The organism is Anabaena sp. CS-542/02 (genome assembly GCF_028331085.1).
Taxonomy (GTDB): domain Bacteria; phylum Cyanobacteriota; class Cyanobacteriia; order Cyanobacteriales; family Nostocaceae; genus Anabaenopsis; species Anabaenopsis arnoldii.
On record NZ_JAQMTM010000176.1, the window covers coordinates 1 to 43683 of the forward strand.

Annotated in this window: 46 protein-coding genes and 1 pseudogene; 23 read left to right on the top strand and 24 right to left on the bottom strand. The window is 41.0% G+C overall.

Annotated elements, in window-relative coordinates; all coding sequences use genetic code 11:
* Window positions 1–395: 395 nt before the first annotated feature.
* Window positions 396–965: a hypothetical protein gene (locus PN447_RS18225; RefSeq protein WP_271764424.1), complete on the top strand. Its 570-nt coding sequence runs from the start codon at window positions 396–398 to the stop codon at window positions 963–965.
* 5 nt (window positions 966–970) lie between these two features.
* A complete protein-coding gene (locus tag PN447_RS18230) occupies window positions 971–1378 on the top strand; it encodes a hypothetical protein (protein WP_271764425.1) in 408 nt (135 codons plus the stop codon).
* On the opposite strand, the gene PN447_RS18235 is transcribed toward PN447_RS18230, so the two are convergent.
* From PN447_RS18235 to PN447_RS18255, 5 genes are all read right to left on the bottom strand, one after another.
* A complete protein-coding gene (locus PN447_RS18235) occupies window positions 1379–1918 on the bottom strand; it encodes a DOMON-like domain-containing protein (RefSeq protein ID WP_271764426.1) in 540 nt (179 codons plus the stop codon). It lies immediately after the preceding gene.
* Window positions 1915–3015 carry a phosphotransferase enzyme family protein gene (locus PN447_RS18240; protein WP_271764427.1) on the bottom strand — a complete coding sequence of 367 codons (1101 nt, stop codon included), beginning with the start codon at window positions 3013–3015 and terminating at the stop codon, window positions 1915–1917. The genes PN447_RS18235 and PN447_RS18240 overlap by 4 nt, the downstream gene beginning before the upstream one ends.
* Window positions 3016–3078: 63 nt before the next feature.
* Window positions 3079–4248, bottom strand: a complete 1170-nt coding sequence (locus tag PN447_RS18245) for an AGE family epimerase/isomerase (RefSeq protein WP_271764428.1) — start codon at window positions 4246–4248, stop codon at window positions 3079–3081.
* A gap of 229 nt (window positions 4249–4477) precedes the next feature.
* On the bottom strand, window positions 4478–4795 hold the full coding sequence (locus PN447_RS18250; RefSeq protein ID WP_271764429.1) for a hypothetical protein: 318 nt from the start codon (window positions 4793–4795) through the stop codon (window positions 4478–4480).
* Between the two features lie 134 nt (window positions 4796–4929).
* Entirely contained in the window at window positions 4930–5664 is a 735-nt protein-coding gene (locus PN447_RS18255; protein ID WP_271764430.1) for a class I SAM-dependent methyltransferase, read from the bottom strand.
* Window positions 5665–5828: 164 nt separating this feature from the next.
* Here PN447_RS18255 and PN447_RS18260 point away from each other — a divergent pair, with 164 nt between their 5' ends.
* Complete coding sequence (locus PN447_RS18260) at window positions 5829–6263, top strand: thiol-disulfide oxidoreductase DCC family protein (protein ID WP_271764431.1); 435 nt, start codon at window positions 5829–5831, stop codon at window positions 6261–6263.
* Here PN447_RS18260 and PN447_RS18265 read toward each other — a convergent pair.
* Together PN447_RS18265 and PN447_RS18270 are read right to left on the bottom strand one after the other, a co-directional pair.
* Window positions 6260–6688 carry a hypothetical protein gene (locus PN447_RS18265; RefSeq protein ID WP_271764432.1) on the bottom strand — a complete coding sequence of 143 codons (429 nt, stop codon included), beginning with the start codon at window positions 6686–6688 and terminating at the stop codon, window positions 6260–6262. The genes PN447_RS18260 and PN447_RS18265 overlap by 4 nt on opposite strands.
* Window positions 6689–6849: 161 nt before the next feature.
* Window positions 6850–6999, bottom strand: coding sequence for a hypothetical protein (locus PN447_RS18270; protein WP_271764433.1), 150 nt, complete (start codon window positions 6997–6999; stop codon window positions 6850–6852).
* 59 nt (window positions 7000–7058) lie between these two features.
* On the opposite strand from PN447_RS18270, the gene psbQ reads away from it, so the two are divergent.
* The 6 genes from psbQ (at window position 7059) to hemJ (ending at window position 12235) form a co-directional block, all read left to right on the top strand.
* Window positions 7059–7517 (top strand): photosystem II protein PsbQ, encoded by a 459-nt coding sequence (gene psbQ / locus PN447_RS18275; RefSeq protein ID WP_271764434.1) that lies wholly within the window; start codon window positions 7059–7061, stop codon window positions 7515–7517.
* 189 nt (window positions 7518–7706) lie between these two features.
* Window positions 7707–8456, top strand: a complete 750-nt coding sequence (locus PN447_RS18280; RefSeq protein WP_271764435.1) for a TPM domain-containing protein — start codon at window positions 7707–7709, stop codon at window positions 8454–8456.
* A gap of 5 nt (window positions 8457–8461) precedes the next feature.
* A complete protein-coding gene (locus tag PN447_RS18285; RefSeq protein ID WP_271764436.1) occupies window positions 8462–9202 on the top strand; it encodes a LemA family protein in 741 nt (246 codons plus the stop codon).
* 141 nt (window positions 9203–9343) lie between these two features.
* Entirely contained in the window at window positions 9344–10441 is a 1098-nt protein-coding gene (locus PN447_RS18290) for an NAD(P)/FAD-dependent oxidoreductase (protein ID WP_271733342.1), read from the top strand.
* A gap of 26 nt (window positions 10442–10467) precedes the next feature.
* The gene (locus tag PN447_RS18295; RefSeq protein ID WP_271764437.1) at window positions 10468–11316 is read left to right on the top strand and encodes an alpha/beta fold hydrolase; all 849 of its coding nucleotides are present in this window, start codon (window positions 10468–10470) and stop codon (window positions 11314–11316) included.
* A gap of 358 nt (window positions 11317–11674) precedes the next feature.
* Window positions 11675–12235 carry a protoporphyrinogen oxidase HemJ gene (hemJ, locus tag PN447_RS18300; protein WP_271764438.1) on the top strand — a complete coding sequence of 187 codons (561 nt, stop codon included), beginning with the start codon at window positions 11675–11677 and terminating at the stop codon, window positions 12233–12235.
* Window positions 12236–12302: 67 nt separating this feature from the next.
* Here hemJ and panD read toward each other — a convergent pair whose 3' ends face one another.
* From panD to PN447_RS18365, 13 genes are all read right to left on the bottom strand, one after another.
* Complete coding sequence (gene panD / locus PN447_RS18305) at window positions 12303–12668, bottom strand: aspartate 1-decarboxylase (protein WP_271764439.1); 366 nt, start codon at window positions 12666–12668, stop codon at window positions 12303–12305.
* Between the two features lie 142 nt (window positions 12669–12810).
* Window positions 12811–13323 (bottom strand): inorganic diphosphatase, encoded by a 513-nt coding sequence (locus tag PN447_RS18310; protein WP_271733338.1) that lies wholly within the window; start codon window positions 13321–13323, stop codon window positions 12811–12813.
* A 616-nt stretch (window positions 13324–13939) separates the two neighbouring features.
* Complete coding sequence (locus PN447_RS18315) at window positions 13940–14125, bottom strand: hypothetical protein (protein WP_271764440.1); 186 nt, start codon at window positions 14123–14125, stop codon at window positions 13940–13942.
* Window positions 14126–14466: 341 nt separating this feature from the next.
* Window positions 14467–16053 carry an Hsp70 family protein gene (locus PN447_RS18320; RefSeq protein WP_271764441.1) on the bottom strand — a complete coding sequence of 529 codons (1587 nt, stop codon included), beginning with the start codon at window positions 16051–16053 and terminating at the stop codon, window positions 14467–14469.
* Window positions 16054–16299: 246 nt separating this feature from the next.
* Entirely contained in the window at window positions 16300–16857 is a 558-nt protein-coding gene (locus PN447_RS18325; protein WP_271764442.1) for a nucleotide exchange factor GrpE, read from the bottom strand.
* 153 nt (window positions 16858–17010) lie between these two features.
* Window positions 17011–17223 carry a DUF2997 domain-containing protein gene (locus tag PN447_RS18330; RefSeq protein ID WP_271764443.1) on the bottom strand — a complete coding sequence of 71 codons (213 nt, stop codon included), beginning with the start codon at window positions 17221–17223 and terminating at the stop codon, window positions 17011–17013.
* Between the two features lie 191 nt (window positions 17224–17414).
* Window positions 17415–17789 carry a DUF1257 domain-containing protein gene (locus tag PN447_RS18335; protein ID WP_271764444.1) on the bottom strand — a complete coding sequence of 125 codons (375 nt, stop codon included), beginning with the start codon at window positions 17787–17789 and terminating at the stop codon, window positions 17415–17417.
* 94 nt (window positions 17790–17883) lie between these two features.
* Window positions 17884–19431: an AAA family ATPase gene (locus PN447_RS18340; RefSeq protein ID WP_442867115.1), complete on the bottom strand. Its 1548-nt coding sequence runs from the start codon at window positions 19429–19431 to the stop codon at window positions 17884–17886.
* Between the two features lie 237 nt (window positions 19432–19668).
* Window positions 19669–19842, bottom strand: a complete 174-nt coding sequence (locus PN447_RS18345; RefSeq protein ID WP_271764446.1) for a hypothetical protein — start codon at window positions 19840–19842, stop codon at window positions 19669–19671.
* 333 nt (window positions 19843–20175) lie between these two features.
* The gene (locus PN447_RS18350) at window positions 20176–20967 is read right to left on the bottom strand and encodes a GUN4 domain-containing protein (protein ID WP_271764447.1); all 792 of its coding nucleotides are present in this window, start codon (window positions 20965–20967) and stop codon (window positions 20176–20178) included.
* A gap of 148 nt (window positions 20968–21115) precedes the next feature.
* Window positions 21116–21274: a hypothetical protein gene (locus tag PN447_RS18355; RefSeq protein WP_271764448.1), complete on the bottom strand. Its 159-nt coding sequence runs from the start codon at window positions 21272–21274 to the stop codon at window positions 21116–21118.
* 606 nt (window positions 21275–21880) lie between these two features.
* Window positions 21881–22852 (bottom strand): DUF362 domain-containing protein, encoded by a 972-nt coding sequence (locus PN447_RS18360; protein ID WP_271764449.1) that lies wholly within the window; start codon window positions 22850–22852, stop codon window positions 21881–21883.
* Window positions 22853–22963: 111 nt separating this feature from the next.
* A complete protein-coding gene (locus PN447_RS18365; protein ID WP_271764450.1) occupies window positions 22964–24373 on the bottom strand; it encodes an aspartate ammonia-lyase in 1410 nt (469 codons plus the stop codon).
* Between the two features lie 71 nt (window positions 24374–24444).
* Here PN447_RS18365 and pgsA point away from each other — a divergent pair, with 71 nt between their 5' ends.
* From pgsA to PN447_RS18380, 3 genes are all read left to right on the top strand, one after another.
* Window positions 24445–24963, top strand: a complete 519-nt coding sequence (gene pgsA / locus PN447_RS18370) for a CDP-diacylglycerol--glycerol-3-phosphate 3-phosphatidyltransferase (protein ID WP_271764452.1) — start codon at window positions 24445–24447, stop codon at window positions 24961–24963.
* A 539-nt stretch (window positions 24964–25502) separates the two neighbouring features.
* On the top strand, window positions 25503–25643 hold the full coding sequence (locus PN447_RS18375) for a DUF433 domain-containing protein (RefSeq protein WP_271764453.1): 141 nt from the start codon (window positions 25503–25505) through the stop codon (window positions 25641–25643).
* Window positions 25640–26071: a hypothetical protein gene (locus PN447_RS18380; RefSeq protein WP_271764454.1), complete on the top strand. Its 432-nt coding sequence runs from the start codon at window positions 25640–25642 to the stop codon at window positions 26069–26071. The genes PN447_RS18375 and PN447_RS18380 overlap by 4 nt, the downstream gene beginning before the upstream one ends.
* A gap of 3 nt (window positions 26072–26074) precedes the next feature.
* Here PN447_RS18380 and rfbB read toward each other — a convergent pair whose 3' ends face one another.
* Entirely contained in the window at window positions 26075–27145 is a 1071-nt protein-coding gene (rfbB, locus tag PN447_RS18385) for a dTDP-glucose 4,6-dehydratase (protein ID WP_271764455.1), read from the bottom strand.
* A gap of 202 nt (window positions 27146–27347) precedes the next feature.
* A complete protein-coding gene (locus PN447_RS18390; RefSeq protein ID WP_271764456.1) occupies window positions 27348–28286 on the bottom strand; it encodes an NAD-dependent epimerase/dehydratase family protein in 939 nt (312 codons plus the stop codon).
* Window positions 28287–28455: 169 nt separating this feature from the next.
* Here PN447_RS18390 and PN447_RS18395 point away from each other — a divergent pair, with 169 nt between their 5' ends.
* The 6 genes from PN447_RS18395 to PN447_RS18420 all read left to right on the top strand — a co-directional run bounded on the left by PN447_RS18395 (window position 28456) and on the right by PN447_RS18420 (window position 34528).
* Window positions 28456–29595, top strand: a complete 1140-nt coding sequence (locus PN447_RS18395) for a glycosyltransferase (protein WP_271764457.1) — start codon at window positions 28456–28458, stop codon at window positions 29593–29595.
* A 139-nt stretch (window positions 29596–29734) separates the two neighbouring features.
* A complete protein-coding gene (locus PN447_RS18400; RefSeq protein ID WP_271764467.1) occupies window positions 29735–30517 on the top strand; it encodes a sugar transferase in 783 nt (260 codons plus the stop codon).
* A 496-nt stretch (window positions 30518–31013) separates the two neighbouring features.
* Window positions 31014–32093 (top strand): GDP-mannose 4,6-dehydratase, encoded by a 1080-nt coding sequence (gene gmd / locus PN447_RS18405; protein ID WP_271764458.1) that lies wholly within the window; start codon window positions 31014–31016, stop codon window positions 32091–32093.
* Window positions 32094–32116: 23 nt separating this feature from the next.
* Window positions 32117–33061: a GDP-L-fucose synthase family protein gene (locus tag PN447_RS18410; RefSeq protein ID WP_271764459.1), complete on the top strand. Its 945-nt coding sequence runs from the start codon at window positions 32117–32119 to the stop codon at window positions 33059–33061.
* A 29-nt stretch (window positions 33062–33090) separates the two neighbouring features.
* On the top strand, window positions 33091–33639 hold the full coding sequence (locus PN447_RS18415; RefSeq protein ID WP_271764460.1) for a 5-formyltetrahydrofolate cyclo-ligase: 549 nt from the start codon (window positions 33091–33093) through the stop codon (window positions 33637–33639).
* A 55-nt stretch (window positions 33640–33694) separates the two neighbouring features.
* Window positions 33695–34528 carry a carbohydrate ABC transporter permease gene (locus PN447_RS18420; protein ID WP_442867116.1) on the top strand — a complete coding sequence of 278 codons (834 nt, stop codon included), beginning with the start codon at window positions 33695–33697 and terminating at the stop codon, window positions 34526–34528.
* A gap of 57 nt (window positions 34529–34585) precedes the next feature.
* Here the strand turns inward: PN447_RS18420 and PN447_RS18425 are convergent, their stop codons facing one another.
* Window positions 34586–38392, bottom strand: a complete 3807-nt coding sequence (locus PN447_RS18425; protein ID WP_271764461.1) for a hypothetical protein — start codon at window positions 38390–38392, stop codon at window positions 34586–34588.
* 411 nt (window positions 38393–38803) lie between these two features.
* Between PN447_RS18425 and PN447_RS18430 the strand changes: the two genes are divergently transcribed.
* A complete protein-coding gene (locus PN447_RS18430; RefSeq protein ID WP_271764462.1) occupies window positions 38804–39529 on the top strand; it encodes a DUF2232 domain-containing protein in 726 nt (241 codons plus the stop codon).
* A gap of 4 nt (window positions 39530–39533) precedes the next feature.
* Window positions 39534–40664, top strand: coding sequence for a nicotinate mononucleotide-dependent phosphoribosyltransferase CobT (cobT, locus tag PN447_RS18435; RefSeq protein ID WP_271764463.1), 1131 nt, complete (start codon window positions 39534–39536; stop codon window positions 40662–40664).
* A 119-nt stretch (window positions 40665–40783) separates the two neighbouring features.
* On the opposite strand, the gene PN447_RS18440 is transcribed toward cobT, so the two are convergent.
* Entirely contained in the window at window positions 40784–41158 is a 375-nt protein-coding gene (locus tag PN447_RS18440) for a hypothetical protein (RefSeq protein WP_271764464.1), read from the bottom strand.
* Window positions 41159–41453: 295 nt separating this feature from the next.
* Between PN447_RS18440 and PN447_RS18445 the strand changes: the two genes are divergently transcribed.
* From PN447_RS18445 to PN447_RS18455, 3 genes and pseudogenes are all read left to right on the top strand, one after another.
* Window positions 41454–42671: an extracellular solute-binding protein gene (locus PN447_RS18445; RefSeq protein ID WP_271764465.1), complete on the top strand. Its 1218-nt coding sequence runs from the start codon at window positions 41454–41456 to the stop codon at window positions 42669–42671.
* A gap of 194 nt (window positions 42672–42865) precedes the next feature.
* Window positions 42866–43069, top strand: a complete 204-nt coding sequence (locus tag PN447_RS18450) for a hypothetical protein (protein WP_271764466.1) — start codon at window positions 42866–42868, stop codon at window positions 43067–43069.
* A 392-nt stretch (window positions 43070–43461) separates the two neighbouring features.
* A pseudogene (locus PN447_RS18455) lies at window positions 43462–43683 on the top strand (photosystem II q(b) protein); the annotation flags it as partial.

A 43683-nucleotide genomic window follows, 5' to 3' on the forward strand; every position in this document is an offset into this window, starting at 1 on the left:
TCAATGGACAGGGATTTAAACGCAGCAATTAACTTATCGAGGTTGGCTAAACCTTGAAAGCTTACTGAGGGATAACCGCTCCCATGCTCCCATTGAAGTAAGAAATAAATGTCTAGACTTGTCTAGGATTTATATAGCAGCATTCCATCCATGGCTAAAGGCGCAAAATAGTAATACTGGTATGTGATCTATGTCATCTATCTCAAGATAGATATTAGGGTAAGCATTGATAAATCAAAATATTGGGGTTCAGAATACAGTCATATTGTGATATATAATTTAACAGTTATATTGATATAATTATGTAAATTTACTTTCAACGAATCAACTTCAAGTTCCCATACCTGTTGATGCTTTTAACCCTAAGTAGGTAAAAGCAAACATTAAATAATCCTATGGTGCAAAAAAATAATCAATCATCTGCTCGGTTTCGTTCCGCCACAGAGTTTCCCAAAACCATTGAGGGGCTTAACAACAATGAAGTTGATATCTTGTATCGAGAAATGCGAGATTGTCTAGTTTTCACAAATCGTAGTCGTTCCCAATTGCTCCGTAGAAATAAAGAACATAAACAACGGATGCAAGTTCTCATTAACCAACTGAAACAGGAAAAAACAGAATTTGCCGAAGTTTACCGCCAGACTGTGGTAGAAATGGAAAATGAAATTGGCTCAATGAGTCGATATTTAGACCAACTTTCTACAGCCTTTGATTCAGTCTCAGATATTGAGAATCCAGAACAAGCACACTGGAATTATTTATCTTTTCCCAGCAGGTTCTTCAAATTGGTGCAAGCAATTAAATCAATTGTACTATGGTGGCGGGAAGAAAAGACCCAGGAAACAGTAAAATTACCATCTGCTGTATCCTCCTCTCCTTTTACCCCTGAGCAACTACAGCAAAAACCACAAATGTCTCAAGACCCCCGTTCAATCGGAAAATCTCTTTTAGATAATGAGTCATAAAAATCATGGGTAAAAAACGCCTCAATCAACTGTTAGAGGTTCTCAAGGACAATTACCAACGAGACTTGCACAATTCCGCCGCCATTTACACAGTTGCGCAAGTGGCTGTAAATGAACTAGACCAGGAAGTTTACCAGAGCAATGAAACCCCCATAGCTGCTTTACCTTTTGCACCCAATTTAATAGATAAAGATCAACTTCTACAACAGTATGGCTCTTATAATGGGTGTCGCCAAGCAGCTAAAGAACGGGGAATTAAATTTTCTCGAACTCCTAGCTGGGAACAGCTAGCAGCAGCTTTGAGTTATGCAGAAATTTTACAAAAAATCATCACAAATTATGTCACTACATACCCTTACCCACAGCTACAAGGAACTAAATTTGAGTTAGTTTTTCCCGTTGGTGATGAATAGTTACAAATCAATCATAAAGGTATCTCGCCGATGAAAGTCAGCCTCTACCCCACTATGAGTTAATGCCCAGTAAGTAATAATACTATTTTTATCTTCTATCACAGTAGTAATTGCTGCTTCTATTTCCTGTTCTCTGGCGATGATGGGACCCAAATCAAGATCCACAAGCAGGGTTAAACTATCGCCTTGATTTTGGATACTAAAAGGAAGAACAGCAAAAGCTGTTTCCTCTCCCATCCCTTGACGGTATCCATCAAAGTGATAAACGTTCCAATCTCCAGCAGGGGAAAGGTTGAACTCCCAATACTGTGGATGACCTTTAATACCCAAGAAAAACTCAAAACAAGTATTTTTCCATAGTTCATGCTGGCGGGTTGGTGTATCTGATAACGGAGGAATCACAAGCTGTTGTAAGTCACCGATAAGTTGGTAATTCAGAGTAAGTTTATTTGCATATCGGTGGATATTACCTATAATCTGTATCCTGGGTAAGAATTGCTGTGAGGGAAAGGGTAGTAAGGAAAATGTCTGATTTATCATCTGAAATCTTGGATAATTTGGCGAATTGTGCTTTCTTGAGATTCTATGCTTTCAGTCAGCTTAAATTGAACTAAAGCTCTAGCCAAATTGTGTTCTGGATATTTGACTTTAAAATAGATATTCCCAGCTAAATAGTCAGTAAAAAATCTCAATCCCAACTCAAAGGTAATTAACCGAATGGCATCATAAATGTAGGTGTAGTCATTCTCTGTGAGAAAACCTTGAGCCACAGCCAGATAACCCTGTAGAATTAACTGACATATTTGTGTATTAAAATACACTTCTTCCCAATACTGGGTTTCTTCTCCCAGGGGATTGCAACCCGATCGCACGCAGTCACCAATATCATAATGTATTAGTCCCGGTTTGACGGTATCCAGGTCTATCAGGCTGACTGCTTTGTGAGTCGCTCGATCAAACAACACATTATTGATTTTAGGGTCGCCGTGGATCAGGCGTAATGGTAGTTTACCCTTGCCGATGGCAGTTTCTAAAATGTCTACAAAACTGGTGCTATCGCTGACGAATTGTAAACAATAATTGACTTCTGGTGATAGGTGTAGGTGAGTTTTTGCCAGGATATCCTCATACTGTTGTAGATAAAGTGGTGTAATATGAAACCCTGGTAAAGTATCCGCTAGTGTTGTCGGGGGTAGGTCACTGATGAGGTGATGGAACATCCCCAAAGCATAGCCGACTTCTGCGGCGCGGTAACTATCTTCCAGGGTGTCGAAGCATTGGGTATTTTCCACAAAGCTAATAGCTCGCCAGCAGCGGCCATTCTCATCTAACCACAGGTCTTGACTATCTTGAGTTGATAAAACCCGGGGAAACTCCCAGGGGCGATTAACTGGGCTACCTTTAAGGCGATCGCTCACATGATCTGTAACAATACGCATATTCTGCATTACCAATTCCGGCTGCCGAAACACTTGGGTATTGATGCGTTGCAACACAAAATGCTGTAGCTTGGCAGAATTGAGAGTTACCAGAAAAGTTTCATTAATATTACCATTCCCCAAAGACTGAATGGCTACAACCTGACCTTGATGTGTGAATTTCTCCGCGACAGCAATTAAATTAATCTCTTTTGTCATCTTCTTTTACCTGTACCACTCCCCACAGACCCTGCACAGAGGCTATACTGGGAAAAATCCCAGTTAACTGAGCGCTGCAAACTGTTGCCAACAAAGATACAATGCACGGGGTACATGGAAACACCCCTTCCACTTACCGCCCTTGAGATTTAACAACACTTCCCCACGACGATTGAGATAACCGAACCACTCCCCACCTTCAGGATCAGCAAAGTGTGACCAAGTATAATCATGCATTTTCTGGTACCATTGCCAACAAGAGTCACGCCCCGTCAAGCGATAGCCCATGGCTAATGCAACTAAAGATTCTAAATGCACCCACCATAATTTTTGATCCCATTCCAATTGCTGGGGGGGATGACACTGTGCATCCATAAAGTAATATAATCCGCCGTGTTCATTATCCCAGGCAAAATTGAGGATATTTAGCACCACATCAACAGCTTGATTAATAGTATCAGTATCATTTTTCCGGCTAGCGATATCCATAATAAACCACATAGCCTCAATGCCATGACCAGGATTAATTAACCGCCCCTCAAAGCAATCAATGTGAGAACCGTTAGGGGTGACATTCTCATACATCAGTCCCCGTTCCTGGTCAAGAAAATCCGTCATCACTTCTTTAACAGTGGTAGCTAGGACATTCTCAAGGGTTTCACTGGGTAGCAGCCATGCCATTTCTAAAGTGAGATTAGCTAAAATCATGGGTACAGCTAAGGACTTCATGCGGCGTGTACCCGGATGGGTCTTGTTATATTTGCCTTTAGGATTATCCTGACGGCGCAAAACATTGTTATAGGCTTGCAGCGCCACATCTTTAGCCCAGTCTGCGCCAGAAGCTAAGGCGTATTGACTAAATGCCATGGCGGCAAAGCAATCAGAAAATATATTATAGGGTTCTATCAGTGGCTGACCTGCACGGGTAAGGGCAAAGTACCAATTACCATCAGCATCTCTGCCATGTTGAGCCAGAAAATCCGCCCCATTTTTGGCAATTTCCAACCAGGTTTCGCGTTTTTCTAGCTGGTTGCATAGCATGGAGAAAGTCCACACCTGGCGATTTTGTAACCAGATAAATTTATCTGTGTCATAAACCTGACCGCTGCGGTCTAGACAGGTGAAATAGCCGCCATGCTCCCAGTCCAGGGAATATGTTTCCCAAAATGGCAGTATGTCATTGAGGAGTGTATTTTGATAAAGTTCCGCCAGGATTTTGCAGTTGTAGCCCATATATTTACTGTTGTATGAACCTGAAAAAGAACCCCACCCCAGGGGAGACTTTGACGGGAAATCAAAGACGGGGTGAGGTTCCTTAACAATTATCAGTTAAGACTTGCCAGTTCACAATGTACTCAGGGACACAACTTATTTGGCTGTTTGCTTCTATACTGTGGGTAGAGACACAGTTGCTCATACCCATTATGTCTGCTATCCTAGATGGAGTGGAAAAGATTTACAACTAGCCCAAAGAATTACCAGCTTGAGAAAGCATTTCTCCGAGTCGCTGCACTTTATCGGCTATGTTACCGGTAGCGTTAGCTGCTGCGGTTTGAGTATCTTCGCCTAAATCAACCAGAATATCCGCAATGGATGCCGCATCGCCACTGAGAAGCGCCTCTTTCAGTTCCCCCAAGTCTTCAGCTAGGTCAGTTCCTGAGAGTTGTTGCTGCCAAGTATTGATGATAGCCATGGCTTGGTCGGTGGGGATAGATGTCAGGTCTGTTTGCAAGGCGGAGATGGTGCTATCTAGGTCAACGTTTTGGATTGCATCAGCCATAAAAAAAACTCCTGTATTGAGTTCATCTGCATAATCCACAGTGGATTACTACCTGACCTAATTCTTCTCGATATCAATACTTAAGTCCTCAGCCTAAGGTTATACAGTATGGAGTTCTAAAAGTTAGAAAAGTATCAAAACTTGACTTTATATAAATCAAATAATTCTCCGGATTGCTGCTTCACTATTTTTGCACCAGTAGCTTTGATCATTTTTTCCCACTCGGCTATTGGTTCTAGAAATACTTCAGCCCCCAAATATGTTTCCAAAACTGCCCAATCTTCTGCTAAAGGGTGTTCTGGGTTGAGGATGTCAAATACAAAATGTCCCTCTGGTTTTAAGACCCCCTTGACTGCTAGTAACACAGCATCCCAATATTTTAGGGGAAAATAGCAGCTAAAACCTGTAGCGATCGCCAAATCAAATTGGTTGGGCGAGTAGTTTAATTGATGGGCTGGCCCCAACTCTACACCTTTGAACAGCTTAGAATTCAATTGGGGACCACGGGAATTGAGGGTATCCCGCGCCACGGTGCTGATTTCTTGACCATAAAAATATGCTGACCAATCCCGCCAAGGATAGATTAAGAAGCTGACACCACAGCCAATATCTAAACATTGCTGGTTTTTTTTCGGTTGAGCAATTTCCCAAAAAGGAGAAACAATTCTCCCTGACAAAATACCCGCTACCCATTCTTGATATATGGGCATTTCCTGTATTTCTGCTGGTAATTCCCAGTCTTGCTTTTGATACTGTCGGTTAAAGCGATACCCTACCTGGGCGACTCTCTCCTCCCAGTTCTCTGACTGATAGGGAGTTTGGGAGGGAAAGAGATCACTGGGTAATGGTGAATTACGCTTTTTAGACATTCTCTTTGGTATTCCTAGATGATTTAGAATTAAATTCTAGTGTACCCAATTGAGGAATGGGGAGATGTTGGTTTTATTTCCACTCAAAAAGTAACACTTTTGCCTCAGTCTTTGTACTTATTTTCCTCACTACCTATCTACCTCCATCCAAAGAAGTCAATTTTATGAATTACTACGTTATCTACGATGGAAACTGTAATCTCTGTGTTACCCTAGTGCAATTACTAGAAACGCTAGACCAAGGAAGGCTGTTTCGCTACGTTCCCATGCAACATGAACAAACACTAGCACAGTGGGGAATTACCCCCCAAGATTGTCAACTGGGAATGATTTTAATTTTAATTGATGGCGATACACCGCAAAGACGTTGGCAAGGTAGTGACGCAGCTGAAGAGATTGGTCGGTTATTACCTATGGGAAGAGTATTTGTAGATGCTTACCGGGGTTTACCTGGGATGAAGTGGGTGGGCGATCGCTTTTATGAACAAATCCGCGACCACCGTTATACTCTTTTTGGCAAGCGTGAGAGTACCTATCAATCGGCCTATTGTGTCGATGGTCACTGTAGAACACCAAGACCTTTGATCAATGAGTCTTAATCACTAGGTTTATTAAACACCTCTAAAATGTGCCGACAAATCTGCTTGAGTTTGTCACCGACTTCTGGAGCAGGTTCACAAATACCGACAAAACTCCAGTTTTCTACTGTAGACAGTCGCCACGCCTCACCACTGTGGTCAAAACCAGCAACTTCTAAACCGATAGCACGCCGTGAGTCACTTATGGGATCTTGGTAAAAGCGGATTTGAATTAAGATACTGCGACTGCGCCAAGATTTGCTGATTCCCGGAAAGTGAAAACCGATGTCGATAGAATCTGGATCTACCAACTCCCTGGTATCTGGGTCATTCTTCCAAGGTTTGAGATCTGATTTAGCATCAGGAAACTCCAATTTAAACAAATTCACTACGGTAGCAATCTTGCTGGCGAGTTCAAGGTTTGTTGCTTGTTCAGATGCGTTCACGAAAAAACACTCCTATATTTTACGGAACTATGGGGAATGTTAGGACAGAAAAACCGCCAGAAGGCTCATTATATTATTGTTTCGAGCTGATCAGTACCTTTGATACTTAGCAAATTTAAAATTTCCCTTTCTTGAGAATTCTGGAGATTAACAACTGCTGATTAAGTCTTGGGAGACTGGTTAGGGTTATCTTGAGTGATTATACTTAATTTTCCAGAGAATACGCAGTAATTATCCACTAAAGCCAAAATACCAACGCCCATAACTAGATTTTTCAGGAAAATACCTTGTGAAGTAGAACGATAAATCACCCCAACGATCTAAAATTACACTGTTAGTCGGCACACACAAAACAAATTCAATTCAGTTTATGGCGCGTCAACGCTCGATTTTTTCGCTTATTTTAGTATTATTAGCCACATTACTTATTAGCTGTGGTGGTCCTAGTGGCACAGTTGCACCTCCAACCTACTCAGCAACTCAACTAGAGAGAATTCAGGAATATGTTCCCAAAATTCAGGCTGTGCGCGATCGCGCTGCAGAACTAAAAACCCTGATTGAAAAAAAGGATTGGATTAATGTAGGTAATTTTATACATGGTCCGATGACAGAAGCTAGGTTGAGCATGACTTATATTATTCCCAATCTCCTGCCTTCGTCCCAACCCACAGCACGGGAAAAAAACCGAGATTTGCTCAACCACTTAGTTAAAATTGATGAAGCTGCTGGACAGGGTAATACACAGCCGGCTTTGAATAACTACCAAGCGGCTTTGGGAGATATTGACCAATTCCTGCAACTGCTTCCTGATACCAGTGGGAAATCATAAGTACATTAGGCACTAGCTAGAATACAATGGGTAGAGGGTAATCCGTTTGTTGTTTTTCTCTCTACCTGCTGTCCGGTCTTGGGATATTCACTGATGTGAACTAGATAATCTCTAGACCTTTGCCATATCTAGGCCAAACCAATGCAATTTAATTTTAACGAGAATAAACCCCATTATATTTGGGTGATAATGTTTAATTTATCTGTGGGTTTATCTGTAATTTTTGCGCCCCTATCTAGCCTAGCTGTGACAGTTCAAGAAATCCCCAATCCCCGTGATAAATCTGGTGATTGGGTAACTGATATGGCGAGTATCCTCAGTGAGGATACACAAGCCAGAATTAATCAGATGATTTCTGATTTAGAGGCGAACAGGGGTACAGAAATGGCTGTAGTCACAGTACCAAGCACTTCATCAGCAGCTTCTCCTAAAGACTTTGCCACCGAATTATTTAACTACTGGGGAATTGGCAAAGCAGGAGAAGATAATGGTGTATTATTCTTAATCTCAGTAGGCGATCGCAGGGTAGAAATTGAAACTGGCTACGGTGTAGAGGAGATTTTACCCGATGCTAGAGTGGGAAATATTATTGATACCGAGATTATCCCCAAATTTAAACAAGGGGATTTTGAAGGTGGTATCCTAGCGGGAACAAAGGCGCTGGTAGTCGTTTTAGCCTCTGAACCCGATACAGTGGGCATTGTACCTAGAGCAGGGGTGACTGATAATGAACCTCCTTTCATATGGGTGATGTTACGTAGCTTCGGACTGGTGGGAATATTTGTATTGTTCGGATATGTGATTTATATTACCTCCGGCAGTAGCGGCGGCGGTGGTAATAGTTTTGGCGACGGTAGTAGCGGGGACGGTAGTAGTGGGGGTGGTGATGGTTTTGGCGGCGGTAGTAGCGGTGGCGGTGGCGCTGGTGGTAGTTGGTAGATACTATGATGAACAATCCAGAAAAGAGAATTCCCGAAGAAATGGCCCCAGATGTGCTGGAGTTAGCCTCGCGCTACTACGCCCAACACACTCAAAGTTACTCTGCTGCTGACTTAGTGGCTGCGGGTCAGGAAGTTGATATTCCTGTGGAGTTCATTGAACAAGCAATTCAAGATATCCAAGAAAGACAACAGCAAGAACAAGCAGCACAACAGCAGTTGGCACGTTTTCGCCAAAGGCTAGTGACTATTGTCGCTGGTATATTAGCAATATCAATTATCTGGACTGGCTGGACTTACAATTTAATTCAAAGTAGTGGTAACACAGTAGAAGCGGCTTGGGCACAAATGGAAAATCAACTCCAACGCCGTGCTGATTTAATTCCCAATCTGATCAATATCGCCCAAGCTGATGCTCAACAGGGAAAGGAGTTAGTTGCTTTATTGGAGCGATCGCGTCAAGCTTATTTACAAGCGGCAACTCCCCAAGAAAAAGCTGATGCAGCAGTCCAAATGAATCAAGCAATTGCAGGTTTTACTAATTATGTAGTTGCTAGTTACCAATTGCAATCTAACCAATTATTGACTAACCTTCAGTATGAGTTAACAGGTACTGAAAATCGTCTGGCTGTGGAACGCAGGCGTTATAATCAAGCTGTACAAGCTTATAATCAAAAAGTCCAAAGTTTTCCTAACTCCTTGGTAGCGAATATGTTTGGCTTTGAAAAGCGCGAATTTTTCCGCTAAATAGCCAGACTTCCCCAGTCTTGTATAATTAATCAAAACATCATCACCACAGATTATTGCTCAGGCGATTGCGCCCAGGGCAGCACCAGAGGCGATCGCACAATAGAAACAAGAAATACCAAGATAAATTCCTCTAAAAACATGGATATAGTGATTATCGGTTGTGGTATTGTGGGAGCGGCGATCGCCTATGAACTCAGCCTAATTAAGAGTCTTAACATTACAGTCATTGACCGTCAACCACCCGCCCAAGCTTCCACAGGTGCGGCACTAGGGGTTTTAATGGGTGTGATTAGCCATAAAATCAAAGGTCAAGCTTGGCAAAGGCGACAAACAAGCATCCAACGCTACGAAACCTTAATTCCCGAATTGGAAGCTCTAACAGGTCGTAAAATTCCTTTTAACCGCCAAGGGATGATCAAGCTTTTAGGGGCAGAAGAAAATTTACCAGAGTGGGAAAAACTGGCGGAAATTCGCCACTCTCAAGGCTGGAAGTTAGAAATTTGGGACACAGCCAAACTCAAAACTTTTTGTCCCCAAGTGAATCACCCTCAAGTTACCGCAGCGGTGTATTCTCCCCAAGACCGTCAACTAAATCCCAGGGCTTTGACCTTAGCTTTGGTTGAGGCTTCCCAATACAATGGGGTAAGGTTTAAATTTGGTGTGGATGTTTTGGGTATTGAACAAGAAGGTAATAACTTTCCTGCACTTGCCACTACAGAGGGTAAAATTAATGCTGATTGCATAGTCGTAGCAGCGGGACTAGGTTCTACATCACTCACAGCACAACTAAACCAGAGGGTGAATATTCGTCCGGTACTAGGACAAGCGTTACAAGTACGTCTAGAACGACCATTAGGCAATAATCCTGAGTTTCAGCCGGTTGTGACTGGGAATGATGTACATATTGTCCCTGTGGGGAACGGTAATTATTGGGTGGGTGCGACGGTAGAGTTTCCTAGTCATGATGATCAAATCCCACCTAATCAAGAATTGTTAGATCAAGTTTGGCAGCAAGCGATCGCCTTTTGCCCAGATTTAGCCACAGCCGAAATTATTCGCACGTGGTCGGGTTTACGTCCCCGTCCTGAAAATCGTCCCGCGCCAGTGATTGACAAACTACTAGGCTTTAGTAACGTCCTCTTAGCTACTGGACACTACCGCAATGGGGTTTTACTAGCACCGGCCACAGCTGACGCAATTCGTGAGATGATTATTTCTATTGAAAATAAAAAATAGTTTTTAGATTTTATTAGGAACATAACGTGTCTTTAAAAGAACATAAAATTACCGTAGATTCTCTACAATGGTTTTATCGGGAATCTGAACCCATTGGCAAAACAGATTTACTGCCTGTGGTGTTACTACACGGTTTAGTATCCCAGAGTTACAGTTGGCGGAACATTATGCCGGCTTTAGCCAGTCAAGGAACCAGAGCGATCGCCCCTGATTGGATTGGTTATGGCTTTTCCGCCCAGCCAGAAAAATGGGATTTTGCCTACACACCCGATAAATTTATCACCGCCTTAGAAGGATTCATCAAAGCCTTAGAATTGGAACGTTTTTCTTTAGTTGTTCAGGGATTTTTAGGCTCTGTAGGGTTACAATATGCCTTGCGCCATCCAGAACAAATTGCTAACATAGCTATTTTAAACACACCAATTTCCACCACTGCCAAATTACCTTGGAAAATCAAACAACTGGGTTTACCATTGGCTGGTGAAATGCTGACCCAAGACCCTCTGTTGGTTGATCGCACACTAGAAGGCGGTAGTCGTTACCGCATCGAAGATCAAGATTTAGATATTTATCGCAAACCATTTTTAAAAGCTTCCACTGCGGGGCGAAGTCTGCTGGCCACTATTCGCAACTTACAACTAGACAAAGCAATGTCGGAAATAGAATCTGGCTTTCAGCAATGGGAACAACCCATTCTGATTCAGTGGGGAATGATCGACCCTTGGCTATCCATAGATGTAGCAGAAAAATTTGCTCATTCTGTACCTCATGCCGAATTAATAAAAATTAATAATGTCGGACATTACCCTCAAGAACACTACCACAAAGAGATTTTAGAAGACCTTTTACCTTTTCTCCGGCGGATAAATACCTAGTCATAAAATAGCTAAATCTGGGAAAAATCGATATTATAGAGCCAGGAAAATACTTGAATAACTCAAAATCTCAACTTATCTGTTTCAGTGATTGGGTAAGTTATGGGAATAACTTAACTATAGAGAATAAATTACAAGAGTCAGTCGAAATATCTCTAAAAACATATTTTAGGCGTTTGATATGTGGCTCTGTGTTTATTGAGTAGCTCCTGTGTAATTCAATCAAAAATCATTTTTTTGTCTAAGTTTAAGTATGGTCAAGGCTAGTGAACAATGATTTTCTCGCTTTTGATAATATTATTTAAGACTGCATTTATCCAATTTTTCTTAACAATAAAATTGATGGAGATTTGAGTTCATGGCTTACTCGTGGTTTAAAGCATTTCATTTGATTGGCATTGTAGTTTGGTTTGCGGGATTATTCTATCTAGTACGTCTATTTATCTACCATGTAGAAGCCAACCAAGAACCAGAACCAGCAAAAACCATACTGAAAACTCAGTATGAGATTATGGAAAAACGGCTCTACAATATCATTACCACTCCGGGAATGTTGGTAACCGTAGCAATGGCTATAGGTTTATTAAGCACTGAACCGGAAGTTTTAAAACAGGGTTGGTTGCACATTAAGCTACTATTTGTTTGTCTTCTAATTGGTTATCATTATTACTGTAGTCGTCTGATGAAACAGTTGTCCGCCGATGAGTGTCGCTGGAGTGGTCAGCAGTTGCGGGCTTTAAATGAAGCGCCGACCGTGATGTTACTGGTGATTGTCTTATTGGCTGTGTTTAAAAATAATCTACCAACAGATATTACAGTTTGGGTGGTTTTTGGCTTGATCATCTTGATGGCGGTGACAATTCAGCTTTATGCTAAAAAACGCCGCCGGGATAAAGAAAAGCTGATGGCACAAAACTAACCTCCCCGCTCTCCTGATGGATGCACAGGAGAGCGTTAATGAGCTTGAGGTAAGTAATTACCCAGGACTAGACATACTGTCTCACTTCTAATGGTCGGTTGTTTTCGTCCACCAGGACTACCTTAGGAGCGTAATTTTGTAACTCTTCTGGGGTAAACTGGCCATAAGCCATAATAATCACGCGATCGCCTGAAATTCCTAGACGTGCTGCAGCGCCATTGAGTTCAATCACGCCGGAATTAGCTGGGGCTGGTATTGTATAAGTAATAAAACGCTCACCATTAGCATTATTCACTACTTGCACTTGCTCATAGGGTAAAATTCCAGCTTTGTCCAACAATACTTGGTCGATGCTGATACTACCCACGTAGTTGATATTTGCCCCTGTGAGGGTACAGTTATGAATTTTTGCCAAAAGGAGAGTACGCTGCATTTTTTTTCAGATTTTTAGAGCATTTTTTGCCGTTCACAACTGGCCAAGGCTGTTTGTGTCTTGACAAAGGTAATGGACAGTTAGAGTTAGGAGTTAAAAACCACAACTCATAACTCATAACTCATAACTGTGAGCTTTTGTATTATGCTTTAGCAGCCCTAATAAATTTCTCTACTAAGGGTGCCACTTTGTCAACATCTTGCCAACCGAGAATTTCTGTAACCTTCTTTTCCAAATTTTTATAACTGCGGAAAAATTCGGCAATTTCTTCTAATCGGTGTGGTGCTAAGTCTTTGAGAGATTTTACATGAGCGTAGCGCGGATCTTTGTCAGGAACACAAAGAATTTTCTCATCGCGATCGCCGCCGTCGATCATTTCTAACATTCCAATTGGTCGTGCGGCAATAACACACCCTGGAAAGGTAGGTTCATCCATAATCACCATACCATCGAGAGGATCGCCGTCATCAGCTAAGGTGTTAGGTACAAAACCGTAGTCATAAGGATATCGTACGGAAGAATAAAGCACTCTGTCCAGGGCAAAGGCTTGTAAATCTTTGTCAAACTCGTATTTATTTTTACTCCCGCCGGGGATTTCAATTAAAACATTGAGTATACCCGGTTTTGGTTGAGCAGGAATACGGGATAAGTCCACAAAAAAACTCCTCTGATAACGGTAAATTAAATTAGCATTCAGTTTGGCTGCTTGTATACATTTGTCAAGTACCCACAACTGATGCGATGTATTTGACACTCCCCCACTAACCTCAGAATGGGAGATTCTTGCTACCCTGCGGGAAGGCTGCGCCTACACAGAAAACCGCTTTTTGGTACAAGTAACACCTGGTATTTCATGTCGCACCCACAAGCTTGAATTCCTGTGTGTTTCACAGTACTGTAATGTTCTGTCTTCTGACTTAACCCAGTAATTTTGCTTGATTGTCACAACTACCCAGCTTTAATGGGGGCAATTGGTGAATTGCCCCTATTAGTATGCTACCAAAGTCTCTGCGGTACAATTCATCTTACCGCTAAAACTTTGTGAGCGGGAGTCATCCGACGCATACAGGAAACCCTGCGGCCGGAGGAAGGATGTCAAACTATATATACATCTGTAGGAAAACATCAAGATATCTGCTCACAGAAAGAGCGATTCCCGCCGTCGCCAACTTCCTCGGGCTGCTCTGTCTACACATTCAAAATCTTAGCTCACAATCTGTTTTCTCCTTTCTCGAGCTAACTGGCTGTGATCCCTTTGTTGTAAGTATTTTTTAATTTCCACTTCTTGGTGGTGTATAGGTTGGGGGTTGCTGGTTATTTGAAGCATCAGTTGAATAGTGGGCAATGACAAACACAGGTAGTGTTAGAGTCACTAGAGCGATCGCAGTTCCCACAATGTCTGCCAAACGATGGGAATATGTATCGGTAGGGCTGGCAGACTGGCTAGTTGCATTCATACAAATTGAAATTCGTCACTTTTTTGGTAGTTTGACCCTCTAAAAGAGAGTGTTGATGCTATTCTAACTATTTTTTTCTGGTCAATTATGTAGCACGCAAAAATTTTGACAGTTTGGCAACTTTCATATTACTACTTTCTTTTCTGGTATTTTTGATACAATTTTCTACACAAGTGTTGTATTCCTGACTTTACTAGCGCCGCTGACTGTAATGTTGGCTTTTATGTTAAGAATAGGTTAAGCCAATTAGTGATCAATCAAATGAAATGGATAAGCAGCCATCTGCTTGCGCCATAGGGATTTTAGAGGATATTTAGCAGTTACTACTAATGATCATGACATTACCTCAACTTATATACTTCTCCCCTATCAACTAATATCTGTCCGGTCAACAAATCCTTCACAGTAGCTAATAAAGTCCGATGAGAATCTACGTAAAATAACACAGATATCCTATCAAAACCTGCTTCTCCGGGAGGGTTAAGTTTAGCCACACAAACCTTTTGATGTTGACTATCTAAAGAACGATAAGTTTCTTGGTGTTGGAGAATACTGCTTGTCATTCTTCCTGACGCATCAAAAGCGATTTCTGTTTGCGTCATATCGCCTAATTCACCAATATCTAAATGCACCTCCGCTTGTCCATTATTTGCAACTTGTAAATTTAACCATGCTTTAGATTCACAAGGATATTTTGTACCTTGTGTAAATAAGCGATGATAAGTATATGTTCTACTGTAAGCATCCCATAAACGAATAGCATAACTATGATGCAAGAAATCATCAACCTGTGTAAATTTCGTCACTGCTAAAGCACCATGACAGACCGCATCAAAGGGCTTATTAAGATTTACCTTATTCTTACCGAAATAAGATGTAATTAGTTGTCTAACTGACGGAATTAAACAACTTCCTCCTACTAATAAAACTTGCTCAATATCATTTTTATGAATACCTTTTCTGAAAGCCATTCCTAACACATCATCTAAAGCTTCGCGCAACTGTTGCAAAAATTGTCTATTTTCTAAAATTTCCTCTAATTTTTCACGACTCATTCTCAATTCATAAGACATAAAAGATTCATCATCAAACCAGGTTTCACTAACAGATTGATTTTTGGATAATTGAATTTTTAGCTTTTCGGCAATTTCTAACAAATTTTGATAAGCAATTCTGCCTAATTGTTCCCGTCTTAAATTCTGAGAACGTAAATAATCTTCTACTATCCAAACATCAATATCTTCTCCACCTACATAAGCTTGAGATTTAGCTAAAACCTCAGCGCGTAAATTACCATTGGGACTAGAATGAGGAACTGTTTTGAGTAAACTTAAATCTAGAGTTCCTCCACCAAAGTCCACCACTAATATCAACACACCAGGATGTTTGATAGCATATCCCAAAGCAGCAGCAGTAGATTCATCTATAATTGAAACTTCAGGAACATTTAATTTTGCTCCCAAGTCTCGAAACCAATCTAAATAACGTTCAAAAGCACCAACAGGAACAGTAAAAACTAAATGATTTGGTTTAATATTTTGGTTTTTAATTTCTCTCCAAATACTTTGAATAAATAAATCACATATTGATATAGAATCATAATCTCTTCCCTCGATATGTCTCGGGGGTGATTGATAATCTCCAGCTAAATCACGTTTAAACTTTTTAAATAATCGCTCAGGAGGGTAACTTTGAGAAAGTCCTAGTCTTTGACTGCGGACACTTTCGCCTAGGATCACCTGGTTATGTGATTTAATAAAGAGTACACTGGGAATAACTGGAATTTCTAATCTTTCACCGTGAGAAGAAGCACCAATAAATAAACGGGATAGATTAGGAAAACGTAAACTTTTAGGTAATTGAGTATCAGGTTCTAAAATACTGACCACAGTATTACTTGTACCAAAATCAATTGCAACAGTTGTCATAATTCAAGATTGAAAGTAGGTTTGGTTTCAACGTAAATCAACAAAACCATGAGGTCATGAAATTTTTCATTTTTGCTTCTAGCAATGGTAAAATTGCACCTGGCAAGGTGGTATTATTTTAATTATCTAATACCGCTAATACCGCAGTTTTAAAAATACAGTAGGATCACCTGATATTTAAGTATAGATTTATCTGTGTTTGATGGATTTTTAATTGAGTAAACTCACCCCACAGTATGAAATATTTTAATATTTATATTTATTCAATCTACCTGGAAGAGTGCGACTAACCTTAGCTGGATAGAGAATATTATTACCTTTTTGATAACCAATAAAACGAATATATACTAATTCTCCTTCTAGTATATCATCACTATCAGCTTGATGTAATTGGGGATGATAGTTTACCTGTTCCCAAGTTTCACCAATGGGGGTATAACCCCAACTAGAAATAAGTTGCTCTAAAGATGTGAAGAGGGACAGTATGTTTTTAGCAGGTAATTCAGGTTGTGATAGAGCCATTTTCTTAACTGTAGGATAGTTACTGAGTAAGGTTTGCAGTTGGGTAAAAGTCTCACACTGAAAATCACTTTGTAATTGTTGAGCTTGTTGTTTTAACTCTTCTCTGAGTCGTTGACATTGAATTTCTAAATCTTGGATTTTTCTCTCTGTGTCTGGAGAAATCACAGGTTGATTGATAATAGGTAGAGCTTGATATTTTTCTAAAAATAATGACGACAAAACCATATAAATCGCCACTACCATAATTATACCAAAAGCAAGATGATTTATTTGTTCTAGCATATTATTTATTGAGATATCTTTGAAATAAAAATCGTTTAAAAGGTAAAATCATACTGTCTAACTCACTTTTCTTATGCATGAAAGGGTAAATCTTATTTCCAAGATAAGATATTTGTGTGCTGCTGCGATTTTGACAGGAATTATATTATGTCATCACCACTGCTGTAAGGATTGATTTTCAGATATATTAATTAACCCATCTCTTTCGTAATATTCAGGTAAAAGTTGCTGAGATTCTATTTCTCCCAATGATTTTTCTAAACCTCGTGTCGTTTCTACACAACTAGTTCCGGTTGCATTTAAAACCTTTTCGACAATCTTACCATCTTTACCAATATGATATTCAACTTTTTGATATTCTGTCATGATGCTTCTTCCTTTATGCTCATTATAACCAATAATACTTTTAAACTGGGAGCAGTTCATTTTTTGAGAAAACTGATAAAATCTCTACCCAACCCTCTCTTGATGAATAGGAGAAAGGGCGAGTATAAATTTTATTTACGTCCTTCAGCAGGGGGATATAATATACATCGTGAAAACAGAGATGTTCACCCTTAAACCCATCTACCTACTACAACCCTGATCGTACCATCTTCTAATACTTCTTCTGTCTCTATATTAAATCCCTCAGTTTCAATTGTCTTCATCAAGATTTTGTGCGCATATTTTTGACTAATATTATTGACAAACTCCTGTTCATCAATTTCGGCACCCCAAAAATCTGCAACTAATTCATAATTTTCTCCCTGTTGACGAAAGCCTAAATCATAACCATTTTGTTGACGGATGACATATTCGGCTGTAGTGCTATCACCCATGTACCCGCGTACATTAGTATTTTGTTCTACGGTATAACCTAATTCTCGTAGTACTTGATGTAGAATTTCCCCCTCTTTGATTTGGATTTGGATAGTCGTAAAATGAGACATATAAAACTCCTCAATGTAATTCCTTCTAGCGGAATAGTCATGTTATGATTATGATCTTCTGACAGAAGAGAATATTCACCTATTCCCCTTTCTTCTAATCTACTTCTAGGGGAGTTAAACCTTGTTGCTGAGAATAGTTTTTTAACTCCTCAACTAATTGGGTATCTATAGAAGCTGTTCTGGCTCCTGCTTCCGCAGCCCAGCGTTTTAAACTAGCGATTTGTTCTTTGGCTATGGCTGCTAAAGGTACGGTTTCTGATATAGCGGCTAAAATATCATCTGTGTTAAAATCACGCCGATTACCATTTACCAGATTACCAAAAGCTCGATGCATTCCATCAATAATCACTTGCTGAATTTCAGCACCGCTAAAGTTTTCTGTATGTTCAGCAAGTTTGGGTAAATCAAAGTCTCGCAGTTGGGAGGGACGAATTTTTTGCAGGTGGACTTTGAAAATATCATGACGTTCTTGTTCTGTGGGCAAATTTAAAAAGAATATTTCATCAAAGCGCCCTTTCCTTAATAACTCAGCCGGGAGAATTTGCACATTATTGGCGGTAGCTACCATAAAGACTGGACTTGTTTTTTCTTGCATCCAAGTAATTAATGTCCCAAATACCCGGCGAGAGGTGCCAGAATCACCATCAGCACCACTATTGATATTACCAAATGCTTTATCTATTTCATCCATCCATAATACACACGGAGAAATCGCTTCTGCTAATTGAATCATTTTGCGAATGCGATTCTCACTTTCTCCCACTATTCCCCCAAATAGTCTACCCACATCTAAGCGTAAGAGAGGTAAACGCCATTCATGGGCAATGGTTTTGGCTGATAATGATTTACCAGTTCCTTGTATTCCTACAAGTAAAATTCCTTTGGGGTTAGGTATTCCATACCGTCGAGCTTCTTCGGTAAACGCATCTTGACGCATCCGCACCCACTGTTTAAGATTTTCCAATCCCCCAACATTCTTTAATGATTCATGGGCTGTGTAAAATTCTAATATTCCTGTTTGGCGAACTGCTTGTTTCTTGGCTTCTAAAACTCCGTCAATATCTGATTCGTTTACTTGTCCTTTGGCGGCTAAAGCTGCTGCTAAAACTCGCCGAATTCTAGCGCGACTTAATCCTTCACAGGCTTTGATGAGTTGCTCTTTTCCTAGTCCGCTTAACTTGAGTTTCTCAGGAACCACTAGTTGGTGAATCAAGTAATCAATCTCTGCAATCTTTGGTAAAGGAAAATCAATAACTGTGATTTCTTCTTGTAATTCTGGAGGAATAGTTAATGTATGACTGGTGAGGATGAGGGTCTGACGGGTGCGGTTGAGTTGTCGAGTCAGATTTTTGAGCGCGCGAATCACGGGAGCATGTCTTTCCATCTCCGGGGTTTTGAGGATAAAATGTATATCACGCAATACAAATATAGTAGTTGTGTTTTCTGGTGCTTTGGCTATTCTGGCTAATGCACTCATGACGGATCCTTTATCGTTTCCGTTGTCATTCCAACCGGTAACTATGTCCCAGAATAATAGCTGACGCTCTGACTGGGATAGTTGCGTGACTTGTTGTAGGACTTCTTCTATGGGTTCTTCTTCGGCTCCCACTATATAAAGTAGTGGATAGCGGGCGCGAAGCATTAAGTCTAACTGCTGGACTAGTTTTTCATGGGGACTTGCGGTGCTCACAGCATTGTTACTCATTAGTATAAATGGCAAATGAATTATTAATGTATGAAATTTGTCTAGGAGATATGAGCAGTTATAAGTTGGGCTATCCTGTCGCTAAACCACCACCGATTTTTATGGTTCAGCTATTTATTTCGATTCCTATCCTAATAACTACCCGACAAAAAGCTTTATAAAGTTAGCTAATGGTCAAACACCATTGGCTAGATTTTCGCCTCTATGATTCAAGCCTTGTTGGTGAGGATAAGAATAGCGACATCTCAGGCTGGGAATAGCATTTAAAAGGGCTGGTAACTCCGGCGCTTGACTTGGAATATTAAGCACAGTATCATGTTCTTCCGGTTCCTGTGGATTATTCATCATTCCTCAACACTGGGTTTATTTATTGCTGTATTAAAAATATCATACTCCCGCAGGATAATAAACGCCCAGTCTATTTATCCCCAGTTCCTATATGGCGAAGTGAGAATAAATTTCTGATTTTTGACCTTTCCTAGAGCGTTTATGGTGGCTCTTGTTGAGCGATTACCTTGGGATCTGCGCGATAGCTGGCGTGGCGCAGCCATAGGGCGATCGCAAGCTATATTATAGCTAAACCTTGAGCGGATGGCAATTGCTAATTTTCCGCATAGGTAGTAAGGTCAGACAGGGCATGACCGCCAATTCACAATAAAAGTTTATATTTCTGTGTCACCCTCATATGCTACAATTGGATAATTTAGAAATCAGAGAAATAAACAAATCTCGACCACCGACAAAACAAGACTCGACACAACACCAAAGAGCTAAAAAATTAGGCATTTGTACCGTTTGATTTCTCCTATCACAATTAATCTCAGTGCATTGCAGGCAATGGTTAGTCTTCCTCCATCCTACTCTGTCCCCGAAAGCTTTCCAAACTTCATAGTCCCACTCTTGAGTTCCCCCCAAACTTTCATAAATCTGCTTTTGCACAGAAAAACCAAACAGCCCATCGCTGTACTTTAACCACAACTGGTCAATGGTACCAAGGTCTCCACAGGGAAAGTCATGAATACTTTGAATATTTAACCAGCCTTCCTCTTCCCTTTGCGCAACAGCTAACATTACCCGCTTTGTTTCCTCATCAGCTGCTTTCCACTTCTGTTTTGCGAGTAAGTCGCGCAGGTGAGTATAGTCTGCCCCTACAACTGAGTATAACTCTATTCCGTCCTCAAATATTCTTAACGCTTCTTTGGCCTTGGCTTCTGTGCGAGACTGCAACAACGAATAAGCTGCATATTGTACCTTTGGTGACTCATCATTTAAAGCCTGAATTAGGAAATCTAAACCCAGTTCGCCATAATTGAAAGCTTGTGCAATTCCTAGGATTCTCACCTGGGGATTAGGATTACTAAAGCGTAATACCACCCCTTCCATACCACCTAAAACTGCTGCGAACTCTGGCGCTGGATGTTGTCCACCAAGTACAGCATCGTATTCACCAGGTTCTTGCGGATTATTCGTCATTGCTCTATCTCTAGCCTTGATGTATTGCTGTGTGCAAAAGATTGGACCTAGTGAGACGGTGGGACAGATGCCAGAAACTTATGCATATTGATCAACTTATGCAGTTTGACAGTTGTGACTATGAGCAAACATTTTTTGCAAACATTTTTTATTCAGTTTTATTCACCGGAGATGATATGCGGCTAAGTATCGCCAGTAATATATATGAATTCAACCAATAGTTAACTTTGGCATAAGCTACTTGCAGAAGTTCGCTATACAGTAAAGGCGCTGCGGTTTGCAACCCAATCACAACGATCTGTGTCATACTGGTAAGTTCACAAAAAACTGTATATCTATATTAAGGACAATAGAGATCATAAGTTTATGTGACTCCCACTGCTGAGGAATCGCGGATTTTGGGGATGGTGTTTGAGCAATTTCGTCCCTGTTGATAGGTGTTATTCTGACACCAGAATACCTGGCGACCGCTGACATCTCTACCCACAAGAGGATAGGATTTTACGCTCTACCAATCAACGGACTTAACCCCATGTCCTAATTATAGTATCACCCAAGTATTATGAGAAATACTTGAATAAATCTTAATTACTCTGAATATCACCCCAAAAACCCTATCTTAGTTAGTAAATGTTAAACCCTGGTAACTAGGTAGAGTTTGCTCACCAAAAAAATGAACAATGGGTTTAAAGTCTTGCCAATGTAGCGGTACTTTTTAATACAGAACTATAAATAGGGTGTCAGTCTGGCTATGCTGCAACTAGAGGTAGTTCATACCCACAATCTGAGAGTTGCTAGGGTAAGCAGTATGTGGCAATATTTCACTTATACATACTTTATCGGGTTGAGCGATGGCGATCGCCCCTATGCTAATTTCATGTTTTCACCTAAACATACAACGAGAATTAAGAATCTAACCTTTACCATAAACACTCATCGGCTCCTTGAGGAACTTAATATAAAAATGTTTAAACGTAGACTTAATCACCCGAGGCATGGCAAAATCAATTGGCATTAACTGATCTGGTAGTTGCCAATCTGTTATTGTCAGTAAATCTGGATGTAAATGGGGAAAATCAATTTCGGTAAGTTCAGGACAAACGCCCAACCTTTGAGAAGCTGCAACCGTAGGTACTTGTTCCGGTGATACCTTGAGAATTTCCAGCATTGACCGATCTAAAGCAAATACATCTGATGCTGCTGCTAAAATACCCAAATCACGGGGTTCTCCCCCACTAGGTCCATTACCTTCATGACCAATGATACCATCTAAAATGGTTAGGTTGGGATTAATTGCCCTGGCAGTCTCTACTAGCATTTCACCAAATCGTTGAGCATCTTTCCCGGCTTCCATGTGCCACCAAGCTTTCATTTTACCAGGAACACAACCAAACAGATTTTTTACCCCCATAGTTAAAGTCAACTGCATATGTGATTTGACTTTGGGTAAGTTAATGACTACATCTGCTTCCATAGCCTCTTTACATAGCCGCAGATGATTAAAATCTTCACTGACAGTTTGGTAACGCTTACCGTGAAACTCAATAATAGGAATATTCAGTTCTTCTAAAAGCGGGAGATAGCCATTGGCTTGTGCTACTCCTTTAGCGCTTCCAAAAGCCGGACTGTCCCCTAAAAAGGGCTGACCACCAGCGTCTATGACCATCTGGGCAACTTCATAAACCAGTTCCCTGCGGGTTGTACACTCTTTATGGGGACGGGACCCTGTGAGAAGATTCGGTTTGAGTAACACTCTATCCCCTGGTTTCACAAAGGCAGACATCCCCCCCAAAGGTTGCAGCAGGGTAGCTAAAGATGCCCGTAAAGCCTCTTGTTCATAGGAAGTAGCCCGAATCAAACTAACGGATGGTTTTTGAGTCTGCATGGATAAATAATATAATATAGGATTGATATAGGTACAATTATACACCCCTCTTCTTGGTAAGGAGAGGGGAGACCTTGAAGTGAATCAAAAGCGAGGTAAGGTGTTTGAATTTTATGTTAGAGGCACAATGGCGCTCATTTGTTCCAAATCTAACACTTTTGCTAATTCCCCTTCACTCATTAAGCCTTTTTCTAAAACAATTTGCCTGAGAGATTTACCGGTTTCTAAAGATTCTTTGGCTACAGCAGCCGCATTTAAATAACCAATGTGGCTATTTAGTGCGGTGACTAATGCTAAACTACCTTCAGCATAAGTTAAACAACGTTCCCTGTTGGCAGTAATTCCCTCAATGCAGCGTTGGGTGAGAGCGGCGATGGTATTACCGAGAATTTCGATACTGTGAATCAGATTATAGGCGATGAGGGGCATCATTACATTCAATTCTAATTGTCCTGCTTGAGCAGCTAAGGCGATCGCATGATCGTAACCCATTACCTGAAAACATACCATAGATGTCATTTCTGCCATAACTGGGTTATATTTACCCGGCATAATTGAGGAACCTGGTTGTACTGCGGGTAATTGAATTTCTTTAAACCCAGTTTTGGGGCCTGAGTCCATTAACCGCAAATCATGGGATATTTTGACTAAATCCTGGGCTAAATTGCGTAAAGCACCGGAAACATTCACAAAAGGTGCCATACTCTGCATTGCGGCCATTAAATGGGGTGCTGGTTCCAATGGCGATTCCATCAATTGGGCAATCACTTCTACCACACGGGTGCGATACTGGGGATGAGTATTCATTCCAGTACCAGCAGCACTACCACCCAAACCCAATACCATTAAATCCCCAGAAGCTATATAAATGCGGTTCTGGTGGTCTGATAATATCTGCGCCCAAGCGCCGAAATTATCACCCAAACGCACAGGGACAGCATCTTGTAAGTGGGTTCTGCCTGATTTGACTATATCTTGAAATTCTACAGCTTTGGTTTCTAAGGCGGCGATCGCTTTGAACAAAGCAGGGTGTAATGTGTGGGTGAGGGCTAATAGTCCCCCAATCCGAATTGCTGTAGGAATCACATCATTGGTAGACTGTCCATAGTTTACATGGTCATTGGGACTCACCCGCTGATAATTGCCCTTTTCTTCCCCAAGAATTTCTAAAGCTCGATTTGCTAAAACTTCATTGACATTCATGTGGTGAGAAGTCCCCGCACCAGCTTGATAAACATCTACTACAAACTGATCTCGTAACTTCCCGTCCAATATTTCATCAGCAGCTTGGACAATTGCTTGACTGATATCTGGGGGAATACAACCTAATTCTCCGTTGACGATGGCAGTAGCTTTTTTGATAATTAAACAAGCATCTACATAAGTAGATAAGGCTCTAATGCTGCTAATATCGAAGTTTTCTACTGCTCGGAGTGTTTGAATACCGTAATAAGCGCTACTTGCAATTTGGCGATCGCCCATGGAATCGCGTTCAATGCGAAAATCTTGATTTTCAGTCATAGTATTCTGTGGATCATGTCAAAATACAGATCATGCCATGCAAATACACTAAAAACCTAATTTCATGCTATATGAATTTACCCAACTTAATTACCTTTTCTCGACTTTTGGGAATACCATTTTTACTTTACGGCTTATATAATCCTACACCCCAAGCTAGATGGGTATGTTTGACCATATTCTTGGTCGCAGCGTTAACTGATTGGTTGGATGGCTATTTGGCGCGTAAACTCAACCAAATTACTGATTTAGGTAAATTTCTCGACCCTTTAGTAGATAAATTACTCGTACTTGCGCCTTTGTTAGTCTTAGTGGAATTACAAACTATTCCCGCTTGGGGCGTGTTTGTGATTTTAGCACGGGAATTGGCGATCGCTGGTTGGCGGGTCAATCAAACTACAATCACAGGGGCGAATATGTGGGGTAAACTTAAAACCGTCAGTCAAATAGTTGCTATATCACTGTTAATTGCACCTTTATCAACAGCTTGGAAAACTCCTTGTTTGATTGCTTTTTGGGTTTCTGTAGTTTTGACTTTAATATCTGGGATAATTTATCTGATTCCATCTAGGAATCAAAACGGCTTTTAAGAAGATACAGGGTAAGAGCATCTCAATCATGGTTGACTAAGGTAGGGTCATGCAAACAAGAAGGCAGAACTTCAATCATATGATTGCTATCAATATGTAACCATTGGGATCAGGCTCAATTATGTCTTTCACATTAATTTTCAAGAAGTTTGCATCTATCTAAGGGTAGATATAAGACTTTTTTGGTAAAATTTTCCGTAAGCCCCAAATAGTGCCATAAACGCTACTCAATCAACCTTATGGTTACCAGTCTGCTCCCACTCCCTGGGGACACTAATCGAATGAAAGCGTCAGACAACTGACAAAGAGCAGGGAGCCAAAAAACTTGCTTACTCTTTCAGCTTTTGTTTATTATACATCTGTTTTAGGGGTTTTAGTGAACAGGGGTAAAACTCTACAACCGCTACAGATAGGAAGTTTCGGTTAAAAATCATATGGCAACCATTGGCATCAATGAGGATCCCCTTTCGCGATTTTGATTAATAAATTTTGGTTTCATATAATAAAATTTATTGGATGCCAACCCAATATATTGAATAATGGGGACAGGAATTTCTACCAGTGTACTAGCAGAACGTTATCAAGCAGGAGAGTCAATAGATGATCTAGCTTATGATTACAAATGCGATCGCTCCAAGATTGAAGAAGCTATTCGTTGCGAACTACCCATTACAGCATGACAGAACCTGAGTCAATTACCTTTTTCATAAATCGATGTCTAGGTAAAAGATTTATCGTAGAAAGGTTGAGGAGGGAAGGTATCAGCATCGAAATTCATGATGACCACTTTCCTCAAGACGCTCAAGATGTAGACTGGATTCTAGAGGTAGGCAAACAAGGTTGGGTTATTCTAACCAAAGATGGAAGAATTAGTAGAAACTCTTTAGAAAAAATTGCTGTTGCACGCGCACAAATTAAAATGTTTGCACTTGCTTCCCAGAACTTATCGGGGGACGATATGGCAGAAATTTTTTTAACCGCAATTGTGAAAATGCAAGAATTTGTTCGGAAGTATCCCGCTCCGTTTATTGCTAAAGTTTATCGTGATAACCGCATCATACTTTGGAAAAGCAGTCAGATGTTATTAAGGGAATTGAACGAATTTTAAAGTTTAGGCTGTCCTCTTTTCATAGTTTTGTTTTATCCAGGATTGATATTCTCCTGATCTTACCTGATTAATCCAATCGCCGTTATTCAGATACCATTTCACAGTTTTCAATAAACCACTATCAAAGTTCTCTTGAGGTTGCCAACCTAATTCATCAATAATTTTACGACAATTAATTGCATATCTCCTGTCATGTCCCGGACGGTCTTTGACAAAAGTAATTAAATCAGAGTGGGAAAAATCAGATTTAGGGGCTAATTCATCTAGAATTGCACAAATTTTTGCCACAACTTGTAAGTTTGTTTGTTCGTTCATTCCACCAACATTATAAGTTTGGCCAATTTTTCCCTGTTCTAGAACCAGTTTAATGGCTTGACAATGGTCGATAACATAAAGCCAATCTCGAATATTTTGACCATCCCCATATATAGGTAATGGTTGACCTTCCATCCCATTCAGGATAGTCAAAGGAATCAGCTTTTCAGGAAACTGACGAGGACCATAATTATTAGAGCAATTTGTGGTTAAAGTTGGTAATCCATAGGTATGATAATAAGCCCTCACAAAATGGTCTGATGCTGCTTTCGATGCTGCATAAGGACTATTAGGCGCATAGGGGGTATCTTCTTTAAAAGCTGGTTCTTGGGGACTTAGTGAGCCGTAAACCTCATCTGTAGATATGTGTAAAAAGCGAAACTCTTGCTGTCTTAGTGGTGACAATTTTTGCCAATATATCCGACTTGTTTCTAATAGCTGAAATGTACCAACTACATTAGTTTGAATAAAAGACTCTGGACTTAAAATAGAACGGTCAACATGACTTTCAGCCGCAAAATTAATAATCGCTTCTGGGTGATATTTTTCTAATAAAAAACTAACTAATTCACAATTACTAATATCTCCCCGCACAAAATGATAGTTTGGATCATATTGTATTGCTGCTAAAGTTCCTAAATTACTTGCGTAGGTTAATTTATCTAAATTAATGACTTTAGCCCATCCTAATCTCCTGGCTTCTAACACGAAATTAGCACCAATAAAACCCGCCCCACCCGTCACTAATACAGTTTGCATATATTCTCACATACTTAATTCATTTATGGTTTCTTCGTGGTGTTGGTAGCGAAAAAGTATCTTAACTATTAAGTCAACTATAGCACTCCTAAATCATTTGTAAACTTGCTTCTTTCCTGACTAATTGGCGATTAGAGCCTGTGTGCAGGGTTTGCCATAGGCAGGAAAATTGAAATAGGATTGCTATAGTCCCAGAAAATATCTAGACAGCCTGTAAAATTTCCTCATCTAGGGAGAAATCAATTTCAGCTTGATCTTGTCTAGTTTTGAGATAATCCTGTTCTAGAGAATCAGCTAACCCAGAAATTAAATCATATTCAGGTTGCCAAGCTAATTCTCTCATAGCTTTATTCACTGATGCAAAGAAATGCTGTACTCGCATGGGGAAAGCTTTGCGCTTGCCAAAATCGAATTTTTTCGGGTCATAATGTACTATTTTAATGGCATCAGGTGATTTACCCGCTGCTACAGCACAAGCACGGGCTAAACCATCAAAGGTCACAAAGCGATCGCCGGAAATATTATAAATTTGTCCTATGGCTTGTTGATTACCGATGACCTGTAACATGGACTGAGCTAAATCTTTGACATGACCTAGCTGGGTAATATGGAGCCCATTACCAGGAATAGGAAGGGGGCGATCGCGTACAATTCTCTCAAAAAACCAGCTTTCTAAAGGATTATAGTTACCTGGACCGTAAATATAAGTTGGGCGAATCGCAGTAAAAGGTAAATTTTGTTGACTTAAGTAAGCTTCTGTTTCATGCTTACCCCGGTGGCGACTTTTCGGATCTACTGCATCCCCTTCTATGTGGGGTAGTTGGTCAGATTTGAGATATACCCCCGCAGAACTCATATATACAAAGTGTTGCACCCGTCCTTGATAGATTTCTGCTAAAGGTTGAGTATCCGTAAGTTCCCGACCGTTATTATCAAAAATGACATCGAATTCCTCCGATGATAATTTTTCTTTTAGTTGGTTGGGGTCAGTGCGATCGCCTATAATTTGTCCTACTCCCGGTAAAGAAGGTAAAGGACGATTCCCACGATTAAACAGTACCACCTCATGCCCTTGTTCTACCAACAGTTGAGTTAGATAAACACCAATGAACCTAGTACCACCCATGATTAAAATTCGCATAAAATCCCACCTTAAAAAAATACTTGTTGTCAAGAGGCTGAAGTCGCTATTACCTAGTCCCTAACTTGAGGTTATCAGGTGGCCGTATCCCTGTGGAACCTATAAAGAAAAAACCATTACCTAAACCTGACAACTATTTTTGTCTGTTTTTTACCCGTGAGAGTTAGCCGTGTCTTTAAAATATGCTTTAGTTCATGAGTGGCTCACACCTAAAGCCACCGGCGGTTCAGAAATAGTAGTCCAGGAAATTCTCAAACATATTAATGCTGATTTATATGCCCTGATTGATTTTGAGTCAACCAATCCTCACAGTTATTTATACAAACGGCAGATTGGCACAACTTTTCTTCAACGCTGGCCTTATGCTCAAAATGGTGTGCAAAAGTACTTACCTTTCTTACCGTTGGCAGTTGAACAACTAGATTTACGACACTATGATGTTATTCTTTCCTCATCCCACGCCGTGGCGAAAGGAGTTCTCACAACTCCCGATCAGTTGCATATCTGTTACTGCCATACTCCCATGCGCTATGCTTGGGATTTGACATTTGATTATCTGCACCACAGCAAGTTGGGAAAGGGTTTACCTGGATGGGTAACTCGATATTTACTACATAGTTTACGCCAGTGGGATGTATTGAGTGCCAATCGCGTAGATTACTTTATCGCCAATTCCCACCATACAGCTCGTCGCATTTGGCGCTGCTATCGGCGAGCAGCAACGGTTATTTATCCACCGGTAAATATTGATAAATTCCCATTGCTGACCCAAAAAGAAGATTTTTATCTGACAGTTTCCCGGTTAGTCAGTTACAAGCAGGTATCCTTAATCGTCAAAGCTTTTAATCAATTACAACTCCCATTGGTAATTATTGGGACAGGACCGGAAATGCCAAAAATTCGCGAAATAGCCAATTCCAACATCCAAATACTTGGATGGCAACCCGATGATGTGGTAAAAAAATATATGGCTAAAGCTAAGGCATTTGTGTATGCAGCTTGTGAAGATTTTGGCATTGCCTTAGTAGAAGCACAAGCTTGTGGTACTCCAGTTATTGCTTACGGTGCTGGAGGTGCTTTGGAAACGGTGCGCGATTTGCGCGCTTGTACAGATACAGCGACGGGTATATTTTTCAGCACACAAACAAGAGCAGCTTTAATGGAGGCAGTAGAAAAATTTGAAATTTATCAAACTTCATTCAATCTGGAGTATATGCGATCGCACGCTGCCCAATTTTCATCACCAGTTTTTGCCCAGCGCTATCTCAAATTTATAGAGCAATGTCACCAAGAAAAAACATCCCGATAGCCTAAGTAGCGTCAGCTATAAGTTAAAAGCCAAAGTTAATTTGTGGTTTTATAGTGCTTATTCGCACTTGATACCCAAAAACCTTTCATTTTAGCTGTAAGATTAAGACTATGTGTGGTGTGGATTATTAAGGAGTATGATGACTGGCCAGAGCTCACTCCTCTCCGGTAAGCGATATCTAGGCTTCAGGAATGGTAAAGCCCAACAGCAAAGCACTAGTACGTCTATGCGTACTTTTATCAGCCGGGGACAAAAAACCAAGACGCCTAAACTCAAACCCAGAGGTTTGTCTTTACAGGGTTTAAACGGAGAGTTCGCTAAAAGATTGTTTGATATAGTGTTTTCACTGTTGGTATTGATTTTGTTCTTCCCACTGTATTTAATTTTGTCCCTGCTGATTGCTGTTAGCTCAGAAGGCCCAATTTTTTATATCCAGAAACGGGTAGGCAAAAACTACAAGACCTTCAATTGTATTAAATTTCGGACGATGGTCAGCAATGCAGACGAAATGCTCATGCAAATCATGGCAACATCACCTCACTTGCGAGAAGAATTCCAGAGCAATTTTAAGCTGAAAAAAGACCCCCGAATTACCAAAATTGGTCAATTTTTACGAATTACCAGCTTAGACGAATTTCCCCAGTTTTGGAACGTTCTCAAGGGAGACATGAGTGTTGTCGGACCTCGTCCCTTAGTAGGCTCCGAGCTTGCTAAATATGGTTGTCACATTGATCATATTTTAACAATCCGCCCCGGAATTACCGGATTGTGGCAAGTTTCTGGGCGTAATGACATTCCTTACCCGCGAAGAGTCCAAATAGACCTGCATTATGTCAAATTTAGAAATTTCTGGCTAGATTTATGGATAATATTTAAAACAATTGATGTAGTGATTTTACCTAAAAATAAAGGCGCATACTGACAGGTACCGCTTGCGTAAGCCATAGAATCACTCCCACTGTATCGGGAAATTCCTAGGGTAGTTTCTCCTAGGAAACCATCAAAACCTCCCTTATGTGTTGGGTAACACAACCTTAATCATCCTTATGAAACAGAGAGATTTCCGTATTTCTCTGGGTGAGGTTTTTCAGTATTTACCGGTAATTGCATAACTGGTATGTACACCATAGGTTAGTCTGGGTAAGATGGTGTAAGATATCCCATTGATTAAAGTGATACTAATTCTTTGCCAAGCATAAATAATGCATACAAAATAATTAGGTTACTTATGAGTTAAACTAATTCGGGGTGACTTGTGAAATGACTGACATATCAACAACGATAGCTACCGCTTGCGTAAGCTATGCAAAGCAAGCCTTAGACATATTGTTAACATCAATAGTTTCCCCCTGACATTATCTAGCCACAACTGGATTTTCTGAATCCGCGTTTAACCATTTCAATAGGGATAAAAGAGCATGACCCAAACCAAACGGGCTTTAATTACTGGTATTACTGGTCAAGATGGTTCATATCTAAGTGAGTTTCTGCTTGATCAAGGTTATGAAGTCCATGGTATTATTCGCCGGACTTCTACCTTTAATACAGACCGCATTGATCATATTTACGAAGATCCACATAGACCAGGAGTACGGTTGTTTCTGCACTACGGCGACTTAACCGATGGTACAACCCTACGCCGGATTATAGAACAAGTCCAACCGATAGAAATTTATAACTTGGGCGCTCAATCCCATGTCCGAGTCAGCTTTGACTCACCGGAATATACTGTTGATGCGGTAGGAATGGGAACACTGCGATTATTAGAAGCCATCCGGGACTACCAGCAACGTACAGGAATTCAGGTGCGTTTCTATCAAGCTGGTTCCTCAGAAATGTTTGGTTTAGTACAAGCAGTACCCCAAAGGGAAACCACTCCCTTTTACCCCCGCAGTCCCTATGCTTGTGCTAAAGTTTACGCCCACTGGCAAACTGTAAATTACCGCGAGTCCTATAATTTATTTGCCTGCAATGGCATACTTTTTAACCATGAATCACCCCGCAGGGGCGAAACCTTTGTGACTCGCAAAATTACCAGAGCGGTGGCTAAAATTGTCGCGGGTAAACAGAAAAAGATTTATATGGGTAATCTTGACTCCAAACGAGATTGGGGATACGCCAAGGATTACGTACGGGCAATGTGGTTGATGTTGCAGCACGATCAACCAGATGATTACGTAATTGCGACTGGTGAAACTTACTCTGTACGGCAATTTTTGCAGGAGGCTTTTAGTTATGTGAACCTGAACTGGGAAGATTATGTCGAGTTTGACCAACGCTATCTCCGTCCCGCAGAAGTAGACTTGTTAATTGGTGACCCTACGAAGGCTAAACAAAAGCTTGGTTGGGAACCATCGGTAACTTTTACAGAGCTAGTCGCTCTGATGGTGGAAGCAGATTTACAAGCATTGGGTTTGACCTCACCAAATGGTAATGGTGCGAATATTGCTGATGATATTGCTACTATTCGTCAAGAACTGGGCGCTCTCCACTTCTAATCTATCCGCAAGAGTATAAAATTATGACTGCCTTAGAACTGAAAAATCAACGGATTCTCGTAACTGGTGGCGCGGGGTTCCTTGGTCGTCAAGTGGTTAATCAGTTATGTCAAGCAGGGGCTGACATGGCTAAGATTAGCATACCGCGATCGCGTGACCATGATTTACGTCTGCTGGAAAATTGCCAACGTGCAGTTGACCAACAAGATATTGTCATCCATTTAGCCGCTCATGTGGGTGGTATTGGTCTGAACCGCGAAAAACCCGCGGAGTTATTTTACGACAACTTAATCATGGGGACTCAGCTGATTCACAGTGCTTATGCAGCTGGAGTGAAAAAATTTGTTTGTGTGGGTACTATTTGCGCTTATCCTAAATTTACACCAGTGCCATTCCGAGAAGATGACCTATGGAATGGCTACCCAGAAGAAACTAACGCCCCCTATGGAATTGCTAAGAAAGCACTGTTAGTGCAATTGCAATCTTACCGCCAGCAGTACGGTTTTAATGGGATTTACTTGTTACCAGTAAATTTATATGGACCTGAAGATAATTTTGACCCCAGTAGTTCCCACGTGATTCCGGCTTTAATTCGCAAAGTCCATGAAGCCCAAATCAAGGGGGAAACACAACTCCCGGTTTGGGGTGATGGTAGCCCTACCCGTGAGTTTCTCTATTCAGAAGATGCGGCGCGGGGTATTGTGATGGGTACTCAGTTTTATAATGACTCTGAGCCGGTTAATCTAGGAACGGGTGCAGAAATCTCTATCTACGATTTAATTACTCTCATCTGTGAATTGATGGAGTTTGATGGTGAAATAGTTTGGGAAACGGATAAACCTAATGGTCAACCCCGGCGTTGTTTGGATACTCAGCGCGCTCAGGAGGCTTTTAACTTTACTGCTCAGGTGAGCTTTAGACAAGGGCTACAAAATACCATTGAGTGGTATCGGCAAAATGCTGTATAACTAATGTGCTGAGGTGGGTTGTTTGAGTTTTGTTAGATAAAGCTGAGTTACGCCGTGTTTTACTTCAAAAACGCCAGTCCATGTCTGTGGAAGAATGGAGAGAAAAAAGCGATCGCATCTGTAGGCAACTACAAAAGTCTACTCTATTTACTCAAGCTAAAACAATACTAGCTTATTTCAGTGTTCGTCAAGAACCTGACCTTAGTCCATTATTTGCCGATTCTCAGTATCGTTGGGGATTTCCTCGGTGTGTTGGTAACTCCCTCACCTGGCATTTTTGCACACCCCTCGATGCTGTTAATATTGGCGCTTATGGGATTACTGAACCCCTTCCCCAAGCGCCAATTGTAGACCCTGAATCCGTTGATTTGATACTTGTCCCTAGTGTGGCTTGCGACTATCAAGGATATCGCTTAGGTTACGGTGGGGGTTATTATGATCGTTTACTCAGTTCCCCAGCATGGGTAAGTAAGTCTACTATCGGTATTATCTTTGATTTTGCCTATTTACCTCAGTTACCTGTGGACATTTGGGATAAACCATTACAAGCTGTGATTAGTGAAAACCATTGTAGTTAAACCCATTTCGTCCCCTACAAATGTGCTCTCCATCAAGAATTATCAATTGACGATTTTGAACATCCCCAACTCACGACTAAAACTGATTTTAATCTACGGGTTATTAGGAGCCATAGCACTAGTAACTCTGTTTCCCCTGCTGTGGCTGATCAGCACAGCCTTAAAGTCTCCCACAGAAAATATTTTACAGTCCCCGCCCCAGTTATTACCCAGTCAACCCACAATCAATAACTTCTTGACTGTCTGGCGATCGCTACCTTTTGCACAATACCTCTATAATAGCACCTTAGTAGCACTGCTCACAGTAGCCTTGAATCTACTGTTTTGTTCCCTAGCCGCTTACCCCCTAGCTAGACTATCATTTGTGGGGCGAAACTCTATTTTTCTTGCCATCGTCTCTACAATCATGATTCCCTTTCAAATCGTCATGATTCCCCTATATATATTGACAGTGCAACTGGGTTTAAGAAACACTTACTTAGGCATCATTTTTCCCAGTTTAGCCTCAGCTTTTGGCATTTTTTTACTGCGACAAGCCTTTATGGGTGTTCCCAAGGAACTAGAAGAAGCTGCCCGCATGGATGGTAGTTCTGAACTAGGCTTATGGTGGCATATAATGTTACCAGCAATTCGCCCAGCATTAGTTACCCTGTCGATTTTCGTATTTATCGGCTCTTGGAGTGACTTTCTTTGGCCATTAATAGTCATTCAAGATGAAGGCTTATATACCCTTCCCTTGGGAGTCGCCAAATTAGCCGGGACATTTTCTTTAGACTGGCGCTTAGTAGCTGCTGGTTCCATCATATCCGTTGCGCCCATACTGCTATTATTTTCATTTTTACAGCGCTACATCGTACCAACAGAAACTAGTACTGGTGTCAAAGGGTAAAAATCCTCTGATTTTATGGCCACTCAGAGCTACCATTACTTACTAGTACGGGCAGGTTCATATCACCTTTAAACTCAAATTGACGGTGTAATGCTCCTCCATTGTTTGCTGATTACTGGCTTTGATAGCATCTAGATAGGGTTGTAAAAGTTGCAACTGTGGCAAATTCACACGATAAGTGATATTTCCGCGCTTTTTAAACAGTGGTTCGGCTGCAATAGACTGGTAGAGAGAATTATTTTCAGTACTTTCACTTAGCCAGGCAGAATCTGGAGTTGCAGGTATTAAACCCGGAGGTAACTCACCTTCCAAGAAAGCCAATAAGCGTTCCTGACAAATAGTCGTATTAATACCATCACCCTCAAATAACTGGAGAATTTCGTCAAAAGATAAAATTCTATGAGAACAATATTGCAGTAACTTCGTGAACAGGAAATAGTCACTGTATACTTGGGATTGTTCTAAAACCTGGGGATGCAAAGGTAACATCGCTAAACCATAGGCTACCCGACTACAATTGGGAGTGCCGTTTTTACCCAGATATAAATCTTGAATAATCTTAGCGTCAGGTAGTTCTTGCTGTAGCCACGTATTCACAATTTCTAAAGAAGCCATCCCCCCAGTTAAAATAGCCTGATTAATTGCTGTCGCAGGTAGACCGCTAACTGCTAACAACTTTTTCAACTCTTGGTTTAAACGTCCCACAAAGGGAGTCAACACATGGTTTTCTAAGTCGCTTCGCCGTAATACCCACCGTTGATCTGCTAATTCCAGAGCAAAAGAATCCTGCTGTTGTAAAATTAGCTTTAAAGCTAAGGCTGCATCTAGTACCGCCTGTCCTAACAAAGAACTTTGTAACTTCTGCTGGAGACGAATCCGAGCCTTAATATCCGGTTTCCCCACTTGTGGTAAATCTAATTCTGTTAGTCCCAAACTGCTAGTAAAACTTACTTTACCAGCAAAAGTAGGTTGCCATTGCCAAAAGTTGTTAGCGGTTGTTGTACTGTCTTCCTCATAATTCTGGCGTGTTTTTCGATATGTGGGGGGAAGCAGTAACTGACAGATAATATCTTGTTCAATGGCATTGCTAGCATAAGCAAAACTATGGAGCATGAAATCACCGTGTACTAATTGCTCTAGGTTCTCTGGTAAATTAACCAGGGCCATTTCGGTTGTAGTCGCGCCAATATTAATCACCAAGGTGTAACCAACCATAGCATGATCATCAGGTCTGGCTGGATTTAACCCCTGGTAATCAGTAAGCACTGTTTCACCATGAGCGCCATCTAGTCTACCCAGTAGACTAGCAATGGCTTCCTCCAGAAAAAATACTTGCTGTGGATGTGAGACTAATTTACTAGAGAGTACAGCTTCCCGCACATTAAACCGATATGTTTCTGAGCAGCTAGATGGACAGGTGCAAATGACACCAGCAATTTTATTAAAAATCTCATGGAATGTTTCCTGATTTAAACCAACAGCACTAGCGGTTAAACCTTGAGTGGTACTATGGCCATCTGATTTTAAGGTTAAGAGTAACTTCGAGAGCGATCGCACAACCCAAATTAAAGGACCTGCAGAAAACTTGTTGAACTGCAATATAGGTTCCCATGTTTCTTGTTCATTCTGATATGGGATAGCTACCTGCAAATATGGCTTCAACTGTACTGAATAAAAATTATGCTTCTGCTCTTGATTCGCTTGCGCCAAAAAATTTTGAACCTCTGGGCTTTGCGTTTCCGCTGGAGGTACAGAACCTGTGGGTAAATAAACCTCTGCTGGTAAACGAAACGACTCTTGAAAAGAACTAACCCCCCGTTGCTTGTCTGCTGACCAGCAGATAGGATAAACCACAGCAGTGGAAAGATTCAACAAAGCCGCAGAAATTCCAGTAGTACCCAGATCAATACCTAGATACCAAATCGACTCCTGTATATTTAGCGCCACATCCTTATTCTTCACCAAGTTAGGACTGCCAATTAAAGAGGCTCTGTGCTCAGTACTGACTTGCTCTTGTGTTTGTGTTGTGGGGCTAAAATCTAACTGAGCCTCCGTTTGCGGCGAAGAGATGGGATTAATCTGGAATACATCCACATCAGAGTCAGCCTCAGTTGCAGTTGCAAAATTGTTTGGCGGCTGGTTTATACTATCTCCCAAAGCTGCGAAAATTAGACTCAAGTTGAAATCTGGCTCTAGCATTTCACTCAGGTCGGCTAAATCCTGATCAAATTCTTGGGTCGGCTCTTGACTCAGACTCATCTGATCCGGATTAACAGACTGGTTTTCCCCGGGTGATAGCTGGCGTGGCGTAACCATGGATAAGTTGTCTGTGGGCGCTGTGGAAATATCGTGATCTAAATGTTCCTGTTCCTCCTCATGAAGCACTAGTGAAGACTGCTGACTATCATCCTCAACCTCTGCTGTTTCCAAGCCAGAACAAACTTCTAACTCATCTTCTTCACCATCTAAATTAGTCAATAATTTACTCACTGGGCTAGTATCAGCACTGCTTGGCTGTATCGAAACAGTACTAGTGAATCCCTCTTCTGTTGGCCACAAGCCAGATAAATCAGTAGGTTGTTCTGGGTTGGTATCTTCCTCAAAAGACGGTTCTTGCCATAACTCTAATTCTGCATCTGCTTCTTGCAAGCAAGAATCTAATAACTTTTGCACTCGTTCCATTGGAGATTCAAGAGTAGTCCCTCTCCCATCTGGTTCTAAGGGATTACTTTGAGATTCAGGTATAGTTTCTGCAATATTCGAGGGTGGTAAATCTTCTACATCACCCCTAGATATAGTTAAATTATCATTACCCCATAAACTGGCATAAAGTTCATCGACTTGATCACCAGGTGATTCTAAGCTATCTACAAGGTTACTAGATGATAAATGATCATCTTCTACTGCTGCTGGCGCAATATTATTTACCTGAGTTGATAATGATGGTGCTGGAGATACGGATTGATTTTTTTGTAACTCTGGGACAGATAACAGATTCATCGCGGCTTGTTGCTGCAATTGCTGCGTTAAGTTTTTCACAAAGTTGGTCATCAACTGCTCGCCCTGCACACCTGTACTGTGCATTCTCCCCAACCCTTGATTTAAAGACTGGTGATAGGTGTTTATATTGCGTTGTAGCGCCTCAAAGACGAAATTTACAGTCGCATCAAGGGATAATAGACGTTGATCCAGTTCCCTGGTCAGGTGTGTTAACCGTTGGGTCTGTTCTGATGTTTGTAATAAAGGTTGAGTCGTAGAGAATGCGGATGTATTTTTGTCATTCTTAGTACCAGTTGAACTGGACTCTTTACTGTAACTTTCTAGGATATTTGGTATTAAATTAGATACAATCCGGCTCATAAGTAACTGCAAAAATTCGGAAATCATCTGCTCCTGGTGAGCATACTGCTGGCTTAAAGAGTAGTTGTGCAGTTTCCTTTGCTCGAGCTGTCTAATTTCTTGTGCCAGAATTTTCCGCTCTTGCATCATTGCAGCTAATTCCGCTTGTAATGGCTGTATTAATGTTGATAATTCGCCCTTTAATTGATTTAATAGCAAATTACCTTGTTCCCGGTCAGCTTGGTTTTGCTCTGTCCTTTGGCTAGACTGATTACCATCAACCTGAGTAAGAAATTTCTCTGACAAACGTGACTTTTCCTCCGCCACCCTCAACTGGTTTTGGTTATGATTATTTAAAGTCTCACGTTCTTTTTCCTGGACAAGGAAGGTACGAAGTTTTTCTAAAACCTCTCTCGTTTCCGATCCTTGATCAGGTAGAAGCGTTAATTCAGGCTGAACACGGCTGTTAATTAAGTTGTCAATGTCTGCAATTAATTTTTGGATTTCATCTGCGCGGGAAGTCACTTTCAATTACCTTGGCTAGAATTGTTACTTACATGAGAATTACCACATTTCACCAGGTGGTAACCGTTTGACAAAACCTACTAAAATATACTAGTCTAAAAGAAGCATTTATCATCATCAAATGTTCTTTGTCGTCTTTTGTCCAGCTAACTCTGGATTTAGGTAAATTTGGGTAGGTTTAACAGAGCGGTATTATGCCAGTTAGGTAAGTCCTGTAATTCTAACCTATAGGAGTCCTATCCGATTTTTAAATAGGCTGGAATATCTATCCCTTGTTTCCTTCCCATACCAATAAACAAGAATTGTCAGCGCATGATATTTTTTGCTCATGGACTGAGGAACCAGCGTCTAAATACGCAGTATTGACTATAGCAGAACACTGAGGTCAAAGTCGTTCACACTTTTTTCACCATGAGTATTTCAAATTCTCTACCAGATGAAAACCCATCCCCGGAATTTCCCGACTCCATTAACAAACAATTAGAACAAGAGCATTTGAGGCGACCTAGACTAAAAGTTGACGCGCCTTTACGAATGGTAGAAACGGCATTTTTAGCCAGTGCTGCTAGTTTGATTTGGTTGATTAATTTCTACTTTCCTTTGGGCCCGGTATTACGGATATTCTTTCCTGTACCCATCGCTCTAGTTTACCTGCGTTGGGGCAAAAGAGCCGCCTGGATGGCTGCTGTTACTTCTGGTTTGCTGCTATCAGTTCTCATGGGGCCTGTTCGTAGTCTATTATTTGTTATGCCCTTTGCCTTTATGGGTGTGCTTTTAGGGGCAACATGGTATCGTCGTGTTCCCTGGATTGTGTCTATTACCTTGGGTACTCTCTTGGGTACATTAGGGGTGTTTTTTCGGTTGTGGTTGCTGTCTGTTTTATCGGGTGATGATCTGTGGGTTTATGTGATTAACCAGGTAACAGAACTGATAGAGTGGGTATTTTTGAGGCTACAATTATTAGCTAGCCCTAGTTTGTTTGTGGTGCAAGTGGGAGCAGTGGCTTTGATTGTCTTCAATAATTTTACTTACCTGTTTATGGTACACCTGGCAGCATGGCTATTATTGGGCGCTATTGGAAATCCGATTCCGCGTCCGCCACAATGGGTGCAGGTTATTATGGATTATGAAGGTTAAGTAATTGATTCGTATTTATACCCAAATCCCACAGGGTCAAAAATGGATTACTAAGTATAGGGGTGGTTTACCCCTATTTGCCTGTGTTTTAGGTTTTACTGACACTGGTCTCATTCCGGGTATTTCAGCGGCTGGTAGTACTCCAGAAGCTCGAAAGTATACAGCTTGTGCTGATGCTGAGTTTTTATATTACGGACCAGGACGAAAACCTCTCTATCCCCTACCACCGCTGACCGCTGGCGCTTCACCTGTAATCATTTCTCGTGCTGTTGTTGAGGCGCTCAATATTCCAATTTATTTGTTTAACGCTGGCTTACCTCAGCCTCCCGCAGTACCAGCTATTGATCTGGGTGGCTACCCGGCTAACTGTTTAAGTAAAGGTGCTGCTATGGAAATTACAACGGTACGCCATTTGCTCAAGCAAGGGCTACTCTGGGGAGAACGCCTGGCTACTAATGTTCAACAAGGGTATGTGATTTTAGGTGAGTGTGTTGTCGGAGGTACTACAACCGCTCTAGCAGTTTTAACTGGCTTGGGCATAGACGCAGGGGAAAAAGTCAACAGTAGCCATCCTGTTTGTAATCATACACAAAAGTGGGCAGTAGTACAAGCCGGACTGGAAAGGATGAGGCTCCCGTCCCAAAAAGAATCATCTCCCCCATCTGACCTCATAGATCCTTTACAACTTGTGGCCGCAGTGGGTGATCCCATGCAGGTGGTGGTAGCTGGAATGACTATCGCAGCTAGTCGCCATTGTGGCGTTCTTCTGGCAGGTGGTACACAAATGCTGGCAGTTTATGCTTTAATAAGTGCGATCGCTGATGCTTATGACTTGTCCTGGCAACCAGCAGAAGTAGTTGTAGGTACAACCCGTTGGGTAGCAGAAGATCCAACTGGTAAAACCGTTGACTTAGCCCTGAGCTTAGGTAAAAACATCCCCCCTCTACTTGCTACTCAGTTAAATTTTGCTAACTCTCGTTATCCGCAACTCCAAGCTTATGAGCAGGGCTTTGTCAAAGAAGGGATAGGTGCTGGAGGTGCTTGTATTGCTGCTCATCTCAGGGAAAATTGGCAGCAAAATCAACTTTTAACTGCCATTGAAGCTCAACTAGATCGCTATAGCTCTAATTGCTGATTCACTTAAAAAATGTCGATTGTACAATCATGACATTATGCGAAACTCGTTCTCCCGCAATGGTTAGGAATACCTATCCACACGCTCTTATCCAGAGTTATGTGGTGCAACACCGTAAGTCAATGAATTCTAATTTTTATTAATTGTTCTTCTAAAGCAGCAATGCGATTGTATGCTGCCGTTAACTGTGCTGTTAGTCGTTGTATTTGAATTTCTGGTGTTAAGTTCTTATCTGCACCTTGCCGATTCAGGTCTAAAGACATACCATCTGTCAATACATCCTTGTGCTCAAGCTCTGGATGTAAGTTCATATCTCCTTTTAATTGCGAGCGAACTACATCACTGTTCCCTAGAGAATTCTTCCCAGCTTGTGTGTTTGCTAAAGAACATTCCGAGAAGGCTTGAGCAATTTTACTATCAAGTGCTTCAATCACCTGGTAGAGGGAATCAAGCTTATGACTCAAATTTATAATTTGCGTTTGCAATGTCTCCATTTAATATCCTATTCCGTATATTTTCCTTATGTTATTCAATTTGTAGGTGATATTAACTATGCTTTTGAATTATTTAATTTTTTTCCACAAGGGATCAGCATATAATCAGTAAGTATTTAATCCTCAATAGAACTTAATGTTTCTTAAAAGCATAATTTTGAGGATAATAAACTTATGGGCAGTTTTTTTTTTGAGAAATACTTTAAAGTTACTTAATGCCTCAAGCTGACTAATATTATTCCGACCATACCTCTAAATCAGCACTTGGAGTATATTCTATATATTTATTTAATATATGTGTAATCAAGAATCCAAAATTCCAAATCCACAATCGATAGATCGACGTTCTTTTTTATTGGCTGCGGGTGGGGTAGCGCTGTCCCAGATCCTGGTCGGTTGTGGTACAAGCAATCAAACACAACTGCATATCCAGTTATTAAAAGGTTCCATCCCCGGTCAGATAGTTCCTCAGTTTCGCCAAAGTTTACAGCAACAGGTACAGTTGAATTTTGCCCCAGTTGAACAAATAGAAGATTTATTCAAACAATTGCAAGCTTGGGAGGATACCTCAAAACCCACTAGCCAGGGGTTTTGGAATCGCTTTATACCATTTATGCGATCTGGTAGCAGCAGCGCTTCGCGATCGCAAGCAGCAGTTGCATCTGACTTAGTAACATTGGGAGATTACTGGCTCAAAGCAGCTATTAAACAGAAACTCATTCAACCACTCGAAGAAGTCAAACAGTTAAAACATTGGTCTGCTTTAGATCAAAGGTGGCAGCAATTGGTAATGCGCGATGACCAAGGTAACTTAGATCCTCAAGGAAATGTGTGGGCGGCTCCTTACCGTTGGGGAAGCACAGTAATTATTTATCATCGTGAAAAGTTGCAAAGTTTGGGTTGGACCCCGCAGGATTGGAGCGATTTGTGGCGAGATGGACTACAGCAGCGGATTTCTTTACTCAATCAATCTAGAGAAGTGATCGGTCTGGTTTTAAAAAAGCTAGGAAAATCCTACAACACAGAAAATATTCAGACCATACCAGACTTAGAAAATGAACTCAGAGCGTTAAATAAACAGGTAAAATTATACAGTTCCCAGAACTATCTAGAACCGCTCATTATTGGAGATACTTGGCTAGCCGTTGGTTGGTCTAGTGACATAATACCTGTGCTGTCACGTTATCCTCAATTTGCCGCAGTTATACCCAAATCAGGAACAGCAATTTGGGCTGACTTATGGGTATGCCCTACAAAAGTGAAAAAAGAGACTTTTTTATCACAGTGGATTGATTTTTGTTGGCAACCAGACATCGCAAAACAAATTTCTGTGATAACTAGAAGTAATTCGCCAATTTCTCCTCATGTTGACCTATCAAACCTGCAAGAACCATTTAGAAGCCTATTACAGAGTAATAGTCAAGTTCTCGAGAACAGCGAATTTCTGGGTTCCTTACCTCCATCAGCAATTCAGGAATATGAGTCTTTGTTTGCCAAAATCAAACAAGGGTAAAATGAGTTCCCAGACGGGGTTACCAATATCCCAGTTAATGATCAATGATATCGTCAACCCACCAGTAGCTATTAATTGACAGGAAATTATGGTTCTGGCAAAGATGAGTATGATGAACAGAATTATTGAGGTGGAATAGTTATTCTGATAGCAGCTATAAAACTGCCATACTGTCACACATTGGTTGGAGATCCATGACACCTCAAGAATTTTTAAACAATTTGGCAGCAGCCTCAACAGATCCGGAAAAACTCATGGTTGTTGCTCAATACCTAGAAACAACAGCCATGGACAATGCCACCACACCAAAATGGCGGCGCATTGCTTACAGTTCCGAGATTGAAATGGCCCTGAGTAATTTGGCTTTTCATTTAGAAGCACTAGCCGAGATCGCTTGACTTTGCTGCTTCAATTACCTTTTTTCATCCACTCTCTGGCGGCTTTCTCTGCTGCTTCCGGGCTATATTGACCTCTCCTCTAGGGGAACTGCCAGTAATCATGTTCTTCAGTATAAAATACTGCGAGAGGATGTTTGGAAAGTCATGATTAGTCCCCTCCCCTTACAAGGGGAGGATTAGGGTGGTGTCAAACAATATTCGATAGACTATATAACTTTTTCCTTAAGATCCTCCTCTTGCAATTGAGCTAATGATAAGTAAAACTTACATAAAGCATAAGTTTTATTAAAAAAATACCCCTTGCCAAACATTTGTAAACAATTGTAAAGTAGTTTCATACACGGTAAACAAACCTGTCTGATTCATACATACATAACCGCAATCATAAACAAATGACCACAACCTTACAACAGCGCCAAAGCGCCAACGTATGGGATCGCTTCTGCGAATGGATCACCAGCACCGAAAACCGAATTTACATCGGTTGGTTTGGTGTACTCATGATCCCCACCCTCCTAGCTGCTACCACCTGCTTCATCATCGCCTTCATCGCTGCTCCTCCAGTAGACATCGATGGGATCCGCGAACCAGTAGCTGGCTCCTTAATCTACGGA

What these genes read in the sequence shown, in the direction of transcription:
- PN447_RS18445 (WP_271764465.1), top strand. Translation starts at nt 41,454, where the DNA reads ATGTGTAATCAAGAATCCAAAATTCCAAATCCACAATCGATAGATCGA.
- PN447_RS18345 (WP_271764446.1), bottom strand. Translation starts at nt 19,842, where the DNA reads ATGATGAATAATCCACAGGAACCGGAAGAACATGATACTGTGCTTAAT.
- PN447_RS18285 (WP_271764436.1), top strand. Translation starts at nt 8,462, where the DNA reads ATGATGAACAATCCAGAAAAGAGAATTCCCGAAGAAATGGCCCCAGAT.
- rfbB (WP_271764455.1), bottom strand. Translation starts at nt 27,145, where the DNA reads ATGCAAACTGTATTAGTGACGGGTGGGGCGGGTTTTATTGGTGCTAAT.
- PN447_RS18335 (WP_271764444.1), bottom strand. Translation starts at nt 17,789, where the DNA reads ATGTCTCATTTTACGACTATCCAAATCCAAATCAAAGAGGGGGAAATT.
- PN447_RS18400 (WP_271764467.1), top strand. Translation starts at nt 29,735, where the DNA reads ATGACTGGCCAGAGCTCACTCCTCTCCGGTAAGCGATATCTAGGCTTC.
- PN447_RS18240 (WP_271764427.1), bottom strand. Translation starts at nt 3,015, where the DNA reads ATGACAAAAGAGATTAATTTAATTGCTGTCGCGGAGAAATTCACACAT.
- gmd (WP_271764458.1), top strand. Translation starts at nt 31,014, where the DNA reads ATGACCCAAACCAAACGGGCTTTAATTACTGGTATTACTGGTCAAGAT.
- PN447_RS18330 (WP_271764443.1), bottom strand. Translation starts at nt 17,223, where the DNA reads ATGACAGAATATCAAAAAGTTGAATATCATATTGGTAAAGATGGTAAG.
- PN447_RS18375 (WP_271764453.1), top strand. Translation starts at nt 25,503, where the DNA reads ATGGGGACAGGAATTTCTACCAGTGTACTAGCAGAACGTTATCAAGCA.
- PN447_RS18225 (WP_271764424.1), top strand. Translation starts at nt 396, where the DNA reads ATGGTGCAAAAAAATAATCAATCATCTGCTCGGTTTCGTTCCGCCACA.
- hemJ (WP_271764438.1), top strand. Translation starts at nt 11,675, where the DNA reads ATGGCTTACTCGTGGTTTAAAGCATTTCATTTGATTGGCATTGTAGTT.
- PN447_RS18320 (WP_271764441.1), bottom strand. Translation starts at nt 16,053, where the DNA reads ATGACAACTGTTGCAATTGATTTTGGTACAAGTAATACTGTGGTCAGT.
- PN447_RS18290 (WP_271733342.1), top strand. Translation starts at nt 9,344, where the DNA reads ATGGATATAGTGATTATCGGTTGTGGTATTGTGGGAGCGGCGATCGCC.
- PN447_RS18260 (WP_271764431.1), top strand. Translation starts at nt 5,829, where the DNA reads ATGAATTACTACGTTATCTACGATGGAAACTGTAATCTCTGTGTTACC.
- PN447_RS18315 (WP_271764440.1), bottom strand. Translation starts at nt 14,125, where the DNA reads ATGAATGCAACTAGCCAGTCTGCCAGCCCTACCGATACATATTCCCAT.
- PN447_RS18355 (WP_271764448.1), bottom strand. Translation starts at nt 21,274, where the DNA reads ATGACACAGATCGTTGTGATTGGGTTGCAAACCGCAGCGCCTTTACTG.
- PN447_RS18380 (WP_271764454.1), top strand. Translation starts at nt 25,640, where the DNA reads ATGACAGAACCTGAGTCAATTACCTTTTTCATAAATCGATGTCTAGGT.
- PN447_RS18390 (WP_271764456.1), bottom strand. Translation starts at nt 28,286, where the DNA reads ATGCGAATTTTAATCATGGGTGGTACTAGGTTCATTGGTGTTTATCTA.
- PN447_RS18235 (WP_271764426.1), bottom strand. Translation starts at nt 1,918, where the DNA reads ATGATAAATCAGACATTTTCCTTACTACCCTTTCCCTCACAGCAATTC.
- PN447_RS18325 (WP_271764442.1), bottom strand. Translation starts at nt 16,857, where the DNA reads ATGCTAGAACAAATAAATCATCTTGCTTTTGGTATAATTATGGTAGTG.
- PN447_RS18410 (WP_271764459.1), top strand. Translation starts at nt 32,117, where the DNA reads ATGACTGCCTTAGAACTGAAAAATCAACGGATTCTCGTAACTGGTGGC.
- PN447_RS18340 (WP_442867115.1), bottom strand. Translation starts at nt 19,431, where the DNA reads ATGCTTCGCGCCCGCTATCCACTACTTTATATAGTGGGAGCCGAAGAA.
- pgsA (WP_271764452.1), top strand. Translation starts at nt 24,445, where the DNA reads ATGAATTTACCCAACTTAATTACCTTTTCTCGACTTTTGGGAATACCA.
- panD (WP_271764439.1), bottom strand. Translation starts at nt 12,668, where the DNA reads ATGCAGCGTACTCTCCTTTTGGCAAAAATTCATAACTGTACCCTCACA.
- PN447_RS18245 (WP_271764428.1), bottom strand. Translation starts at nt 4,248, where the DNA reads ATGGGCTACAACTGCAAAATCCTGGCGGAACTTTATCAAAATACACTC.
- PN447_RS18230 (WP_271764425.1), top strand. Translation starts at nt 971, where the DNA reads ATGGGTAAAAAACGCCTCAATCAACTGTTAGAGGTTCTCAAGGACAAT.
- PN447_RS18250 (WP_271764429.1), bottom strand. Translation starts at nt 4,795, where the DNA reads ATGGCTGATGCAATCCAAAACGTTGACCTAGATAGCACCATCTCCGCC.
- PN447_RS18450 (WP_271764466.1), top strand. Translation starts at nt 42,866, where the DNA reads ATGACACCTCAAGAATTTTTAAACAATTTGGCAGCAGCCTCAACAGAT.
- PN447_RS18365 (WP_271764450.1), bottom strand. Translation starts at nt 24,373, where the DNA reads ATGACTGAAAATCAAGATTTTCGCATTGAACGCGATTCCATGGGCGAT.
- PN447_RS18350 (WP_271764447.1), bottom strand. Translation starts at nt 20,967, where the DNA reads ATGACGAATAATCCGCAAGAACCTGGTGAATACGATGCTGTACTTGGT.
- PN447_RS18280 (WP_271764435.1), top strand. Translation starts at nt 7,707, where the DNA reads ATGTTTAATTTATCTGTGGGTTTATCTGTAATTTTTGCGCCCCTATCT.
- psbQ (WP_271764434.1), top strand. Translation starts at nt 7,059, where the DNA reads ATGGCGCGTCAACGCTCGATTTTTTCGCTTATTTTAGTATTATTAGCC.
- PN447_RS18255 (WP_271764430.1), bottom strand. Translation starts at nt 5,664, where the DNA reads ATGTCTAAAAAGCGTAATTCACCATTACCCAGTGATCTCTTTCCCTCC.
- PN447_RS18440 (WP_271764464.1), bottom strand. Translation starts at nt 41,158, where the DNA reads ATGGAGACATTGCAAACGCAAATTATAAATTTGAGTCATAAGCTTGAT.
- PN447_RS18360 (WP_271764449.1), bottom strand. Translation starts at nt 22,852, where the DNA reads ATGCAGACTCAAAAACCATCCGTTAGTTTGATTCGGGCTACTTCCTAT.
- PN447_RS18430 (WP_271764462.1), top strand. Translation starts at nt 38,804, where the DNA reads ATGAGTATTTCAAATTCTCTACCAGATGAAAACCCATCCCCGGAATTT.